The following is a 57671-nucleotide window of genomic DNA, read 5'->3' as shown; positions in this document are numbered from 1 at the left end:
CGTTTGGCTTGCGGCATCTCGGCAAAGAGTTCGCGAATATGGGTAAACAGGCCGATATAGGTGGCCGGATTAGAGCGCGGTGTTTTGCCGATGGGGCTTTGATCAACGATAATTACTTTATCTATATTTTCCAGCCCTTTTATGGTTTTGTGTTTGCCGGCCACTTCTTTGGCATGATAAAACTTTTGAGCGAGGGATTTGTATAAAATTTGATGTACGAGTGTACTCTTGCCCGAGCCGGATACCCCCGTCACGCAGATCATTTTGCCTAACGGAATTTTGACATCAATGTTTTTAAGGTTAAATTGCTGAGCTCCCAAAATTTCAATATATTTTCCGGTGCCGCAGCGCAAGGTTTCTGGGGGTAAAATACAACGAGTACCGTTAAGGTAGGAGGCGGTGAGGGATTTAGAATCCTTTAAAAACTCAGCTGTAGGCCCTTGACTGACTACTTCTCCGCCATGCTCTCCGGCAGCGGGGCCCAATTCCACCACCCAATCGGAGGCCAAAATGGTATCTTTGTCATGTTCTACGATAATAAGTGTGTTGTCCAGATCCCGCAAATCTTTTAAGGTGGCAATCAGACGGTCATTATCGCGCGAGTGCAGGCCGATGGTAGGTTCGTCTAGTACATACAAAACTCCCGTTAGTCCGGATCCGATTTGGGTGGCCAAGTGAATGCGCTGGGCTTCCCCGCCGGAAAGTGTTTGGCTTTTGCGTTCTAACGTCAAATAACTTAGCCCTACGCTGTTTAAAAAATCCAAACGGGCCTTGATTTCTTTCAGCACATCTTTGGCAATCGTTTTTTCTTTATCATTTAATTGCAGACAGTCAAAAAATTCCTTCGCCGCCGAAACTTGCATCGCCACGATTTGAGCAATGTTTTTTCCGCCGATATATACGGATAAAGCCTCCTGTTTTAAGCGTTTTCCTTCACAAACGGGGCAAGTAATTTCGCGCATAAATCGGTTGTAAACTTCTTCTTTTACAAAGTCGCTTTCGCTTTCATCATGGCGACGCTTTAAATTGGTGATGACACCTTCAAAATCTTGGCTGTTGCCTGAAATGACGGAAGTATATTGAGCCCCGCCCGTTCCGTATAAAAGCAGATCCCGTTGTGCTTGAGGCAATTGGTTCCATGCAATATTCATATTGATTTTGGCTTGGCGGCAAACTTGTTTTAAGATGTCGTAATAATATTCACTCCAAGAATTTTTCCATCGGTGTGTACGCGTAGTGACGGGGTTGTCCCATGCAACGATGGCTCCTTGATTTATGGAAAGGGATGTATCCGGCACGACTAAATCTTCGGCAATTTCTATTTTAATACCTAATCCATTGCATTCAGGGCAGGCTCCGTAAGGAGAATTGAATGAAAATAAGCGCGGTTCCAATTCACTAAACCCAATACCACAATGGGCGCAGGCATTATTTTCGCTATAAGTAAAAGCAAAAGGTTTGTTCCCTTCACTTTCTTCCACCGAAACTAATCCTTTGGAATATCTTAATGCCAACTCCAAAGACTCCACGATTCTTTCCCGTTCAAATTCTTCTACATAAATTTCATCGGCCAATAGTTCAATAGTATGTTTTTTGTAGCGTTCTAAAGTGGGGATCGTATCCAGTGTGCAAATAATGCCGTTAACGCGCACTTTGACAAAACCTTCTTTTTTTAGTTTGGCAAACAGTTCTTCGTAGGTGCCTGCTCTGCCTCGCACAATGGGAGAAAAAATATAAACGGTTTTGTCTTCGAATTTTTTTAAAATATCAGCAGTAATGGCTTGTACGGACCAACTTTGCACAGGTCTGCCGCATTGGGGGCAATGGCGTTGACCGATGCGGGCAAATAATAAACGCAAATAGTCGTATATTTCCGTCACAGTGGCTACGGTGGAGCGCGGGTTTTTAGAAGGGTTCCTCTGCTCTATGGAGATGGCCGGAGAAAGGCCGGCAATATGCTCCACATCGGGCTTTTCCATCAGTTCTAAAAATTGCCGAGCATAGGCAGACATACTTTCTACGTAGCGGCGTTGTCCTTCTGCATAAATAGTGTCAAATGCCAACGAACTTTTTCCGCTGCCGGAAAGACCTGTCACTACAACCATTTTTTCTTTGGGTATTTCTACCGTAATATTTTTTAAATTATGCCCTTTGGCTCCGATTACTTTAATGCTTTTCATAGAAAACTCTTTTTGCTTGCGATAATGCCGTTTTTTTGTTAAATTGTTAGGAAATAAATTATATAATTTATGAAAGCCTTATTGCGCGCGTGCGCGCGAATATTTTTGATTATGAAAAAAAGCATTAAATTTTGGGTTTATACGTTGGGGATTATCCTCTCCTTGGGGATTATTACGTTATTGGTTTATCAGGCCAAAGACAGTTTTGTTAAAATTTGGCAACAAGTCCAAACCAAATATCTTTTCCTATCCTTAGCCTCTGCCATGATGATTTATGTGGCTATGGGCCTTAGTCTGTATGAAGTATTACGCATTATGGGGCGCCGTATCAATAAAGGGGCCGCCATTGGTATTGCCCTAGTGTCTACGACGGTTAATTACGTGGTGTCTAGTTTTGGGGTCAGCGGTTTTGCGTTGCGCGCACATTTGCTTAATCGTCGTCGAGTGCCGTTTGGCATGTGTGTGACTGCAAGTATTGTTATCAGTGTATTGTTGTATTTCGTGTTGGCGGTAATTATTTTGCAAGGGTCGGTGTTGATGTTTTTTAATTCTTCCGCTACAACTATGCAAATTTTGAAAAATGTACTGATAATTGTTGTTATGTGCGCTATATGTGTGTGTATTACGGCTTTCTTGTTTAACAACGAGTGGCGTTCTAAATGGGTGCGTCGTATTTTCCGCTTAATCAACAAAGTTTTGTTTCATCTTTTTCGTGCTTTAATCCCCAAAGGTCGTTATGATACCTTTGTTGATCAGTTAGATGAGGGAATTAATTTGATTCACAAGAAAAAGAAGAAATTGACGGGTGCCATTTTGTATGTGTGTGCCGATTGGTTATTTACCATTTTGGTTTTATACTTTGCTTTTTGTGCGGTGGGAGTGCATGTGTCTGCGGCCGGTTTGGTGACGGGCTTTGCCGTAGGTATGGTGACCACCCTGATTCCCGTACTTCCCGGCGGACTCGGAGCGATGGAACTAGCCATGACGGCCGTTTTTTCGCAGATGGGGATTGATTGGGATGCAGCCTTGATGGCTACGCTTATTTATAGAGTCGTGTATTACGTTATTCCGGGCATTGTGAGTATTTTTATTTATTGGGGACTGCAACTGTCAGAAACACCACGTCAGTCCAAAAAATTAAAGGGGGCCCTGTATGAAGGAAAGAATGGATGAATTGGTACCTAAGACCGCACCTACTGCCTATATTCACCCGACGGCGGTGGTGTCTTGTGCCGTCACGTTGGGAGAAAATGTATCCATTTGGCCCTGTGCAGTATTAAGGGGCGATATTGCCGAAATCGTGGTGGGGGAAAATAGTAATATTCAAGACAATGCCTGCGTGCATGTCAATTATAATTGTCCTGCCATTATTGGGCGTGGAGTGACGGTGGGGCATGGGGCTATCGTACATGGCAGTAAAATTGGCGATAATTGTTTGATTGGTATGAACGCAGTGGTGCTGGAAAGTGAAATCGGCCCGAATTGTTTGATTGGTGCCGGTTCAGTGGTGACGGCAGGGAAAAATATTCCGGCAGGTTCTTTGGTAATGGGAGTACCGGCCAAAGTAGTGCGGGAATTGACGGAAGATGAGATTAATTCCATGCTTCAAAATGCGCGCGAGTATGTGCGCTTAGGTAAAAAATTTAGAGACAGTATAGAGCAAATCTAATGAAAAGAGTGGTGCTGATAGAAGACTCCAAAACATTGGCCGGCGCGCTGAAAGGTGCCCTGGAAATAGAGGGCATACAGGTTGTTTGGGCTGCCGATGGCGTGCAGGGGGTAGCCGTTGCCAAGCGTGAAAAACCGGATTTGATATTGTTGGATTTGATGCTTCCCAAACTTAGCGGTTTTGAAGTCTGCAAACTCTTAAAGACGGATAACGCCACTTGGCGTATACCCGTAGTGATCATGTCTACTTTGGTAGATGAAGATAGCCGTTTGCGCGCTACTGAAGCGGGGGCGGATTATTTTATCCCCAAGCCTTACGATTTGCCTGCCAGTATGGCAGAAATTAAGAAGTATTTAAAAATGTAAGCAGACCGCTTTAGGGTGGTTTTTACGTAAAAAGAGGATATCATGGCTGCAAAAATAAATATAGAAGAATTGCAAGTTTGGCTGGAAGAAAAGCCTTCTAAAGTATTAGACGCATTGAAGAATAAGAAAAATTTGGACTCTGCCGCTCTGTTTTTATTGGGGGAGGCTCATCGTTTGCTCGGCTCTTTTCAGCCGGCTATTGCAACCTATGCCAAAGCCTTAAAAGCGACTTTGCAAGCCGAAGAACGCATGGATATTTTACTAGCGATGGCGGCCTGTTATAGAACATTGGGCGTATCTTCTGCTGCATATGAGTTGGCCGAAGACGCATTGAAGATGGCACAAGAGCTTGAATATGATGAGTATGTTGTCCGTGCTATGCAAGAAATGGGCATGGCCTTGCGTGCGTGGGGGAGACTGGATGAGGCATTGGAAATATTAGATGCCGTATTGGCCGCTTATACACAAGAAAAAGACTATGCCGGTATGAGTTTTATTTGTTGGGCCAAAGGCGGGATTTATCGTTTAAAAGGAATGCTGCAGGAAGGAATTGCCCAATTTAAACTGGCCATCAAACATGCCAAAAAATGCGGTGATGAAATTAATCTGGCCTACGGATATTGCGGTTTAGCCGGTATTAGCCGCATTGCAGGCAAAATTGACGATTGTGTAAAAAATTATAAGTTGGCTGAAAAGATTTTTAATAAAACCGAAGATTTATTCGGCAAAGCCTATACCAACTGCGGTATGGCCAACGGTCTGCGCCAACAAGGTAAGTATGATGAGGCCCTGCGCCATTACAACAAAGCTGATGTCCTTTATAGCGGTATTGGCGATAAGGTGGATTTGGGGTTTGTGAAATGGGGTAGAGCCGATATTTTAAAACGCAGAAATAAACTGCCGCAGGCTTTGGCTGATTTGCAAGCAGCGCGTGAATTGTTTGACAATTCCGATGAGACGCGCGGCCAAATTTTGACCAAATTAGCATTGGCACAAGTGCTTTATGCGATGGGTCAAGTGGAAGAAGCCGAAGAACTCTATGAAGCCGGCGTTCGCCAAGCAAAGGCAGAGGGATTGCATACGTATTTGGAAAGCTACACGTAAGCGTGTAAATATGAACGGAAAAAGACAGAAAAAGGATTTTTCCCCGTCGGTAAAAAGAGGTGCCTCTTGGCTTGATTTTTTTTAAAAATAAAAAGGAGTTTTGGATATGAAAAAAATGTCTAAACATAATGTCGGCGGTTTTACGCTGATTGAGTTGTTGGTAGTGGTACTGATTATCGGTATCCTTTCTGCGGTGGCTTTGCCGCAGTATCAAAAGACGGTGCTCAAAAGCAGAACGGCAGAAGCATGGTCAAATTTGAGTGCTTTGAAAAAAGCACGTGAAGTGTATTGTTTGGAAAATCCAAGTGCTACAGTAAATTATATTAACCTATCAGATTTGCCGATAGAAGTTAGTAATAGTGATTATTTTAGTTATTATGCTCCTCCTTGCAATGATGATAATACCAAAAGTGTATATGCCGATTTTAAAAAACAATACTCATATTGTTCTTTAGGATTTGGTCCTAAAGGAGAAAGAAATTGCGTGGGAGATTGTTGTATAGATATCGGAATTACAAATATAGGCTCATGGAGTCAGTGTTTTAGTGGTGGTGGTAGTTGCTACTACGTAAATTAGTTTTATCAGTATTAAAAAACCGCTCCTAAAGAGCGGTTTTTTTATAACATCTTTTAGCCTGCCGGCCACAAAAAACGTCTGCCTGCCATCAGGTGAAAATGCAAATGGTCCACCGTTTGACCGGCACCTTTTCCGTTATTGGTGACTAGGCGAAAATCTTTAATATCAAATTTTTTGGCCAAATCTCTGGCGGCTAACAACACCTTACCCAAGATTTCGCCGTCACCGTCTTGACTTTCAGACAAGCGGCTGATGTGTTTCTTGGGGATAATCAGTAAATGCGTAGGGGCCTGAGGATTAAGGTCCTTAAACGCCACCACATCATCGTTTTCATAGATGATTTGGCTTTTTACTTCCCCACTGACGATTCCGCAAAATATACAGTTCATATATCTATTATAACAAAGATTTTTTAAATAAAATTGATGCTCTAAAATGCTACAATAAGAAAAAGGGTCCGCGCGCACGTACGGAGCCCAGTCTATTTTTCGCTAAAAAAGGGGATTTTATGGCTAGTAATTTATTGGAAGAAAAACTACCGCCTCAAGCATTAGATGCCGAAATGGCCGTCTTAGGCTCTATGTTGATGGAAGCAGAGGCAGTGGAACGGGCTTTAAATATTTTAAAACCAGAACACTTTTATAAAGACAACCATAAAAAGATTTTTTCCGCCATTAAAAACTTGGCCGACAAAGGCCAAGCGGTGGACCTTGTCACCCTGACCGAAGAACTCAAAACCCAAAATTTATTGTTGCAAGTGGGTGGAGAGTTGTACTTGACCGATTTGATTAACAAAGTTTCCACCGCCGCACACGTGGAACACTATGCCAATATCGTACACAAGAAGTTTTTGGTGCGGGACCTGATTAAAACCGCCACCTCTTTGGTGCAAGAATGCTACAAAGAGGAAGAAGAACCGGAAAAACTGATTGATATTGCACAAGAAAAAATCTTTAAACTTAGCCAAAGACAAGATTTAAAGGGATTTGTCGCTTCTAAAGATTTAGCGGTAGAAGTGATGGAAATGATTGAAAAAGCCCACTTAGACAAAAACCCCGTCAAAGGGGTACCTACGGGTTTTAGTGAGTTTGATTTTAAGACGGGTGGTTTTCGTAAATCGGATTTGATTATTTTGGGCGCGCGCCCCAGTCAGGGGAAAACGGCTTTGGCCTTAAATATTGCTCACCATGCCTGCGTCAATGCCGGTGTGCCGACGGCTATTTTTTCTTTGGAAATGAGTCGCCATTCTATTTATGAGCGTATGCTCTGTTCGGCTGCGATGGCGGAAGTACATCAAGTACGCAACGGCTTCTTTCCGCGTAGCAAATGGAAAGATTTAACCCGTGAGTTGGCGCGATTGGCTGAGGCTCCGTTATTTATTGACGATACACCGGGTATTACTATTACTGAGCTTCGCATGCGCTCTAGACGTCTTGCCAACGAACTATCCAAACAAGGCAAAACATTGGGGCTTATTATCATTGATTATTTGCAGCTTATTCGTTCCTCCGGCCGTGCCGAAAGCCGTCAGCAGGAAGTGTCTGAAATTTCACGTATGCTTAAAGAATTAGCACGTAATTTAGATGTGCCCGTTTTGGCCCTTTCTCAGCTCAGCCGTAAAAATGAAGACAAAGGGCGTCAAGACAACAAACCTCAACTTTCCGACTTGCGCGAATCAGGCTCCATTGAGCAAGATGCTGACGTGGTGGCCCTGATTCACCGCGACGGTTATTATAAACGTGATGACGAATCCCTAAAGCGCAAAGCTACGTTGATTATTGCCAAACAACGTAATGGTCCGGTGGGGGATATTCCTTTAAATTTCCTTATGGAATATACCTTATTTACGAACCCTGCTCCGGATGAGGAAAATATGGGACCGGCGGAAGAATCAATGATGGTTTTACCTGATTAAAATGACATTGCCTATGCTTCGCCCCACGTGGGCAGAAATTGATTTAAGCGCCTATGGGCGCAATTTGCAGAAAATCCGTACCAAAATAGGAGCGGAGGTGAAGATCCTTGCGCTTTTAAAAGCCAATGCCTATGGGCATGGTGCTTTGGATTTAGGCCTTTATGCACAAGAAAAAGGGCTGTGTGAATTTTTTGGGGTGGCTTCTGCAGAAGAAGGGGTTTTCCTTCGACAGAACGGAATTACTTTGCCCATTTTAATACTTGGCAGTTTGTATCCTTTTGAGGCATTTGAATATGCCATAGATTATGATTTGTCTATCACGATAGCCAGTTTATCTGCCGCCAAAGCCATTAAAGAAATTGCCCGTAAAAAAAATAAAAAAGCCCGTTGTCACGTAAAGCAAGATAGCGGTATGGGGCGCATCGGCACGCGCAGAAGCCGCGTGATGGCGGTGTTGGAAGAATTGGAAAATGACCCCTTTGTGCAGTTAGAGGGATTATTTACTCATTTATCCAGCGTGGATACGGACCCCGCCTATACAGAGGAACAGGTGGGCTATTTCCGCGATACAATGACCAATGTCCGCCAACAAAAAATACCGGTAAACTTATGCCACATGGCCGCATCTTCTGCTATTGAGTCCAGAGCGGATTGTTATTGTGATATGGTGCGCGCGGGGCATGCTTCTTTCGGTTTGACGGAAGGGTACGAGCCTATTTTATCGTTTAAAAGTCGTATCGTTTTTGAAAAGGAAGTTTCTGCCGGCAGCAGTGTAAGTTATAACCGCAGTTTTGTGGCTCCTTGTTCTATGAAGATAGCCACCATTCCTGTAGGCTATGGGGACGGATACTTGCGCAGTTTAAGCGGTAAAGCGGAAGTTTTAATTAATGGTAAACGTTGCGCGGTGTTGGGCAATATTACTATGGATATGTGTATGGTGGATATTTCTCAAGTAGAGGCGCATGTGGGCGATGAAGTGGTGCTTATCGGAAAACAAGGTGCGGACGAAATTTCTGCTGCGGAGTTGGCGCGCAAAGCCGGTACGATTGACTATGAAATAACCACTTTGCTGACGGCGCGTGTGCCAAGAGTGTATAAAAGATTATGATTTCAGCCATTGGAAAATTAATGATAAATTGGATGACCCAACTAGGGGAAGCGACCAATATGGTACGCTCGGTATTGTATTGGTTTGCTCACTCCCGTTTTGAATTTAAACAATTTATCAATCAATGTGTTGTGATAGGGGTGGATTCTTTTTCCGTGACGGCTATGACCAGCCTGTTTACGGGTATGGTGCTTGCCTTACAAGGCGGAAATACCATTGGTAATATTTTTGGAGACCCCATTTATGTGGGTACTTTGGTGACGTTTTCTCTTATTCGTGAATTAGGGCCAGTGTTGACGGCTGTAGTGATTTCCGGACGGGCCGGTGCTGCGGTGACGGCACACATCGGCACGATGGCAGTGACGGAACAATTAGACGCCTTGCATACCTTAGGCACCAATCCTACACAATATTTGGTCATTCCGCGCATGTTTGCTTTTTTGCTGACAGTGCCTATTCTGACACTTTTTTCCAACTTGTTCGGTGTTTTTGGCGGATTTTTGGTGGCCAAATATGCCTTAGCCATACCCGGAGAGGTGTACATGAGTGATGTGACGGCTTTTATGGGAGTCAAAGATTTTATGCATGGATTTTTGAAATCTTTTGTATTTGGTTTTTTAGTGGCCACCGTTTGTTGCTATAAAGGCATTAGTACGCGCGGAGGTGCAGAAGGGGTGGGTAAATCCACCACCGGAGCGGTAGTGACGTGTATTGTCATGATTTTAGTATTGGATTACTTTTTAACCGCTATTTTAACTGCGTTTGGAATTTAGATGATAGAGATTAAACATTTAAAAAAGAGCTACGGTGCTCATCATGTGCTAAAAGATGTAAACCTGAACATTGAAGAAGGGAAGGTGACCACCATTTTGGGCGGATCCGGTTCGGGCAAGAGCACCTTGATTAAATGTATGATGCGATTGCAAAATGCCACCAGCGGTCAAATTTTGCTCAACGGACGCGATATTACCAAAGAGCAAAACCCCATGAGGCTGGCGGCTTTGAGGCGGCATTTCGGCTATCTCTTTCAAGAAGGGGCGTTGTTTGACTCTATGACAGTGGGGGAAAACGTAGCCTTTGGGTTAAAATACTTAACCGATACTCCGCTGGAAAAATATCCTGCCATTGTTAAAGAAAAATTGGCTATGGTAGGGCTAAAAGAGCATGTGGCGCATTTGAACCCGTCGGAACTTTCAGGCGGTATGCGCAAGCGTGTAAGTTTGGCACGTGTGTTGGCAGTAAATCCAAAATGTATTTTGTATGATGAACCCACAACAGGGTTGGACCCGATTATGTCTGATATCATCAGCGATTTGATTTTGGAAATGAAAAAGAAATTGGGGGTCACCTCCGTAGTGATTACCCATGATATGCATTCGGCTTTTAAAATTTCCGATTATATTGCTTTTTTATATGAAGGGGAAATTATGCTTTATGGCACGCCGGAAGAATTTCGTAAAACGGATAATCCGTATGTGCGACAATTTGTAGACGGAAGCAGTCGTGGACCGATACAAATGAAATTAATGAAAGATTAAACTAGATTTGTGTAGTTATTTTATTTAAGGTGAAAGATATGAAACCGGAAACAAAAGTGGGTATTTTTACAATATTAGGATTGATTGTTCTAGGATTTTCGTTATACATTCTGGGAGGGTTTTCCATTACGCGCAGTTATGAGGTAAACGTGGAATTTGCAGACGTATCCGGTCTGCCCGTAAAAGCGGCTGTTAAACTTTCCGGTGTGGAAGTGGGCAAAGTAAAAGCCATCAAGATTGAAGGGCAAAAAGTGGTGGCGGTGTTGGCTATTAACGAAGATATCCCTTTATATAAAGATGCTCAATTTTCTGTGGTGATGACAGGTATTATTGGTACGAAATATATTAAAATTGTGCAGGGTCGGCAATCTTTGGGTCTGATTCAGACCGGAGATTATGTAAAGGGTCTTGATGAAATGCCGATGGACGAACAAGTGGCCCAAACCATGAAAAGCGTACGGGAATTGGTGGATAGTATTAATAATCAGGGACGTTTTGGCCATGAACTCAATGATGCCATGCGCGATATTCGTCAGCTTTCTGCCAATGTCAATCAGTTAGTCATGACCATGCGTCCGTATGTGACACAATCTATGGAAAATTTGGAGCAAATTACTGATAAATTAAATGCGCTGATGAACGCTATTTCTAATGAAGAAGGCGTGTTGGGGGCTTTGATTAAAGATGAAGAAATGAAGGACCAAGTTAAGCAGAGCGTCAGCGAACTCAAGACCACCATGACGGAAGTAAAGTCTTTTGTGGGCAAGATGAGTCGCTTTCGCGTATATTGGGATTTTGACTTTTTCTACGCGCCCAAAACTCAAGTAGCCAGCGGAGATTTGGCATTAGAAATCTTCCCGTCCAGCGGATATACCTATTATCGGGCCGGTATGTCTAATATCGGTAATGAAGACGATACTTTAAACGAACATGATTATTTAGAACGCAACAAGTTAGATTTGCGCTTTGGCTTGTATAATAAATGGGCGGATTTGTCTGCGGGTATGATCCGCGGTGCTGGCGGTGTGGCTTTACACGTTAAGCCGTTTTATAACCATGAGTTTTTGCAGCGTTTTACGGCCGGTGTAGAATTTTCTGACTGGGGGCGTGACCGCACCATTAACGGTCGTTTATTTAATAAACCTAATCTGTCTTACGGGGTGGATTACCGCGTCAGCAAATATTTCTCCGTAGGTGCATGGATGAGAGATACGTTGCAGACCAATTACTTAAACGTGAAAGCCAATATTTCGTTTAATGACCAAGATATTTCCTCATTCTTTGGCTTGGCTACGATGGCCCGTTAGGAGTAAATATGAAATTTAAGACGGTTTTTGTCTGTCAAAAGTGTGGTTATCAGTCTGCTAAATGGGCCGGCAGATGCCCTGATTGCGCAGAATGGAACACACTGACGGAAGAAGTGTTGCAACAAGAATCCAAAAAAGAAAAAAAGAACCGTTCTTTTACGGAATTTTCTTCCGAAATTGTTAAACTTTCAGACAGTAAAGCCGTACAAGAAAAGCGCATTCCCACCTATATTGGAGAGTTTGACCGTTTATTGGGCGGCGGGTTGGTGCAAGGACAGTTAACTCTGCTGGCGGGCGCTCCCGGTATCGGCAAATCTACCTTGATGTTGCAAGTGGCGGATGCTTTGGCCCAAGACAGAAAAGTTTTGTATATCTCCGGAGAGGAAAGCATTAGCCAAATTTCGGGCCGCGCTCAGCGTTTGGGAGTGAAAAATCCACAAATTTATCTGCATTGTGAAACTAATATTCAAAATATCATTACCGCTGTAGAAAAAGAAAAGCCCGACGTGTTGATTTTAGATTCTATTCAAACGGTCTATCACCCTGAATTTACTTCTTCAGCCGGAACCGTTGCTCAAGTGCGCGAGTGCGCTGCAGAATTGGTGCGCTTATGCAAGCCGAAAGGAATTATTACTTTTGTGCTTGGGCACGTCACGAAAGACGGGGAGTTGGCAGGCCCTAAAATCCTAGAGCATATGGTAGATAGCGTGCTTTATTTTGATACGGAGAAAGACAATGTCCTTCGTCTGTTGCGCCCTCACAAAAATCGTTTTGGTTCCACTTCAGAAATCGGACTTTTTAAAATGACGGGGCATGGTTTGGAAAGTGTGGATAATGCCAGCGAATATTTTGCTCAAACGTCTTCCACCGCTGCATTAAAAGGCCGCGCTTATACATTGGCACTAGAAGGTTCCCGCCCACTTTTGACCGAAGTGCAAGCCCTTGCCAGCCCGACGCATTATCCATTTCCGCGCAGAGTGGCTACCGGAGTGGATTTGAACCGGTGTTTGATGCTGTTTGCCGCGCTTGAAAAGCATGTGGGGCTAACGTTGGATAACAAAGATATTTACGTAAGTATTGCCGGTGGTGTGAAGATGAAAGACCCTGCGTTGGATTTGGCCATTTGCGCGGCGGTGATCAGCTCTGTAAAAGATGTCCCCATACCGCATGATTGGTTGTTTTTGGCAGAGGTGGGGATATTGGGACAAATTGCTAAAGTTCCTTTGATGGATAAGCGATTGGAGGAGGCGCAACGGCTAGGGTTTAAAAAGGCCTTTTCCGCTCCGATCACTGTTAATGAAAGGCAAAAGTTGACCGGAATTTCTCTTTACGAAATTACGGAAATCAATGAACTTTCCTTAAAATTAAAATAAGTTTTATAAATAAAAACATCCCGTAAAAACGGGGTGTTTTTTTAGAATTTTTTTCTGCTGAAGAAAAAGTTTTGTTTGTACTTGGCAAAATGTATTTTTAACATAAAGTAGGCCAATGTACAAGCCAAAATATCCGCCACTGCCGGAGCAAAAAATACACCATCAAGTCCCCAAAAAAGAGGCAGAATTAAGATAAGCGGAATTAAGAATAATACTTGGCGAGACAAACACAAAACCGCCGCCAGAAAAGGCTTGTTGATGGCTTGGAAGAAACTGGTGCCCAAAATTTGTAAAGCCGCAAAAGTGGTAAATACATTTAAAGCTCGCACCGCATAAGCCCCCATCGAAATAAGGGCTTGGTCCTTATTGTTAAATAACCATACAATATACGGTGCAAAACATAACGCAATAGTAGCTCCTATAAAACCTACCCACATTCCCCAGCGTAAAGCCATTTTAAGAGTTTGAAAGGCAAGGGCAAATTTGCGTGCACCGTAATTGTATCCGATAAGAGGCTGCGCTCCTTGACTTAAGCCCAAAAGCGGCATCAGGAAGATGGCATTTGCACTAACGGCAATACCCATAGCGGAGACGGCTAAATTGCCGCCATATTTGAGCAAAGCATGATTTAAAAGTAAGTTTAAAACACTGGAGGCTAATTGAAAAATAGCCTGAGAAAGACCAATCAGCGCACTTTCATAAACGATGCGCCATTGTAAACGCATATATTTAAACTGCAAGGGATACTCGCTCTTTTTATTACAGAAGAAAAGCAAAATCCAAGCAAAGGAAACCACCTGTCCGCTAACAGTGGCAGCTGCCGCCCCACGCATACCCCATCCCAATACAAAAATGGTAAAAGGGGCTACCGTTAAGTTTAAAAACGCACCTATAAATTGCGTAGCCATAGCCGTTTTAGGGTGGCCGGAGGAGCGGATAAAATTATTCATACCGGCACCAATATTAAATAGAGCATATCCCGGCAGTACTACTTGCATGTATTGCGTGGCATAAGTAAGAGTATGTTCATTTGCACCTAAAAAAGACAAAATGGGGTCTAAAAATAGATATCCGCTTGTCATTAATCCTAAACTTAAAAGAGTTAGTATCACAAAAGCATTGCCCAAAATGGTACGTGCCTGCTCTTGATTTTTTTCGCCCAGACGAATGGAAAATAAAGCATTAGACCCTACACCAATTAATACGCTGAATGCCAAAAAGAAAAATCCTATCGGAAACAACAATGTAATACTGGCAATACCATCTGCTCCAAACTCATGGCCCACATATACGCGAGAGATAATGTTGTACAAAGCACTGACAAACATCCCCGCTACAGCCGGTGCGGAAAATTTAATCAATAGGCTGGAGATGGAACGGCCTTTAAATGGATTGGCATTTTTTTTGCGTAATTTTTTCTTTCTGGTCATATTTTTCACGATAAAACCGCCCCGTACAAGCGGCGGTTGTTTATCTATATTTTACAAAAAAGGAAAAAGGGAACTCAAATGTTGGTATCATTTAAAAACCCCGCCGGAAGCGGGGTTTTGGATTAAGCAAGAAAGGTTTTGACAATATTAAACTCTTTGTCAAATACAATCAAGTCTGCATCCATGCCTTCTTGGATTTTCCCTTTAGTAGAAAGCCCCAATAAACGAGCAGGATTGGTGCTGGCACAGGCAATAGCTTGCGGTAAAGTATATCCAAAAGAGAGCAAGTTTTTGACACCCTGCATCATGGTTAGTGCAGAGCCGGCAATCACTTTGTCTTCTTTTCGTTTCCATACACCACCGTCAAACATTACTTCTTCTTTATTGGCTAAGAAGGGGCCTTGCTTTTGTGCCGTTGGCAATAAAGCATCCGTCACCAAAATAATATTTTCTATAGGTTTGATGTCGCGCAAGAAAGAAACGATTTTCGGATGCACATGGACTCCGTCTGCAATAATTTCAGCCGATATTTCCGGATGCATCAGCACCGCTCCTGCCACACCGGGAGCACGATGATTAAACGGACTCATGGCATTAAAAAGATGCGTGACATGAGTAATGCCCAACTTCACACCATCAAGAAATTGCTCATACGTAGCATTGGTATGGCCTGCCTGCAACAAAATATGACGTTGCCGGCAGAAAGCAGCCAGCTCATCTATATTGGGCAGTTCCGGTGCGATCGTCATATTGGCCACGTGTCCTTTTGCTGCTTGGTATAAGCGGTCTAAGGCTTGTAAATCAATAGGTGCAATATCTTGCGGTTTCATGACACCGGGCTTTTGGGGGGAGATAAAAGGACCTTCTAAGTGGTAGCCCACGATGTGTGCACCTTTTTCTTTGCCAAAGGCTCCTACGGTGTTGGATACGATATGAAACATACTGTCCGGCTTGCCACAATAAAGAGTGGGGCAGAAAGCGCTTACCCCTTGCTGTGCCAATTGCAAAGACATATCCAGCAAAGAATCTTCTGTGGCAAGTTCCGGTCCAAATCCGGATACGCCGTGTATATGCGTATCTATCATTCCCGGAGCCACATATGCACCACACGCATCAAAAACTTCTACGTCTTTTTCCAGTTCTTGCAGTTGTGTGCTGGGGAAAATAGAAGAAATTTTACCGTTTATTATTTCTAAACAATAATCCGGCAATACTTTGTCGGTTGTGATAATGCAAGCATTGAGAATGAGTTTTTTTTCGTTCATAGATTAAAGGTGTAAAATCCAATCTCCTTGCGGATTGGTATTTTTCTGTTTTTCTAATTCTTCTTTAGCCTTTCCAGATAGTTGGCTGGCGGCGGCTTCATCTACTAAGAGAGTGGCATTTGTATGCGTTTTTAAAGCCGTGACGGGCCATTGAGTGCAGATAACATCTTTGGTTAATTGAGCCACTGCTTCGGCCTTCTTTTCTCCGCTTGCTAAGAATAAAAGTTCTTTAGCTGCCAATACTGTACCGATACCAACTGTTAAGGCTTGGGTGGGTACGGCCTTCATATCTCCGCCAAAGAAGCGAGAGTTAGCCTCAATGGTGTTTTCCGTCAAATCCACCACGCGAGTGCGAGAATCAAAACTAGAACCCGGCTCATTGAAGGCTAAGTGTCCGTTTTGTCCCACTCCGCCCAAGAATAAATCTATACCGCCGGCTTGTTCGATAGCCTTTTCATAGGCGGCACATTCGGCTTGCAGATCAGCCGCTTGTCCGTTTAAAATATGTACGTTTTTCGGGTCCATATCTACATGAGAGAATAAATGATGATTCATGTAGTAATGATAACTTTGGTCATGCTCAGGCGAGAGGCCTACATATTCGTCCATGTTAAAAGAGACGGCATCTTTAAAAGAGAGTTTTTGATTTTTGACCAAAGCGGATAAGGCGGCATACATTTCTTCTACGGTGCCACCGGTGGGTAAGCCCAACACAAAAGGTTTTTTGTTGGAGTGGTTGATGGTATGGGCCACCCGTTCGGCAGCCCATAAACCCAAATTATGTTTTGTAATAATCAGTTTCATAAATTAATGTAAATATTTTTTTACTTCATCAGAGATAAGTTCTGCTTCAGGTCCGATAATAACTTGCACCGCACCGCCGGCAGATTTAACGACTCCGCGTGCACCGATGGCTTTTAAAGCGGGGGTGTCAACGGCGTCGGCATTAACTACTTCTACACGCAAACGAGTGGCACAGGCATCAATGGTTTTGATGTTATCTTTGCCGCCCAAACCGCGCAAATATTGCGCACCGCGGCTGTTGTCGGCGGGTTCTTGCGTTTCGGCTACAGCGGCCGTTTGCGGCTCGGTAGCAGCAGAAGCAGTGGCTTCTTGTTTTTCTTGAGAGGGTTCTTCTTCACGTCCGGGTGTTTGCAAGTTGAATTTAAGAATGGTCCATTTAAACAAGATGTAGTAGACCAATGCATATACCACGCCAACGGGGATTAAATACAATCCGTTTTTGCCCAAACCATAACTGAGCAGATAGTCAAATAATCCGGCGGAGAACGTAAAACCTAACTTTACGTCCAATACGTTCATGACTACCATAGAAAGACCCGTTAAAATGGAGTGTAATATATATAACGGGAAAGCCAAGAACATGAAAGAAAATTCAATCGGTTCTGTGATACCGGTCAAGAAAGAAGTGAAAGCCATAGATAATAACAAACCGCCGATGGCTTTTTTACGGGTGGATTTAGCCGTAGAAATCATTGCCAATGTAGCAGCCGGCAAACCGAACATCATAATCGGGAAAAAGCCCGCCATAAAAGGACCGGCCATAGGGTCACCGGCAAAGAAGCGGGTTAGATCTCCATGTACAATGGTGGTGACACCTTCTTTAATGACTTCGAAATCGCCAAATTGGAACCAAACCAAATTGTTTAAGATGTGGTGTAAGCCCACCGGAATTAATAAGCGGTTGGCTAAGCCGTAGAAGAAAAGGCCGATATTGCCGGAGGTAATGGTCCAATCACCAAAAGCACCGATGACGCGGGCAATCGGAGGCCAAATGAAGTAAGAAATGCCGGCAATCAAAAGACAGGTAGCACCGGTGGCAATCGGCAGAAAGCGGCGTCCGCCAAAAAAAGCCAAATAAGAAGGGAGTTTGATGTTTTTATATTTGTTGTATAAAAGACCGGCAGTCACACCGACAATAATACCGCCAAAAACACCCATATCAATGGAAGGGTCTAATGTCTTAAGAGAAGCGGTTAAGATGATATATCCCACATAAGCAGCTAAAGGGGCAGCCCCATGATTATCATCGGCAAAACCAATAGCCACACCTAAGGCAAAAACAAGCGCGATATTGGTAAATACCGCTTGCCCTGCCGCAGCGATAAAGGCGATGTCTAATAAATCCGGCTGGCCCAATCGCAGTAAAAGACCCGCGATGGGAAGAACGGCAATAGGTAGCATAAGGGATTTGCCCAATTTGACAAGTCCCCGACCGAAAGACTCCATCATTTTTTTCATATGAGTAGTTTCTCCTTTAATTAACAGCAAATGTTTGTTTGACTAAAGCACGCACCTGTGCTGATGACTGCAAATTGAGCGCTTGTTTAGCAGCAAGGACGCAATCTTTATGTTGTAAGCTGCGCACACGTGCCTTAATGGAGGCAATGCAGGCAGCCCCAACGGCCAATTCTTTTACGCCCAGTCCAATCAGCAGCGGTACGGCTTGCATATCTCCGGCAATAGCTCCGCATACGGCAACGGGCTTGCCATGCTTTTGCGCACCTTGACAGGTAAGTTCGATGAGGCGAAGCACTGCCGGATGCAAAGGATCGGCTTGGGCACAAAGAGTTTTGTGACCGCGGTCAATAGCTAAGGTGTATTGAGTCAAATCGTTGGTGCCGATGGAAAAGAAGTCTGCGTGTTGGGCCAATTGCTCAGCTAACAAAGCAGCAGAGGGCACCTCAATCATCACGCCTATTTGAACGGGCGCTTGAATGCCTAATGCTTCTTTTTCTTGTTCTATTAATTTCTTATATTCCAAAAATTCTTCCACAAAAGCGACCATCGGCAACATAATGCGTAAATGTTGAGGACAAGAAACTTTCAACATGGCACGAATTTGTTGAGAAAACAGTTCTCGATATTGCTGATAATTGCGCACTCCGCGCAACCCTACAATCGGGTTTTCTTCTTCCGGCAAGGGCATATAAGAAACAGGTTTGTCTCCGCCTACGTCCAACGTGCGCAAAGTGGCAGGTTTGCCATTCATGCTTTGCAAAATGCCTTGATAAGTGGCTTGTTGTTCCTCTAATGTAGGGGGGGTGTTTCTTTGGAAGAATAAAAATTCAGTACGCACCAAACCCAGCCCGTCGGCTCCGTTGGCGGCACAATCTTGCGCTTCCTCTTGTTTTCCGGCATTTCCTTCTACAAAGATTTCCACGCCGTCTTGTGTTTTGGCAGATTGGTGGGCTAATTTTTGATTTTGTTCCTGTTGTTGTTGTTGAATCTGCAACAATTTAGACATTTCTTCTCTTACTTCTTGAGAAGGATCTGTATAGAAAATGGCTTTTGAAGCATGCAAAATAATTTCCGTACCGTCCGTAATATCTAACACATTTTCTCCGGCACTGACGATAGAAGCAATGCCCATATTACGCAGTAAAATAGATACGTGCGCCGTAGGAGAACCTTCGGAAAGGATGACGCCTTTTACTTTGCCTTGAAATAAAGATAAGTCTGAGGGAAGTAAATCGGTAGCAATCAATATACAATCTTGGGTAATGGTGCAGGCTTTTCCGGGTCCGCACAACTGAGCCAACAAGCGTTTGCGCACATCTTTAAAATCAGAAATACGCTCCATTAAAAAGCGATTTTTTGTTTTTTTCAGCACGTCAATGCTGGCGCGAATGGCTTCATTTAGCGCGGCAGGGGCACTTTTGCCGGATTGAATGCCTTCTTGGGTCTGTGAGAGTAAGAAAGGATCTTGCAGAAGTTCTTGGTGAGCGCGCAAAATTTCTTTCGTGCAGGAGGTGGCTTTATTTATTTCAGCCTCAATTTCTTGTTTAACCGCTTGCAATACTTGAGCAAAGCGTGTTTGCTCTTGTTGAGCATTATCGGCGGTTTCTTCAAAGGAAAATTGACTGTCTGAAAATTGACAGGCTTTGCCGAAAGCAATACCATCGCAAGCCGTTAAGGCTCCGGTTTCGTTTTCATCTTCTGCTTTGGTTTCTGCGGTTTGACCATGAATATCTTCACCTAAACCGTTTTCAATTTCGGTAATTAATTTTTCCAACACTTCTGCCGCTTGCGGGGCCGAAGCAGGGGCACGCAAAAACACTTGGCTACCTCTGTCTATGGAAAGGCCCATAATGGAGACTAAACTTTTTACGTCGGCGGTGTTGTTTTCTTTTACAATTTCAATGGGAAAAGAATGGGCTTTGGCTAAAGAGGCCAACTTTCCGGCAGGACGAGCATGCAAACCGTTGGGGTTAAAAATGGTGACACTGCGAGAGGAAATCCACTCAGTAGTCTGTGGCTGAACAGGGGCATTTTCTCCGTCAATGCCGGGTACGGAAAATACAAAAGATTTGCCCGCTTGCACCGGCCCTGCCGCAGCAGGAACAACGCTGGCTCCGTCCGGAGAGGTGACAATCATGATGATTAAATTGCTGGGTGCGTTTTGGGTAATAAAGTTTAAGTCAAATTCGGTTAATTTATCTCCGGCTTTTACCGTTTGGCCTGCTTCTACCAATGCGCGGAAGCCTTGTCCTTTCAAGTTTACGGTTTCTACTCCTACATGGATAAGAACCTGTAAGCCTTCTCTTTCCACTACTACGGCATGTAAGGCTTTGTGTACGCTGACGACTTTTCCATCAAAAGGAGCTACGGTAAATCCGGCGGTAGGTTCAATGGCAATACCATCACCCAACATACGTTCACTAAAAGCTGGATCCGGCACTTGCTCCAAAGGCACTAAATTTCCATCGGTGGTAGACAAAACTTGAAAGTTTGGCATAATCTCTCCTAAAGTAAATCTCTCTCTATTATAGTATATTCCTATCAATTTTAAGCAAAAAGAAAATTTGAATTTCTGCTCAAAAACCTATATACTTAAAAAAGAATAAAAAAGGAGTTAGTTATGCGAATTTTAAAAAGAAAACAAAAAATGGGTTTTACACTTACCGAATTGATGGCAGTGGTGGTTATTATAGGTATCATTGCCGGTTTGGCATTGGGCTCTTATCGCAGTATTACGGAAAAGGCTGTTTTTAATGAGGGTTTAGGCATTGCCCATGCCGTAGCAGCTGCGGCAGATGAGTTTTATTATGAATATCATAAAAAACCGGAGAATTTAGAAGACTTGGTTATAGATGTCAAAGACATTACTTTCGAAGGAAATGATATATCGGCTACGCGTTTTACGGGGCAATTTACACCGGATTCTTCAGTAGTGGTAAGCTCTCGGGATTATCCTTATTCCATTACAGTTTTTATGCAGTATCACAGTCAGCAGTCAGATGTTTGTACCGGACGAGATGCCAAAGGAGATGGTGAGAAATTTTGCCAATCTTTAGGTTATACGGATTGTACAGATCAAGGCTGCAGCAAAGAATAATTTTTTCTTTCTAGAAAACCCCACTCCTTTGAGTGGGGTTTTTCATATAATATAGGTATGAAAATATTGCAAACGGATTGTTTGGTGATCGGTGCCGGAATTGCCGGTGCGGTGTATGCCTATGAAGCGGCGAACAAAGGTTTAAAAGTGACCTTGCTTGCTTGTAAAGATTTGAGTGTGGCAAACAGTGATTTGGCTCAAGGGGGAATTGTGTATGAGCCGGATTTAGATATGGAATCTTTGTTAAAAGATGTACGGTTGGCTACTGCCGGTCTTTGCAACGAAAGTGCGGTAAGAGAGCTCTCTTTGGCCGGTTGCGCTGCGGTAAAAAAGATTTTTTTAAATGAACTTAAAACGAATTTTTCCCGTAATGAAAAAGGGGATTTGCTTTTTACTAAAGAGGGAGCCCACACTACCAACCGTATTATTTATTGGAAAGATACTACCGGACATTCTTTGCTTTCTTCCATTCAAAAATCATTGCAGAAAAATGCAAATGTCACTATTTTGACACATACATCTTCCGTTGATTTATTAACACTTTCCCACAGTTCTAAAGATATTATGGACAGATATGCTCCGCTTACCTGTTTTGGGGCGTATGTGTTAGATAATAAAACCGGAGAGATTTTTGCCATTGTCGCCAAGAAAACAATTTTGGCTACAGGCGGTGTGGGGCAAGTCTATCGCCACACTACCAATGCCGCCCACAGTTATGGGCATGGAATTGCGATGGCTTATCGGGTCGGGGCACGTGTAATGAATATGGAGTTTGTGCAGTTTCATCCTACCGTATTTGCCAAAGGTAAAAATTTTTTAATATCAGAAGCATTGAGAGGAGAGGGGGCTGTTTTACGCAATGTAAATGGTGAGGCTTTTATGCCTCAATATCACCCCTTAAAAGACTTGGCCCCGCGTGATGTGGTTTCTCGTGCTATAGAAGAAGAACGTTTGAAAACATCGCATGATTGTGCCTATTTGGATATCACCCACGAACCGGCCGAACATATTAAACAGCGTTTCCCGTCCATTTATGAAACTTGTTTGAAAGAAGGGGTGGATATTACAAAAGATAGAATCCCCGTAGTGCCGGCCGCGCATTATTTTTGCGGTGGGGTATATGCTGACGTAAAAGGGCGCACAAATATTTTGAATTTGAATGCTATCGGGGAAACGGCTTGCACCGGATATCATGGGGCCAATCGTTTGGCCAGCACTTCTTTGTTAGAAGCAGTGGCGCACGGATATTTGTGTGCGGCGGCCGATGCTGAAGACATCTCTCAACAAACTTTTCACTTACCGGAACCAAAGGACTGGGTTATGCCGACGGCCTCCCCTGACTTAAACTTAATTAAGCAGGATTTGGCTACGTTAAAAAGCACCATGTGGAATTATGTGGGGCTGGTGCGCAGTGATATTCATTTGCGCAGAGCGGAAAAGATTTTGCGCCACTTGCATAATGAAATAGATATTTTCTACAAAGGGTGTGCATTGAATCAGGAATTGCTGGATTTGCGCAACGGTACTCAAACGGCACTATTGATTACATATGCAGCTTTAAAAAATAAGCAAAGCATCGGTTGTCATTTTATTCGATCAATATAATCTGATTTTCTGCTTGGAAAAAGGATAAAAAACAAATATCCTTTGTTAGAGGAGAAAATATGAAAAAATCATTATTGTTTTTGCTAAGTTTTTTAAGTGGCTGTTCTTTTTTCTCAAATATTTCACAAGGGGTTTCTTATAAAATGCAAACTCAACGTGAAGAGCCCTATTACTTGAGTGTAGATGCTAAAAAGGTGCAAGATACCTGCCCGGAAAACGATATTTTAAAACAATATTTTTGCGGAAAAGAACAGACAGATGGCTTTACCTGTTTTGATGTGTATATGGTGCAAGGCCGCCCGGCCGATAATCAGGAATATACCCTGTTGCAAGAAACCGTTAGTTTGCAGGCCGTCAGTCCAGAACCGCAATGTCCTGCGGGCATGAGCCCTTCCTGCGACTCTTTTTTAAAATCTTTGGGTAATAACTTGGAATTTTCTTGGTATTTGGTTGACTTTCCTTCCTCTTCTTTTCCGCAGTGTCAAGAAACCTACGACTGCAAACGGGTGGACTGCTATTTGCCGTCACAAAACGAGTCTGAATCTACCCTTGTTTCCTGTGTTTACAAAAGAAATCAAATCTTTTTTGTCGGCTCAGATGTTGTGTGCCGTCAAAAAACATATTGATTTTATCTTGCAAGAATAGCGGTAATTTATTAGCATATAAGGAACACCGTCCTAATCAAGACGGTGACTACGCGCGCGCGAGGGTATCGCTATGGTAAAAAAATTATTTTCTTTCTTTTCTCAATCCCAAGATTTTTCTGAAAATGTAGAACAATTACAGTCTTTTTTGCAACTGTTGCCGGTGGCAACGTGTCTGTTAGACAGACAGGGAAATGTTTTGTTTGCCAACGACAAAATTGCCTCCGTATCCGGTTTTGAGGCACTGAATTTGGTGGGAAAAAATATTTCTACCTATGGTTTAACCATGACGGATATTGAAGCACTGCTGCAAAAAAACTCATCGGAAAAATTGCTGAAAGAGATGGTCACCAAAGATATTGAATCGGTTCACATGAACGTGGCTGCTTCTGCCATTTCCGATAAATATATTTTGCTCAGTTTTGACGAAGTACCTCAGTATAAAGAAAATTCATATCAAAAACATACCAATTTATCTTTGGTTAACAATTATCCTTTTGCCGTTAGCGTACAAGATAAAAAAGGTGTTTGTGTGTCTTGGAACAAACATGCAGAAGATTTATTTTTCATCAATGCGGCAGTGGCCATCGGTAAAAATATGAAAGATATTTTGCCGCGTGAATTGACGGCAGCTTTGGAGGTGTTGGACCAAAAAGTAAGAAAAAGCCAACAAAGTACGCAAGGCCATCAAATGAGTTTTAAAAACAATCATGGAGAAGAAGTGACTTTGTCTGTATTGAAAGTACCTTCTTTTAATCAAGACGGAGAGCTGATTTCGCTGTTAACAGTATTTGAAGATATTTCTGCCAGAAAAAAGGAAGAAGAAGAATCTTTGGAAAAGCGTAATTTGTTGCAGGCTATTGTGGATAATATGCCTTTGGGTATGTATGTGCGTACACCGGAAGGGCAATTGACTTTTTTTAATAAACAAGCGCGGGATATTTTTTCTGAGGTGAATCTTAAATATAGCAGTGTTCCTAATCCCAAGCAGGATCCTGAGGTTGTACGTCAGTATGCCTTGCGCGAAAAACAAGCATTGGAAGATGGCAAAATTATTGATTCTCCCGATGAAGTTTATATAGATTCCAACGGTGCTGAAAAAGTCTTGCATATTATCAAAGTGCCTATTAAGTATCCGGGGTTGGATCCGGTGGTTTTGACCTTAGTAGAAGATGTGACACAAAAAAGGGAACAGGAGCGGGAAATTACCAAAGCAAACGGCTTTTTGTCTGCTATTATTGATAATGCTCCTATCGGTTTATATGCTCGTACCAGATATGGCAAAATGCTCTTGCATAACAAAAAAAGTGAAGAAATTTGTGGAGTATGCAGAGAAGAAATAGATGAAAATGGCTCTTTGGAACATGAAACGCAAGAGCAGAGAGATAGTTATCTTTCGCGCGAAGCCAAAATTTTGGAATCCGGAAAAATATTATATATACCGGAAGAAGAATATATTGATGGAAAAGGAAAAAAACGCTTTTTGGAAATGGTAAAAGTGCCGGTGAGCGATTCGGAGGGAAACCCTGAATTTGTTATTACGATGGTAAGCGATATTACGGAAAGTAAATTGCAAAAGGAAAAGATATTAGAAGTACAAAACTTACAAAGAGCCATTTTAGATAATGCCCCGTTGGCCATTTATGCACGTGGTTTAGACAAGGAAGTTTCTTTTAGAAATAAAAAAGCAGTAGAAATGTTTGAAGAAGAAGAATTGGGCGTAAGTCAAAATGCTAAATATTTGGAAAGAGAGAGAATTATGTTCTCCAACGGCCAAGTATTGGATATTCCGGAAGAAGAATTTGTGACGGCCTCCGGCAAAAAAATATTGCTGCATTTAATTAAAGCACCTATTTTTGATAAAGAAAACAAACCTTACATTGCTTTGACAATTGCCGAAGACATTACTCAAAAGAAACAACAGGAAGTGGAAATTCATAAAGCCAAAAACTTCTTGCAAAACGTGGTGGATAATTTGCCGGTGGCTTTATCGGTTAAAAATAGTGCCGGACAGTATATCGTTTGGAATAAAAAGAGCGAAGACTTGTTTGGTGTAATGGCAAAAGATGTAATTGGAAAAGAGAATTATCGCACCGATATCAGTGCCGAACAGGCCGAATTTATGCGCGATGCCGATAAGCGAGTTTTTGATAGCAGACAAGAACTTAATATCGCGCAAGAATTAATATCTACTCCTACCGAAGGAGTAAAAATTATGCATACGGTAAAAACACCGTTGTATACCGTTCAAGGTGAGCCGGATTATTTGTTAAAAGTTTCGGAAGATATTACCGCAAAGACCAAGATGGAAAAGCAAATACGGGAGTCCGGAGAGAAAAATTCCCTCTTGGTGGAAAATGCCCGCGAAGGAATTTTGATTTTGGAAGATTCCGAAGTAATTTATGCTAATAAATCTTCCTGTAAAATACTTGGATATGAATTGCAAGAAGATATTTTGCATAAGAAATTTGTGGATTTTGTGGCCTCAGAACATCAAATTTTCGCCCAAGAAAAATTTGATGCGGTGTTAAACCGTTTGGAACATTCGGACGAACCTTCTCAACTTCATTTTGTTAAAAAAACGGGACAGCCTATAGAATTGGAAATGACGGCTATGCTGTCAAAATATTTAGGCAGAAGAATCGTAATCGTATTCTTGCGTGACGTCACTGATACGAATAGAACTTTGCGTGATTTGCGCAGCGATCGGGAAAAATATAAACATATTTTTGAACTGGCGCTAATGCCTGCGTTTGTGCTCAACACAAAAGGATATATTTCTACGATGAATAAAGCGGCGCGAGATTTATTCTGTTTGACGGAAAATGATCGTAATTTTTACCGCAATGTTTATGTGCGCCCTGCTTTGACTTTAGATGTCAGACGCAAGTTAAGCCGCGGAGAAATGGCGGAAATGGATTATGTGTTGGATTTTGATAGAGCAGCCAAAAAATTCCCCTCACGTATTCATGCAACCGGCAAAATACATCTACATTTGACATTGACCCCTTTTAATTGTCGTGATACAAAAGAAGGGCTGATAGAAGCCGATTACTTGGTAAGCGTAGAAAAGAAGGACGCTTCTTCCGGCAAGCCACAACCGCCTACTTCTGCTGTTTTGGCTTCTGCGGCGGCTACTAAAAAAATAGTGTTAAAGCCGCTCCCTCCGCAAGAAGTGACGTTGCCCAACACCGAGCCTTATGTCATTTGCTCGGAACAATTTAAAATTACCGATTGTAATGACTTATTTTGTCACTTATGTCAGTTGGGAAAAGACGAATTAAAAGGGCAAGAAATTATCAAACTCTTTAACCAAGAAAGCATTCCTGAAATAATGGAAAGTTTGAAATCTTTGCCCAAAGTCGGGAATTTTGAAAACAGAGATCTCAATATTCATGTGGCCAGCGGATTGGAAACGGTGCCCGTCAGGGTCAATGCCATTTCTTTGAAAAACGGAAAATATGCTTTTATTTTCCGCAATATGGCCTATCAAAAACAATTAATGGATATTTTGCAGGAACGTTCGGCTCAACTTCATGCCTTGTTGGAAGCGACGGACGGGGCCGTTTTTTCCATTAATTACGAAAACGACGTTTTCGGACGTATTGAACAAACAAATAAGTTCCTTGCCGAGCTGATGGGGTATGGCCAAGAAGAACTGTTGTCCATGTCTTTTGAACAACTTTTTATATCTAAAAACAAGAAAAACAAAGATAAAGTAAATCATCAGTTTGATAAAGCGGCGCAAAGTTTGCGAAGTATCGGTCAGGCCCGCTTTGTGGCAACTTTGTTTACCAAAGACGATACGGAACTTGAAGTGACGGTGACATTAATACCGCTGGATATTCCGGGTAAAAATTCGCTGATGGTGCTTCTGACGGATTTGTCGGATATGATCGCGCATATCTCTCAAAACTCCAAAGAGGCTTTGGAACTGCGTAGCATGCGCCAACTATTGCCTGGTTTGTATTTAAAAACAGATAGAAACGGTTGTGTGAAAGAAGTGACATCCAATCTGCCTTATTTAAACGCAGAGGAAGCAGCCTCTATCTTTTTAAATAAAACACCCACGCAATATTGGTCTGAAGATGCGGCCAATAAAGCAATGGTTGCTATCAAAGAAGCCTTTAGTGTAAATATTAATACAACCTTTGATTTTGAGTGGAATATTAAGGATAAACATCACTTTTTTGAAGGATTATGCACGCCGATTAGCGGACAAGAAGAAATGGTTATATGGATTAAAGACGTGACGGACCGCCGCCAACACGAAAAGAATATTCGTGAGCTTTATGCCATCAGTAATGAAAACAGAGGCGAAATTACGGAGCAAGTGGACCGAATTTTGAATTTTGGCAAAAAAGTATTTAAAGCTGGTGTCGGTATCGTGATGCGTTTTAATGACTCCAATGCCAAAGAAATGACAGTGGTGTATGCCACCCCTAGTCCGTTCCAAATTGAGCGATATATGGTGTTTCCGGTGGAAGAATGTTTGTTTGATGTAAAAGATGATAATGTGGTAGTTTTCGGCGATTTAAAACATAGTGCCTGCTCTCGCTGCATTCACAAAGAGAAGGGTTTCCAATCCTTGATTGCCGCTCCGCTATACGTGGGGGGAAAAGTGTCGGGTGCGTTGTGTTTTGCTTCGGCCGAGCCGAGAGCCCATTTTGCAGAAGGAGCTGAAGAATTGGTAGGCATTATGTCTCGTATTTTAAGTCTGCGTATTGAACTGCGTGAGGCCAGTAAAACATTGGGAGAATCTTCTCAAAGTTTTATGCGCACCTTAGAGTATGTAGACTTGCCGGCGGTGGTATTGGATTTGAATTTCCGTGTCACTTTTGCTAATAATGTGTTCCTTTCCGGTACGGGGCGCAACAGACGCACTACAGAAAACAGAGAATTCTTTAAAGAGTTTATCCGCAGTGCCGATGAAAGCAGACAGATGTTCAAATCTTCGGAAAGTTTGGCTTCAGGCAATGCATTCCAAGTGAAAATGGACTTAGTAGATGCGCGTGGAAAATATACTTCTACCCATTGGGATGTCTTTTTGATAAAAGACATTAAAGGCAAAGTGGAAGGATATGGCTTGATAGGAGTGCGTTAATTAAGCACCCTGTATTAAGAAGTGCTTTGATAAAAAAAGCCCGCCTTAAAGCGGGCTTTTTGATGAAAAGATTTATTTGTTAATTTCTTTAATTTCTACTTCAAAGGTCAAATCTTTACCGGCTAAAGGGTGATTGAAATCCAACGTGATTTCTTTGTCGGTAATCTCTTTGACGATGGCGCGGAACGTGTGGCCGGCATTGCTGGCACCCACCATATCGCCTACTTTTAAGTTTTCAGCTCCGCCTACGGCTTCTTTGGGTACGCGGCGGATGGCTTCTTGCAAAACGGGACCATAGGCTTTTTCGGCTTTGATTTGTACAGTCTTTTTATCTCCTACGTTCATAGAGGCTAATTCTTCTTCTAAACCAACGATAATCTGCCCTGCTCCGTGCGTATATTCCAACGGACCGCGACCGGCAGAAGTATCTTGAATTTTGCCATCTACGGTTAAGGTATAATCAAATTTTACTTTGTCACCATTGTTAATCATTTCTGTCTCCTTTGTCGCAGATTATAATCTGCGAAGTATGATTTATTCTAACATTTCCGAAGGTCTTTGTGTTAAAAGAGCGATATTTTATACCTTAAAAAATAAAAAGAAGATTTGCTGTGTCTTTCTTAGGGAAACTTGAAAAAATCTTGACTTGGTTTTTTTTTTGTTAAATTTTTTCTATGAGGAAAAAATTAACAAAAAAGGAGTTTTGGATATGAAAAAAATGTCTCAACGCAATATCAGCGGTTTTACGCTGATTGAGTTATTGGTAGTGGTGCTGATTATTGGCATTTTGTCTGCGGTGGCTTTGCCGCAATACCAAGCGGCAGTAGAAAAATCTCGTACGGCCGAAGCATGGGCGACTATCAAGGCCATTAATGATGCTTTAGCTATTAAAAATATGGAGATGGGGACGGTAAGTCAATATTATCCCTTTGAGGAATTATCTATCTCTTTTACGGATGAGAGCGGAAATCCCGCCAGTGGAGAGTATTATAAAACAAAGCATTTTAATTATCGTATAGATCATACCACTATCTCCGGCGGTGGTAGTTTGGCTTATCGCAGAAATGGAAGTAATGACTTTGATTATCCCAATTTAAGTATTTTTAACGGGAAGCGTCATTGTATGTCTCCGGATGCTTCTTTATGTAAAAAACTTGGCTTTTCCAAAGCCGGTACTAGTTGTACTTCCGGCTCTGGACCGTATGTGTCAACTGGATGTTATGTAGAATAAACATATTTAACCACATGCAAAAACCCCTGCGCTGTGCAGGGGTTTTTACATGCATTTTATGTTTATTCTTCACCGAATATATTGTTTAACTGTCTGTTAACGCGGTAGAATGTGGCACATTTGGGCATATCTTTTAAGCGTTTTGCACCGATATAAGTCATACAACTGCGCAATCCGCCCAAAATAGACAGCAAGGTGTGTTCAATCGGTCCTCTGAAAGGAATTTCTACCACTTTGCCTTCGCTGGCGCGATATTTTTTCATACCGCCGTAATGGGCTTCTTGGGCATATTCGGAACTCATGCCATAGAATTTTTTGTATTGTTTTTCCACCAATTTCATGGCACAGGAGTTTTCGTCAATCAAGTCCACTTCTCCGGTTTGAAAATGTTTGGTGCATAATTCTCCGGCGCTTTCCTCATGGCCGGCCAACATACCGCCCAACATCACAAAATCTGCGCCCGCACAGAAACTTTTGCACACATCTCCCGGTACGGTGCAGCCTCCATCGGCACAAACCATACCGCTGACGCCGTGCGCTGCATCGGCGCATTCAATAACGGTGGAAAATTGCGGTCTGCCTACGCCGGTTAATTTGCGGGTGGTGCAGACAGAGCCGGGCCCGATGCCCACTTTTACAATATCCGCTCCGCTTAAAATTAAGTCTTCGCACATATCGCCCGTCACTACGTTTCCGGCCATAATCAACGCTTGCGGCCATGCGGCACGAACTTTTTTGACATAATTGACCAGATACGGAGAATAACCGTTGGCCACATCAATACAAATATTGTTGGCTAAACCGCTATCCATCACTGTTTTTAACTTTTCAAAATCATTATCGGATACGCCGGAGCTGATAAAAATTAAATCATTGTTTTGGTTTTGCTCTGCGTTTTGTTTCAAGAAAGTTAACAGTTCTTCTGCAGAATAATGTTTATGCAAAGCGGTAAATAGTTTTTGTTTTTGCATTTCTTGGGCAATCTCTATGGTACCGGTAGTAAACATATTGGCAGAAACAATGCCGGTGGCTTCTATTTCTTTCGGACACCACTTAAAGGTGTATTTGCGGATAATGTCTACTTGAGAGCGAGAAGCCAAAGCAGAGCGTTTGGGACGTAAAAGCACGTCGCAATAATCTAATTGAATGTCATCTTGAATGCGCATATATACTCCATGCTAAAAAATTTACTTCATCATTCCATTGGATATAATAGCAAATTTGGCTTTATAAAGCAGATGACGGAAGCATTTAAATTTAGTTATAATGGTTAGGAAGTATAGTACACGTAGAGAGGAACCGTTATGAAAAAGGGTTTTACGCTGGTAGAATTGTTGGCGGTAGTATTTATTATCGGTATTTTGTCGGCAGTAGCTTTGCCTAAATATCGTCGTTCCGTAGAGCGCACGCGTATTGCTGAAGTGCAGACATTATTGCGTTCTATTTATGAATCTCAGGAAAGAATTTTATGGCAGAGAGGATTTTCTGACTATCCAAAAGCTTTAGAGAAAAATCAAGGGTTCGGGTTTGAAAAGTTGGATATTACCATAAAAGGCACGTATGCTCCGTCAAAATCTGGCATTGCAACGGGTATATTGCAAACAGAAAATTTTGAATATGAAATGTCTCCTGATTTGTCTGATGGAAACAGTCTTATTATTGCCAGACCTATCAAAGGGGACTATAAGGACAAAGCGATCATTTCATTTAACGGAAAAGAGTTTGTCTGTGGGCCGGAAGGGGCAAAAGCCTGCTCCGTGTGGGCGGCCAATACATGGAATCAGCTATAAGGAGAAAAAGATGAACAAAAAAGGTTTTTCTTTAATGGAAATGCTGACGGTGGTGATTATTGTGGGGCTTTTAGCCTCTGTGGCTTTACCGCAGTATCGCAAAATTGTAGAAAAGGGGCGTTTTTCCAAAGCGCAGGCAATGGCTAAAAATTTACATGATTCCTGTGAGCGTTTGGTGGCGGAATTTGGAGTGGAAGAATGGGCCGACTTAAGAGATGATCGAAAAAAAATGACGGCTTTGGATATTGTAGGTCCCGATACGATGCCGGCGGGATTTGTTGTGGCTGATGATAAGGTGCAAGGGAGAGGATTTTCTTACTCTTTAACGGGAAATTGTGGAATTTCCATTACAAAATATGAGGGTAATTATCTGGCGGAATTTGAGTTTTCGGGTACGGAATTTACCTGTACTGAGATAGACGAAGAATCTTGCAATGTATATGGGTTAGATTAGGAGATAGTATGAAAAAAGGATTTACAATGCCGGAAATTTTGGTAGCGGTGATGATTGTGACAATATTGGTGACAATGGCCGTACCCATGTATGAAAGAGCGGTGGAAAAATCCCGCATTGCCGAAGTCAGTATGATGCTTAAGCGCATGGCGGAATCTAAGCTGCGCGTAATGGATGATAGAAATATAGGCGATTATACCGAAGGGTCTATTGATAAGGGGCAATTAGATTCTTCTTTTGCAGATACGGAAGAATTTTCCTATAGAATGTTTCCGGTGCAATATCCCAATGCAGTTTGTGCTACTCGTCTAAGAGGAGACCATGCAGGTACTTCATTTTTATTTTTAGGAGAAGTGGCTCCACAATATTGTGACGGAAGCGGAACAGACGTCGATAAATCAGCGGTTTGTGAGGCTTATCGCGACTCCGGAGAAAAACTTTTCTGCCAAGATGCAACCGGCAAACAAGGCTGTGATGCTTACGGCATGAACAGTGTTTCGTTTGGAGAGTGCAATATTTAATTTCATAAACAAACAAAAAAGCGCAACTAAACGTTGCGCTTTTTTTTATTAAAATTAATTGACCTTGCTGTGAGGGGGGATATCATGGGTAATCCATTTGTTGGCCCCGATGACCGCACCTTCACCGATGGTAATATTTCCCAAAACGGTTGTTTCTGCATAAATAATTACGTTGTTAGCCAAATTGGGGTGACGTTTAATGCCTTTGACGGGGTTGCCATTGGCATCTAGCGGAAAACTTTTGGCACCGAGAGTGACCCCTTGATAGAGTTTTACATTAGCACCAATAACACACGTTTCCCCAATAACTACACCGGTACCGTGATCGATAAAGAAAGACGGACCAATGCTGGCACCGGGGTGAATATCTATACCGGTGAGGCTGTGGGCATGCTCTGTAATAATACGCGGAATGATGCGAACCCCTTGTTTATATAAAAAGTGGGCCATGCGTTGATAAGTGATAGCCATTACACCAGGGTAGCAAAGCAGCGTTTCTATTTCATCTACAGCGGCAGGGTCTCCCTCGTAAGCGGCACGAATATCGGTAATGAGTAAATTTTGAATATCGGGCAAAGCCTCAATGAAGGATTTGGTAATGCAGGCGGCTTGCAACCTGCAGGCGGCACAATCTGCTTTTTGTTGGCAAAACAAACACAGCGAGTTTAAAATCTCTTGTTCCAATTCGGCTGCATATTTTTTAAGTAATACTTGTTGGTTTAAGCCGGTGTTGCAGAGTTGATATTGGCAGAGAAGCGAACGAAAACCCTCAAATAAAGCGGCAATATTTTCTGCTACGGGTATGTACTGCGCTTTATCATAAAAGGCTTTGCCAAAGGTGCTTTGCAGGCTTTTAACAACATTTTTATAATCGGCCGTCATGGATAACCTTACATTTTAAAATCTTCACCTAAATATAATTTACGGGCATTGGGGTCATTAACAAGGGTATTTTGGTCCCCTTCTACCAAGATTTTGCCGTCATAAATTAAGTAAGCACGCTCAGTAAGAGGCAAGGTTTCTCTGACGTTATGATCTGTAATCAATACGCCGATACCTTTGTCTTTGAGTTTAAAGATCATTTGGCGCAGATCAGATACGGTGATAGGATCAATTCCGACGAAAGGTTCGTCCAATAAAATAATTTTAGGATTGCTGATCATACAGCGGGCAATTTCCATGCGGCGTTTTTCTCCGCCGGAGAGGGTCCATGCCTTTTGTTTGGCTAGTTTGCTTAAACCGAATTCGGTCAACAATTCATCTACGCGGCGTTTTTGCTCTTTTTTATCGTCTAAAATACGTTCCAACACCGCCAATAGATTTTCTTCTACCGTTAGTCCCTTAAAAATGGTCGGCTCTTGTGCCAAGTATCCCAGCCCGTGTCTGGCGCGTTCATACATGGGCAGCTCAGTGACGTCTTGATTGTCAATAAATACTTGTCCTTGTGTGGGGCGGATAAAACCCACCATCATATAAAAGGTAGTTGTTTTACCGGCACCGTTGGGACCCAATAATCCCACAATTTCGCCGGATTTAACATGAATGTCTACTCCTTTTACGACCATGCGGTCTTTATATACTTTTACAATGCTATTGCTGCGCAGTTCCATAATTTATCCTAGAATGAAACGTTAAAAGTTTCATTGGCTTTTGAGTTATTAATTTGTTCAGACACGACCCAGCCTTCTACCAGACCGGAAAGTTTAATTTTGCGGTTGTCTGTCTCGGCAGACATCTTGTCTGCTATTATAGCAAATGTGCCGTCTTGCGTTTTGCCATTGGCTAGGGGGCGGTCTCCATAGGCATACGCCATTTTTTGATTGCCGTCATATTCAATGGTTTGAGAGCGCAAAGTATAATCTTGATTTTCAATGACCGCGTCTCCTTGCAAAAGGGCATAATTGTCCTTTTTTCTGGCGGAAATTTTATCGGCTTGCAAGGTTGTTTTTTTGCCTAGATTATCAATATAAGTGACAAAGACATTTCCGCTAAGTACATAAGTTTCTTGTTTCGTATTAAAATCAGCGCGCTCTGCCAAAGCGGTCATCAAATCGCCTTTTGAGTTTTGATAAACCAATTTGATTCTTTTTTTGCGGTTTGCAGACGCTTGCCCGGCACCGGTGGAATAGTTAAAAGAAGCCTTGTCTGCATAAATTTCATAATAGGCATTTTCTGGTTCATTTTTACGCAAATAGACAGAATGCTTGGCGGTAATAAGGCTTTTTTTACGTTGAGAAAGGGCATATTGGGCGCGAAAGACGTAGGTGCCGTTGTCATAAGAGACATTTCCTTCAAATTCTTCTTCCTCTTTTTCTTTATAAATAATCCAACGTTCGCTGGATACCACCCCTCCCAATACTTCCGGAAATTGAGGGGCATTGTCCTTTTTGTCCTTTATTTTTTGTGTTTTTTGTTGAATCAGTGTTTGTTGTGTTGCTATATTAGGACCGACGGCAGAAATCTCTTGCTTGTTTTTAAGAGAAAAACAACCGCTTAACAAGACTCCCATACCGGTTAAAAGAAAAAGACGGTAATTTTTCATGGGCGTGCCCCTTGAAATTCCTTTAAATCAGCCGGCAGTTGAGTGCTTTGTTTCTTAAACTCTATTTTAGTAAGTTTAGAATCTGTCTCAATACCGCCGCGCGCCGTAATTTTGGCACTGGCTCTGGTGACGGTTGTCTTTTGGTCGGACCAAATACGGTCGTTCTCCACATCATAAAAGAAACGCTCTGTAGCAAGGGTCACCTGTTCGGTGAAAGACTTGACCAATGCATCTCCTTCGATGGTGACTAATTTTTTCGTATAGTCAAAAGTGCCGCGTTTACCGCTGATTTGCGCACTGTCCTGCCCGTTTTCACGCAACAAAAGATGCGGATTATGCAAAATGGCGCTGTTTAAATCATCAAAATCCACTTCGTCAGCCCGCAATAACCACTTGTGTTGACTGTCTTTGGATTCAAAAATCGTGACGTTTTCTGCACGTTGCAAATCTTCACCTGCGGTGTTTTCTTCATCAGCAGAGCAGGCCGTTAAGCAAAGTGTAAGCAAAAAGAAAAAGGCTAGTTTTTTCATGCTTTTTTATCCAATAGAGCAATAAACTCAATCAAATCCTTTTCATCAATAATACCCACCACTTTACCGGTTTTGTCCAAAACAGGAATATTGTCTACATGAGTGGAATGAATCATTTTGGCTGCTTCAATAGCGGGAGCCGTATCTAAAATATAATGCGGATTACGGGTCATGACTTGGGTGATATTTTGATTAATAAAGTCTTGTCCTTTCTGTAATTCCCGACGCAAATCGCCATCGGTAAAGTAGCCCAACAGTTTTCCGTTTTCATCTACAATGCTAGTGGCACCGGCAGCATTGCTTTTAGTCATCACCAGCAAGGCATCTTTAACGGTGGCTTTTTCAGAAACGATGGGATTGTGATCTCCTTGTCTCATTAAGTCTTTGACGTGTTGTGTAAGCAGTTTTCCCAAAGAACCACCGGGGTGAAACATAGCGAAATCGGTCTTTTCAAAGTGTTTCACCTTCATTAAGCATACGGCCAAAGCATCGCCTACGGCCAACGTGGCGGTGGTAGAAGCGGTGGGGGCTAAATTATAGGGGCAGGCCTCATGGTCGATATAAATTTTGATATGAATATCCGACATTTGGGCTAATTTGGAATTTTCGTGCCCGGTCATGGAAATAATCGTTAATTTCCGACGGGCTAAAGAGGGGAGAATGCGATTAATTTCTTCGGTCTGGCCGGAAAAAGAAAGCGCTAAAATTACGTCTCCGCTCATAATCATGCCCAGATCTCCGTGTAGGGCTTCTACGGGGTGAACAAAGAAAGAGGGCGTGCCGGTGGACGCTAAGGTGGCTGCAATTTTCCGACCGATCAGGCCACTTTTTCCAATACCTAAAATAACGACGCGTCCCTTTGTTTCGGCACAGGCTTTAACGGCTTTTAAAAAATTTTCATCTAAACTTTTTTTGCTTAACTCCAATGCCTTGTGTTCTACCTCTAACACATTTACGGCAGTTTCCAAAACCTCTTGTTCATTGTATTGCATAGATACCTCTAACTTAGCCACGGGGTAATTTCAGCCGAAGGCTGGTGGGGTTGATAAGGCGTCGGCAATTTTTTAAAGGCAAAAGACAAAGCGAAAAATGCCGCCACACAAAACATCAACAGAATGGCTAATACTTTTAAATACCAACCGATGGTGGGGGGAAAAGTATTTGCCATGTTTTTACCTATTTAAATTTTTTAACTACTTCGTCAATGGCACAAAGTTGTTTGACCATTTGGGCAGATTGCTTCATATCTAATGAGTTGGGCCCGTCAGACAAAGCCTCTTTGGGGTTGGGGTGCGCTTCAAAAAACACACCGGCAATGCCTAAGGCTACGGCTGCTTTGGCCAAAATGGGAGCCAACGCACTATTTCCGCCGGTGGCAGAACCTAAGGCACCGGGTTTTTGTACGGAGTGGGTGGCATCAAAAATCACAGGATAGCCAAATTGTTTCATGATTTCCAAAGAACGCATATCCACAATTAGGTCTCCATAACCGAAGCTGGCCCCACGTTCTGTCAGCAAAATATTATGGTTTCCTTCGGATTCAATTTTTTTAATCACTTGCTCCATCGCTGCCGGTGCTAAAAACTGGCCTTTTTTGATATTAACGGCTTTGCCGGTAGCGGCACAAGCAAGCACTAAATCTGTTTGGCGGCACAAAAAAGCAGGAATTTGCAACATGTCTGCCACTTTGGCAGCTTCTTCGGCTTGCCATGGTTCATGCACATCTACTACTAAGGGCAGGCCAGTGATTTTTTTGGCTTTTTCTAAAATATCCAAACCTTTGGCTAAGCCCGGCCCGCGATAGGCACTTAAAGAAGTGCGGTTGGCTTTGTCAAAAGATGCTTTTAAAATGTAGGGGTGTCCTGTTTTGGCAATATTTTTTTGTAGGGTTTTGACGGTGTCAATATAATGTTTTTCACCTTCTATGACGCACGTGCCCGCCATAAAGACCAGCGGGAGTTGATTTGAAATTTTGATAGAACCTACTTTAACTGTTTTTTGCATATATACATCATAGCAAATTTAAGCCGTTTTTCTATAGGTATTTCCTTACGCGTGTCCGAAAGGGTTAGTTATGCAAAATGTAGGCAGGTTTGTCGCCTGATAGGGCATTGGGGCCTTCTTCGTGTCCGGATTGGATTTGACAGAAGTTTTCTCCGGCATTGTTCAAAGGGACGCACAGAATTTCTTTAAAGTTATTTTGAGTGGTGAGAAAATATTGAATAGGTTGGTTGGGCTTTTTCAATGTTAACGTAGCCTCCCAGCAAGGTTGAGAAGAATCGGTCTCTTTTTCTACACAGGTGATTTGTAATGAAAAATTTTTCAAACGTTCATTGGCAGAACGCTCCATTCTTTGAGCGCGGTCTTCATTCATGGATTTAAAAGAACCAAATCTTTTTACCTGCCCCCACCAAATCATCGCCTCGCTGTTTCGGGCACTTTGTACGGCATTTTGATAATAGGGGACTGCTATTGCCGTCAAAACGGCAATAACCAATACTACGACCAACAATTCTATCATTGTAAAGCCTTTTTTCATTTTTTGATCATGCGTTCGATAAGGGTTTGCATTTCTGTTTCACTGAGTCTTAATCCCAAAGACCATGCCGCCGCCTGCAAAGTTTTATATAAAATTTCCGGTAAACGGGCCGAAATTTCGGTAATGTTATACACTTCGTCCATGCGGATATAATCTTCTAAAACAGTAGCCGTATTGTTGGCTAAATGAGCGCGCAGACCGCGCGTATTATTCATTTTGAATCTAAAATATAAAGGACCGCCAAAGGAGAGTTTGTTTAAGAAAATTAAAGCACATTGAAAAAACTCGGCGGTTCGTTGGGCTAATTTTTCAAAGTCAACCCCTAAGCAATCATGCCCGTTAAATTGCAAAGTTTCCGCCACACTCCATTTATCCATTATGAGTCCATAGGAATTAAACTCTACCAAACGATGTACTCCGCGCGCACCTTCTATGGCGGCCAAACCGTCTTGCACCGGTTGTAAGGTTATACTTTGTTGAATGGGGGAACAATTTTTGCATGCGTAAATTAATTCCGGAAGTTGACGATAATCAGTCAACGGTTCCTCCGGATAATGCGGCATGAGTGAAAGCGTGGCTACCGAAAGCCCTTGCGAGTTTACATTTTTAGTTTTTAAATAGTTTTCAAAATGGCTTTCTGCTTTGTCATAAAGAATATGACGTAAGTTTTCTGATTTTTTGCGATGGTCTAAAAGCCAGGGTAATTTTTCGGGGTGGGCGATCACCTCCGGCCGACTACTTTGCCCGGTGCGGATATAGGTGCGTTTAAGTTTTCCCACCAGGTGGGGGGTTAAATTACTTTGCGGAATGTTGACTACTACAAACATACGATCCCCCGTTTTATTGACACAAATATTTACATCTACAAAAACAATGGGATCAATATAAGTTTGGATAATGTCTTCAATGGTATTTCGCATTTTTTCATGATAAGCAATACCGATAAAGGGCGCGCGGGGTTTGTCGTTTTTATCATCATTAACGCCGATAATCACCGTACCGCCCATCGCGTTGGCAAAAGAAGCGATAACTTTGGCAAATTTTTCTTTGTTTTTGGGGAGAAGGTATTTGTAATCAAGTTGCTTTCCTTCCGGAATTTGCTTTTGGCAAAAAGCCACCACGTCCTCGAAAGTTAAATCATTTACAGGCTTATCAAAAAACATAGGTCCCCCTTGTCGGGCGCTCGTCTGCGGCGCAACCCCTTTAATATTTATTATAATAAAAACAGGTTTTTTTTAAAGTTGTAATTTAAATATATGATAAACACAACAAACACAAATCTAACTTCTTGGATAACGGAAAAGTTTATTTCCGCGTCTGCCGAATCTGCCGCCAAAGCGCTGGCAGGGTTGGCTACGCATGAAGCGGTGCAACTTTTAAAACCTTTGAAAGCGGAGTATATGGTTTTATGTTTAAATCCGATGCAGGCCGATAAAGCGGCCGCTATTTTGCGCCGTTTGCCTGCCAGACAAGGGGCCCATGTGTTGGCCCGTTTAGAGGTAAGAAAAGCAGCTGAAATTTTTTCTGCTTTTTCTGTACCTCAACGGGAAAAAATGAAAACACTGCTTCCGACGCATTTTGTGCAGTTGTTGGAGAAATCTTCTGCGTGGAAAGAAGGCAGTGCCGCTGCGATGATGAGTACGGATTTTTTGTCTTTTCGTACAGATAATAAACTTTCCGATATTGTGGAAAAACTTAAAACATTACCGCGCAAAAAATTGCCGACGGCCTGTTTTGTCACTGATAAGAATGGCAAATTAAAAGGATTTATTCGTACGGCAGAGTTGGCTTTTTATGCGCCCGTTTCTACGGCAGGCTCTGTAATGAGTGAGGCTCAGGCTTTGTTGCCGGAGCAGCCGGCAGAAAAAGCGCAAGCCATCTTGGATCAAGGGCAACCCTTAGTGGCGGTAGTGGATCAGGCCGGGATACTGCTGGGGGTGCTGGGCAATACTCACGCGGTAGCGCCTATCCCTGCCAAGAAACGTTTTGGTTGGTTTTAGATTTTTTTGATTTAAAAAACCCCCGCATCAGCGGGGGGTTTTTTATTTTAAATAGAACGGAGTGGATAAGGCTTGTGTTAACTTGGTTTTTTCTAGTTTATAAGCATTTTCCATTTCCGCTTCCAACCGGTCAGCAGGGATATACCCAACTTCCATGACTTTGGAATGAAAGTCACCTAATGAGAATTTTTTACCTTGTTTCTTTTGGTATTTAGCGCGTAGATTCTTAAGCACCTCATAGCCGTAAATGTAGCTAATGGCTTGTGCCGGCTGAGCGGCCACTTGTTTGAGCATACTTTCTGCTTGAGTTTTTTCAAAACCGTGTTGCTCTGTTAACCAAGACAAGGCTTGTCCGTAAGTGTATTCTTCGGTATGCAGCCGATAGTCCACCAATGCTTGTGCGGCGCGTACATAATCGGCCCAAGCCAAGAATAAAAGTTCTTCATCGGTGATGATATATCCGCGTTCGCTGGCTAAATGCTGTGCGTACACTTCCCAACCGTTTTTCAAGGTATCAACAGGATACATTTTGCGGAAGGAGGACAAATTGGGGGTGCTATACGTGGCATGATAAGCCAAACCGGGCACCAACTGACCTGCCATCAAGAGTTTTAATGTAGGCAAGTTGAAATCGCGGTTGAGCATTTCTTGCTTAGTGCTTTCATTGCCGGAGGGTACACGTAAGAAGAAATCATAAACGGGATTTCCTTGAGTGCCAAAAGGAGCCATAAAACGGTATGGCTGCAAATAGGCATAATAGGAAGGCATTTGTTTTACGTAAAATTTAACGCCGGATACGGGCAAGGTATCGTCTTGAATGAAGAATTTAATCAAGTTGGCAGACTCTTTGTTAAGAGCGGCTACAAAATCTTGATTTTTCACACCTTCGGTTAACCGCTGAGCAATACTATAAAAAGAAGAGGCTTTTATCAAGGGTTCTTTTTTGTTTTTCTTTTTCTTCTTTTCCTTTTTAACAGGTTTTGCTTCAACGGATTCTTCAGCCACAATTTCTTCCGGATTTTCTGCATCAATACTGCTGACGGTGACGCCTTCTGCTTCTGCAGTTTCTTCACCGGGCACATGGATATTTTCCAGCAATGTTTCTTCTTCCGTTTCAGGCAAGGCAAAGGCTTCTAAGGCTTTGGCTAAATTTTGTTGTGCGGAAAGAAAATTCTTTTCCAAAAGTTTTTCCAACGTGCGCGGTTTTTCGTTGATAAAATAGAGATTGTTTAGGATGAAAAAATAGTTTTTTGCTCCCAAACGGAAATCCTGCTCTTGATTTTCTTGCGCCAAGCGTTTAAAAAGATCAAACATACTTTTAATGGCCTTTTTTGCCTCGCGAGTATCGGTGCGGGCTTGATTGCGGGTCACATCGTCTTTGGCACGAGAAAGCAAGTACTGAGCAACCTCCTCAAAAGACAGATAAGCATAATAGGCTTTTTCCATAGCCAACTGAGCCAAGAAAGAAGGCGGATTGGCCAAATTTCTTTGAGCTTGTTCAGCTGTAGTCACCAAAGCATTGACGCGGGCTGTCAAATCGCGGTCTTGCAAATCCTGATAGTTCAGTTGTTTCAAGCGCAAATCATAAATGGCATCAAATACTTGTGCATACAGTAAAGGATCTTGAGAGGAACGATTTCTGTTTAAGTTCCAATGATCGTAGGCTAAACGGCCTTTCAAAATATCATATTCCGTTTTTTTGGCTTCAGAAAGGCTGTTGCGGTCGACATCTGCAAAAGATTCTTCCACAACATTATAGGCACGTAAGGCCTGCGCATCTCGTTCTGGATCGCGTTGGTCTAGTTGGTTGTTTGCCGATTCAAACCCTAAGCGAGTGGCAAGCTCCGGAAAGAAAGACAACTGGATAGAACCGTACCGGTTGGCGGTGTCGGTGAGGGCATTGTCTTCCATGATGGCGTCAATGTTGTCAAAGTCGCCCAAGTCTATCGCTTGCGCTGCCGGAGCAGTAAGCAAAGATAAACTAAGTAAGCTACAAAGTAATTTTTTCATGCATGACCTCAATTTATAATATTGATAGAGTCTATTATATCTAATTTTGATATAGGTGCAAGGTAAAAATATGTTTGCAACGATAGGCTTTGCTAGATATATCAAAAATATGTTAAAATATCTGTGTTGGCAGTACCTGAGCATAATCTTATTGCTCCGCTGCCGCTCTTTTTTTGCTATAATCTAATTATCCTAATTTAGGGCCATTAGCTCAGTTGGTAGAGCAGACGCCTCTTAAGCGTAAGGTCGTGAGTTCGAGCCTCACATGGCCCACATTTTCTAAAAGACAAAGATGGACGGATGGCGGAATTGGTATACGCGCACGCCTTAGGAGCGTGTGGGGAAACCCTTGAGGGTTCAAGTCCCTCTCCGTCTACTTTGTTGTTGATATTAAGGAGCTGAACATCATGTCTATTTTTAAGACCGCCGCGGCGGGCGAAGTAAATGCCAAACAATTATCTAAAGAAGGTTGCCGTGTCACTTTAAGTGTAGAAGCCACCCCCGAATTAATCACCAAAGCTTTTCAAAACGCCGCTGTACAAGTGCAGTCTCGCGCCCAAATGCAAGGTTTTCGCGCTGGAAAAGTACCCCTTGATTTAGTAAAACAAAATTTTGCCGGACATATTAAAGAACGCGCTTTGGATTTGGCCGTTAAGAGTGCCATCTCTGCCGCGTTGGAACAAACCAAATTAAATCCTGTCACCTTGCCCTCTTTGACCAAAGCCGATTTTGCTTCCTTTAACGATGGTAAAGCCTTTAGCTTTGAATTGGCTATTGATGTGGCTCCGGAATTTGACGTAAAAGACTACAAAGGTATTGAAGTGACCAAAAAACCGGAAACCGCTACCGAAGAAGAAGTGAATGCACAGTTGCAACGTATTTTAGAAGGAAATGCCCGTTTGGAAAGTGCTGCCGAAGGTGCCGTTATTGATGATAAAGTGTATGCTGTAGTACAGTACAAAGGCAAACGCAACGGTCAAGACGATTACAAACTCAGCGCCGATAGCGAACTGATTGATATGGCCGCTCCGCAAACCATGCCTGAATTGGCCCAAAATATTTTAGGTCTTAAAAAAGGCGATACGAAAGATTATGAAGTAAAAGAAGGCGAAGATACTTTATCTTTCCACGTTATCGTAGATGATATCAAAAACAAAATTATGCCTACTTTGGACGATAGTTTTGCCAAAGATATGGGTTTTGATAATTTAGAAGCCTTAAAAGCGCGCGTGCAAGAAGGTATGAATGCCGAAGCCAAAGAAAACTCCGCCCGTGACTTGGTGGCTCAAATTGAGGCTCACTTGGTGAAAACCAATGAGTTTGCTTTGCCCGAAACGTTGGTACAAGAATATACTGACAGTTCTTTAAATAACTTTGTGCGCAATGTCACTCAAATGAAACCGGAACAACTTTCCGCCGAACAACGCAAAAGTTTTGAAGAACGCATTCGCCCTACGGTGGAAAAAGACTTGCGCGTAGGTTATATCATTCACGCTATTGCTAAAAAAGAAAATTTGCAAGCCACGCAAGCCGATTGGCAAGCCGAGTTGGACAAGAGTTTAACCACCAATGCCAAAAACAAGGAAGACGAAAAGAAAATCCGCGCTTTCTTCGAAGAACGCAAAGAGCATATCTTGGCCACTTTGAATGAACGCAAAGTTTTTGACTTCCTCAAAGAACAAGCCGTTGTAAAATAATCTGTAAAATGCTATAAATTCTATCCCGCATCTTTGGGTGCGGGATAGATTGTCTAACGAAGTTTTAAAATTTTGCCGAAAGGCGAAAAACTATTTGCTTTAACGGTTTAAGAGCAATTAGTTTAACCTCAGGGGGGCCGCGTGAGCGGGTCCCTCTTTTTGCTAAGTGTGGCCACGATAAGTTGGTTGCGCTATGGGTGGGAAAAGGGTGCATCTGTTTTTTGGATAAAATTTAAGGTAAAATAAAGTACACTAATTGTGGAGTAAATCTATGAAACTATTTTTCTTATGGACGAGTGGCCTTGTGCAACGTTTACCCATTATTATGGTGCCTTGGCGCCGCGGCGGTGTGCCTGTTATCAGAAACGCCAGCCTAGCCGGGCTTAAATTTGTGGGTGTGGTGTTAGTGATTTTGGTAATGGTAATAATCTGCTTATTTATGCGTTTTTACCAAGCTCATCCCTTGGCCGGAAAAATACTTCTTGCCGTCATCGTGCTTTGGTGCATTTTGCGATTTATTGGCATTTGCCGTTCTCTTTGCGACGATCCTTACACCCGTATTAAATAAAACTTCCTTTTTTTAACCCCCTGCTATTCTGCGGGGGAGGTAAAAAATTTTGCCTTTTTCTTCAAAAAAACTACAATATAAAAAACCTTGATTAAAAAAGGGAGATTTTTTATGTTCCAACTTACCAAAACCGTCGCCGAAGGACCTTATATCAAAATTATGCGTGCGCTACTGTCTGCTTGTTTTTTGGCGGTTCCGCTGCTTTTCTTTACCGATTTAACCTCCAATCCTTTTACCGTACAAAGTGTGCTTTTGTATATATTGTTAGCTGCTATGTATGGGGTGTCTGCCGTGCGGTTTTTGCGGGCGGGGCATATTAATTTTACGCGTACTTTTTTTGATTTGGCTTTTGTCATTTACATCTTGGCTGCAGCCGTAAGTTGGCTTTCAGCAGTATCGGCGGCCCCTCAATATTTGCGCCAAACTTTGTTTTATAATTTGTTGGATTTCGGGTCCCTCTTATTGATAGTGGCTTTAGGGGCTTATGTAATTAGTAAAAATGTAGTTTTCAGCGGCGTTATTGAAAGCAAGACCAATTACATTCTATTGTTTATCGGATGGGGGGCCTTGTGGTTGTTGTTGCCTCAACTTAAAACGCATATCTCCGGCGATGGTTTTTGGGCGCATATTTTTGATTGGTATGGCTTGGTGTTGTGGATAGTGGGAATTTGGCTGGGCACGCGCGTATTGAGTAAACTAACACAGGAAAATGTGTTGGTATTGAGTTTTGTGGCTTGTGCCTTGGCATGTATGTATGGCGTTTTTCAAGGGTTTGGGCTGGATCTTTTGTGGCCGTTTGATATGCAACAGTTTGCCAGTAAAGCATTTTCTACTTTTGGAAATCCTAATTTCTTGTCTTCTTTTGTTGTGATGTTATTACCTGCGTTGCTGGTATATTATATGCGTACCGAAAGCCGAAAAGATATTTGTGTGTACGGATTTTTGGTATTGGTTTATCTGTTTTATTTGTCCTTTGGGCTTTGCCGTTCTTGTTGGATAGCCGCCTGTGTGGGGCTAGTGATGATGTGGATGTTTGGTACATTGCGCAGTTTGATTTGGCAGCGTAAAGGACGTGTGTTTTGGTTGGTTGTATTGGGGGTAGCGGTGACGTATTTACCGGTATTTGTGCAAAGTTCTCGCGATGCCTTGGTTAACCGCGTAGCAGAAGTGAGCCAAGTGTCCCCGGCCAGTATTACATTGGATATTTCTCGTGATAAAATTTTTACTTCTTTACATCAACGTTTGTATATGTGGGACGTTTCTAAAGAAATCTTTTTAAATCGTCCTGTCATGGGTGCCGGTTTGGGGAATTTCCAAACGGCTTTTGCTCGTACACAACCGCAAACATTACTTTCACACCCTAATTTGCGTGAGTTGAAAACGGTCACCAATTCTCCGCATAATGAAATCTTTTTTCAGTTAGCGCAAGGCGGTATCGTAGGGGTGGGGTTATTCCTTTTTATGTTTATGGTTCTGTTTTTGGAAGTGCGCGATTTTGCCGCGCGCAAAAAAGAAGGAGATAAAAAGCAACTTTTGCAGGCATTGTTCTGTGGTATATTGGCAATGTTGGCTGACAATATGCTTAATATCTCTTTGCATACGGTTGTGCCTGCATTTATTTTTTGGTGGATTGTAGGGGCGGAAGTAAGCGGTGTGGGGCGTGCCGAAACCAATATTGAAGTTTCTGCTAACCCTGTGACGAAAACGGTGGCTTTGTCTATTTTGGCTTTAACGGTAGGAATTGCCGCCTGGCAGGGGATTGTGTTGGCTAGTCAATTTCATTCTTTTCGCGGTCAAAAAAGTATGGCTAATCAGCAGACAGCCCAAGCGGAAAAAGATTTGTCCTATGCCCTTAAACTCTATCCCGCCAATACGGAAGCCGGTTTTAAATTGGGCAATTTACTGCTTTCTCAGCAGAAATATGCTGATGCGCTGCAAACGTTTGAAAAATCGATCTCCGCGGCGGCTTATTATGATCAAGTCTATTATCATGCTGCTATCGCGGCTTTGGGATCGAAAGATAATGCCAAGTCTGTGCGGTATTTAAGGGAAACATTGCGTTTGGATCCTTTTAACTTAGCTGCCTATGAAACATTGGGTAAATTGGTGCGGGAAGATGTGATTTACTCCGATGAAGAAACAATGACTATTTTAGAAAGAGGATTGGATTTGTTTCCGTATGATACCAGTTTGTGGCATGATGTGGGGGATATTTATTTAAAACGCGGCGAAAAAGAATATGCCAAAACCGTTTACAAAAAGGCATTGACGATTGATACTTTAGATAAATCATTGCTAAAGAGATTGTCTAAATTATACGGGAAGGAAGAAGAAAAACCGGAAATTTTGTCGCAAGCGAAACAATTGCAACAATATTACGATCAGGTGAATAATATTCAAGGTTCTTCTCGTGCCAAACTTAAAAAATTGCGCAGTCAATTGGAACAATATGTGCAACTTTATCCGCAAGACACCAATGGCTCTATCTTGCTGGCGCGATATTTCATGTTGACGGGAAATGATATTAAATCCAAAGAACTGTTAGAAAGTATTTTGCAAAACCACCCGGAAGATTTATCAGCCAATTTGGCACTGTCTTCCCTGCTGCAACAGGCAGAAGACCTTGAAAATGCTAAAAAATATCTAAACAACGTATTGTTTTATTATCCTCAAAATCAAACGGCTACCCGTCGATTGGAGCGTTTGGAAGGGAAATAAAAAATGTTCAAAGAAAAAGTAAAAAATCCTCTTGCAAGAAGATGTGTTTTTTTGCTCTAATAATCTTTATGGGGTGCATGCACCCGTTTTTTCGCGTGTAAATTGCTTTACAAAGAAATGTAAATTGATATAATGAAGTGTGTATGTTGTTGAATTAAACAAGGGGCACTCGACTAGTCTATGAAAATATTAAATACAATGAAAGTGAAATTTCTCGTCACCCTGCTGGCCTTTATTTTGGCCGGCGGTCCTGCTTTGTTTGCTGCTTCTGCGGCCAAACAATTAGAAAAAGGTAAAGAGCTTTACGCCCAAAACAAGGACGAAGAAGCCATGGAATATTTGATTGAAGTTTTGGTCAATGGTTCCCGTACTCAAGCTGATGAAGCCAATCAATACATCAATTTGATTCACAGCCGTATGGGGGGGATTCAAGATCCCATAGAAGTAGATGTAAACTTTAAAGAAGGGGTTGAGCAACGTTTGGAACCGGGTCAAGATCCGGCAGTTTTGCAAGCGCAATTAGAAGCTGAAGCCGCCGCTATAGAAGAAGAAGTAGAAGAAGCTGCTGAAGAGGTGGAAGAAGCAGTAGAAGAACAAGCGGAAGCAGTGGTTGCTCAAAAAGCCCAAGCTCAGGCTGATGCTCTTGCTTTGCAGGCTCAGTTAGACGAAGAATTGGCCGCCCAACAGAAAGAACAACAAAAATTGCAAGCTGCTCTCATCGCTGAAGCAGAGGAAGAAGATGAAGAGGATGAAGAAGCGGAAACTGAGGCTGACGAAGTAGCGGCAGTCCAAACCGATGAAGAAGATGTAGCGGAAGAAGCTGCCACCTCTACTTCTACGTTTAATGATTTAACTTCTCCGTCTGCTTTAAGAGCACGTCAGATTTATACCAACCAAAAAATAGACAGTATGAAAACGGCTGTGCTTGCCCGTTTGGAAAAAACACCGGGTGTAAGAGTGTATTTCCGCAACGGATTGCCGGATGCTATCGATATTGACAGTGAAGTTTTGTTCAACGGATATAAATTCCGTTCTGAATCTTTGCCGGTGTTGGATGATGTTTATGCCTTGTTGGCTTTGACGCAAGGTGCTGGCTACACTATTTTGCCTCCGGGTTCTTATACCGATAATATTACTTTGGCCGGTATCCGCCAAGCAATGGCCTTGAACTCTTATTTGGTGCACAAAGGTTTATCTTCCGGTAAATTGAGCTACAATATGGGCTTGTTTGATCAAGAGCCTCCTGCTAAATTTGCCAATTTAGACGGTGTGTCCATTGTTTTTGATTTTGATGCCGAATTGCCGGCCTCTGTACCGGAAGCCGCTTCTGTCAATAAATTGCCGATGTTGAGCATGGCGGTTGTTCCGGTCAGCAACAAGATTGATCCTGCTTCCGGTGAAGCCTTTGTGTTGGACTTTTCCGTCATTGAAACGGTGGAGCCGATTGACAATTGGTTATTCCAGATTATTCAACACGCTGACAACGGTACTTATTACGTGGTACGCCAATTGGAAGGATATGCCCCGGTTTATCACCAAGTACTGTGGAACGGAAGAAAAGGCGTGATCGGACCTGAATTGGCCTGTGGCACGTATACGTTGGTTTTGACGGCTACGGATGTACAGGGTGGAAAGCGTACTCTTCGTCGCCAAGTAGAAGTGGCTTGCTCTCAAAAATCTCAATCGAAAGCAACTGTAAAAGAAAATTTGGATTATAAAACGGCTCGTTTGTGGACTCGTCCCGGACGTACGATGGTAAATCCCGTTAAAGAAGAAACACCGGTGGTAGCTGAGCCGGAAGTAGAGGCCCCGTTAGCAGATTCTTTGCCTGCTGAACCGGCTGCCGCTGCTGTGCCGAATGTACCTGCCAATGATTATGGCGTGTCTGATCCGTATGCCGCCACTCAACACCAAGTACCGGCACAAGGGGTTAACAATCCGTACGATATGCCGTTTGAACAATATTAATTTGTTTTTAGAAAAATACAAAAGGGTTTAATATGAGTATTGCAGAAACTTTGATAGGCAAAAATATGAAAGCCCATCCGGAAGCGTTGGGGCTTTACATAGGCCTAGATGAAATGTACATAGCACAAAGTAGCCGAAAAGACGGCGGTATCGTCTTGGAGTCTTTGTTGCGTGTTCCCGTTTCTTCTGTGGACCGAAGCCAATTAAAACCGCTGGAACTAAACGACGGTTTCTTTGCGGCGGAAAACTGGTTGGATGCTTTGACGAAAGTTGCCGCTAAAAAGAAGTGGGACGGCAGGAAGGTGGTAGTTTCTTTGGCCCCGTCTTTTTCCATTCTTCGTCACTTTGTAATTCCGACGATGATAGAGCGAAAGCACTGGAAAGAGGCTATCCCTCTGCAAGCTCGCAAATACATTCATTTCCCTTTTGAAAAAACTCATTACGCTTACCACGTGTATGAGTTTGAAACGGCCGCTACCAAGCAAAAACGTTTGGGTGTTATCTTTACGATGACTCCTAAAACGATTGTAGAAAGATTGGAAAAAGGATTAAAATCTGTCGGTTTAGATCCGGTTGCCATTGAAACTTCTCCGCTTTCTTTGAGTCGGGCATTTTGCGAGAGCGATAAAGAAGCGGTAGGAGATAGCGGCAGAATCTATTCTTTCTTCGGGCAAAACTGGGCTAATTTTATCTTTACCAATCATAATATGCCGGTATTGATGCGTGAGGTAGAAATCGCAGGCTTTTTACCGGTGGAACGCCGTCGTTTGGAAATTTCTAATTGTACGGAGTTTGTGGCCAAACAATTAGAAAAAGACCCCTTTGAAGAAGCCGTTATTATGGGTGGCGATATGGATAACTGGACTCCGTTGTTGGAAGCAGAATCCAAAAAGCCGGTTCGCAAATGGAATTTAAAAGAAGTCTATGGTATTGAAACCAAATCTGCAGGAGAGATAGCGGCCATTGGAGCCAGCATGAAGTTTTATGACTCCAAAACGCCGGACTTGGACTTTATTAAACGTAATCGTTTAAGCGAGTATGAGTTTAATGCTGGTTTGATGGCTTGGAAAATTACCGGGCTTGTTGTGCTGGTGTTCCTGTTGTTATTGGGTAAAGTTTGGTGGAAAGTGGAAAACAGCAAAAAAGATTTAGTTGCTGCCAAACGCCAAAGTAAGAAATTGATTTCTGATTTTGAGGGCCTTACGGCATCTCAAATTCAGAGCAATTTAAGTAAACTGAAAACTCAAAATAAAAATTTGGAACAACTACTGCAAAATGTTCCGGCTACACCTTTGTTGATAGATATTGTGGCGGCCATTCCGGAAGATGTGTGGCTTACCAGTATCTCCTATCAAGAGGAGTTTCCTTCCAAAAATAAAAATGACCGTAGTTTGGTGTTGGAAGGCTCGGTGAAAACAGGCAACTCTGATAGAGATTTGGCACTCGGACGTGTGTTTAGAAATAATCTGTTGGAACAACCTGCTATTAAGGATTTGTGCGGCACGACGGGTGAAATCAAATATAAGGATTTAGCCTTAGAGGATTCTGCTACTAAAAAGAGTAAATCTAAAAAGTACGAAGAAAAAACAAAGAAGGAAACCTCTTTCGTGTTTACTTGTGGTCAAGGAGGGGCGAAAAAATGAGCAAAGGTGTAAAAAAACCCAACAAAATCCTTGAGTCTATTAAAAAAGGTCTAAATGATATTAAGGTAGTTGCTGAGGAAGGCAATTTTAAGTTGTTTCTTAAGCAAGCCGTAGTGATTGTGATTGTTTTTTTGGGATTCCGTTATTATAGCCAAAATTTACAAAAACAAGATACAAAGATACACGGTCAGATAGAGGCTGTTCGCACACAGCAAAAAAGCGAAAAAGAGTATCTGGCTAACAAGGAAAAACTTTTAAAATTAGAGCCTCGTTTCCCGGATATGGAAGCCAAGAACGATTGGTTGTTAAGCCAGATTGTGGCTGTATCTCGTGATTCTGGCATTACTCCGAGTTTGGGCTCTGAACAAAGCGAAAACACTACCAATGCCGGTTATACGGTAGTAAGCATTCCCATGAGTGCGACACTTACGTATAATCAGTTAGGACAATTGTTAGCAAATATTGAAAATAGGGAAGAATATTTGAAAGTTTCTGAATTTTCTCTGAAAAAGAATAATGAAATTTTAGGAGAAAATGAGGTCAGTATGACTATTAACACCATTTTCCCGAAGGAAAAAGTGGCCAAGAGTTTATTTAAAGATGCTAAAAAAGACACTAAAAAGGGAGGTAAAAAATGAGAAAAGTTAGTTTCTTTTTGACCTTAGCGGTTGTCTTTGCTTCACAGCATCTTTTTGCTGCAGTAGATGTTGCGCCGGAAGTGCCTGATTTGGAACTTCCAACGGAAGAAAACGTTTTAGAAGATTCACAGATTCCGACCGTTTTAACAGATGCTCCTGCAGAAGTAAAACCGGAGGTTGCCCCTGTAGCAGCTCCTAAAAAAACTTCTTCTAAAAAGAAGAAAAAATCCGCTGCCAAAACAAAAACGGTTCCTCCCGTCACGGAGGCTGCAGCCAAAGTGAATGCGGAAAATATAGCCGTTGAAAATCTGTTGCCTGCTACTACGGGGGAAACATTGGCTTCCTCTACCGTAGTGGCGGAGCCGGTGGTAGTGGCATCCGCTACCGAAAAGGTAGAAGAAAAATTTGAACCTGCCAGAGAAACCAATCCGGAATTGGCGCAAGAGCCGGAGAAAAAAGAAATTAAGGTCTTATTTAATCCGCCTACGGATAGAGACCCGACCCTTTCTGTTGATGATACCTTGTTGTTGAAACATCGTGAAGAAGAACGTTTGCGTGCCATAGAGGCAGAACGTCAACGTAAAATTGAAGAAGAACGTCAACGTTTGGCCGAAATTGAACGTCAGCGTCAGCTGGAGTTGGAGCGTTTGCGTGATCCTTCTCGTGAGATTCGCGGTAAAATCCGCATCAATGGTATTATCGGACAGGAAGTATTTATCGGTGATAGAGTGTATGGTGTTGGAAGTACGGTGTTGGGTGCTCGTATCGTACAAGTATTGCCGGAGTCCGTTGTATTTACATACAAAGGTCAAAAATTTACAAAGAAAGTACAACTGAAGTAAGATTAGCTGTTTATATTATAGGAGGATAGATGAAAAATCGGTTAGGAGTTTTTCTGGCTTTGCTTTTAGCGGCCGGAACAAGTGCCCTTCCTGTTGCAGCCCAAAATGCTGTGGCAGAGGCTACCACTATCTCGGCTGAAGAAACCGTAAAGTTGGCCGGGGAGCCGGACTTGTACAAAGAAACGGAAGTTGCTTCTCCGTTGGACCGCAAAGTGTCCATTCGCGTTTCTAACGTACCCATATCGGCCTTCCTCAACAGTATTACGACTCAAGCCCAGATTAACTTTATCATGAGCGAAGAGTTTGCCAATAAAAAGGTGACCGCTTCTCTGACTAAAGTGACAGTCCGTGAAGCTTTGGATACCTTGCTTCGCGTGCATGGTTTAACGTATCAGCGCATTGGTAAAAGTGACAGTTATGTGGTCACCAAACGTTCTAATGATGCTCCGGATACGATTACTAAGATTTATACGTTGAGTTATATTTCCTTACAGTCCATTGGCTCTCCGTCTAGCGAAATGAGCAACATTATGTCTCAGGACGTTTCCAGCGCGGCCGGATCTTCTTTCGGTGGCGGTTCTAGCGACAGCGGTACTGCTGCTGGCGGAAATACCGGTGGAGATGCTTATTCCGGTACGGCTGAAATTATCGGCATCGTAAAGAGCATGTTGTCTCCTGTGGGCCGTATTGCCGTTGATCCCAGAACCAACAAACTCATTATTACGGACGTGGCGGAAGTATTTTCTCAGGTTGAAAATATTTTGGCAGAGTTGGATATTAAACCGCCCCAAATCTTGATTGAAGCACAAATTGTCGAAGTCAGCAAGACCAGCGGTTTGAGCTTGGGCTTTGAATATGGTGCCGGTGACGGTACGATTGTATCTTTCACAGGTCCGAAACGTCAAGTGACTTCTGAATTTATGCGCGGTTTCTCTGTGGATGGCGAAGGTAATAAACAAGATATTCATGGATGGGATTGGATTTTCCCCAGCACTAATGATTTAAATAATGGCGGCAGCGGTTCCGGCAGCGGTGGCGGTTCCAGCAGCAGTTCCTCCAGCAATGGCGAAGGCGAAAGTGAAGGCGGTATTTTGGACTTCTCTGCTTTCAAAATTGTATTGAGAAGTTTGTTGACTCGCGGTGAAGCCAAATACTTAGGTAAACCCAAAGTGGTCACCTTGAATAACAAAACCGCTACTATCACCACTTCTACCGATGCCACAGTAGGTATTACGCAATCTGTGTCCGGCAGCGGTGATACGGGTATGTCCACCCAATCTGCGGAAAGAAAACGTGTAGGTTTGACCTTACAAGTGACCCCGCAGGTAAACCGTGAAGGTTATGTCACTTTATATGTACAACCTTCTTACTCTGACGTAGTCAGCTCCGGTTTCGATAATACCAAAGATACCACCACTCGTGCCGCTTCTACGCTTGTTCGCGTGAAAAACGGTCAAACAGTGGTTATCGGTGGTTTGTTGACATCTCGTGAAACAGATCAAACCCGCAAAGTGCCCTTGCTTGGTGATATCCCCATATTGGGTTGGTTGTTCACCAGCCGTTCTAAATCCAAGAGCACAACGGACTTAGTGATCTTTATTACCCCGACCATCTTGGCGGAGTAAGCATTAAAAAAGCAGTTTTAGAAAATGCCTTGCCCCCTTTGCTCATCATGAAAAAAGGGGGCAAGCTGGAAATAAGCAATTTAGATTGAAAGCGTAAAGGAAAGAATAATGGCAAAAGAACTGGGTGATATTTTAGTGGAACAGGGGACCCTGTCCGATGAACAACTGAAAAGAGCTGAACTGTACGCACGCCAAAATAACGTGAGTGTTGGCGAAGCGTTGGTTTCGTTTGGATTTGCAACGGAAGAACAGGTGACGTCTGCCCGTGCAAAACATCATTCTCTCCCTTACGCTTGCAAAGAAAACGGTATTTTAAATCCGGAACGGGATCAAGATTTGCAAAAGTTGATTCCTGAAAAGTTTGCTCGTGAAAATTTAGTAGTTCCTTTGTTTATTGAGGATAATGAGTTGGCTGCGGCTTTTTTTGATCCTACGAACTTATTCTTGATGGACAATATCCGCATGATGGTGGGACGTGAGGTACAACCGTTTATTGCCAGTAAGAGCCAAATTTTATCGGTAATTGACGTTTTCTACGGTAATAAAAACCTCTTGGAAGAAGTAGTAAATGAAGCAGAAAAAGACAAGGGGGCCGGGCAAACAGCCTCTGAAGAAGACGTGCAGGTTTCCGGTGCGCTCGATTTGGATAAAACCTCTGCCAATTCTTCTCAGAACGTTAAATTGGTAAACGCCATTTTGAAGCAAGCCATCGCGGAGCGTACCTCTGATATTCACTTGGAAATGTTTGACGAGCGCGTGAGTTTGCGTTTCCGCATTGACGGGTCTTTGTACGAACGTACTCCGCCTAATAAAGACTCTTTATCAGCCATTATTTCACGTATTAAAATTTTATCTAAACTTGATATCGCCGAAAAACGTTTGCCTCAGGACGGTAGTTTTGGTATTAAGTATCAAAACCGCGCTATTGAAGTGCGTGTGTCTGTATGTCCGGCCGTATATGGTGAAAAATTGGTACTTCGTATTTTGGACCGCGGTACCGGTGAAATGAATGTAGACAAACTCGGGTTTGAACCAGAGCAGAAAAAGGCCTTCTTGGAAGCGGCCAACTTACCTCATGGTTTGATTTTCTTGACCGGTCCTACCGGTTCTGGTAAATCCACCACGTTAAACGCGGTGCTTACCACCATTCGTACACCGGAACTCAACTTTATGACGCTGGAAGATCCTGTGGAATATAAACTAGCCGGTATCAGCCAAGTACAGGTGAAACCGCAAATTGGTTTAACATTTGCGGCGGGTCTGCGTTCGTTCTTGCGTCAAGATCCGGACGTAATTCTGGTAGGTGAGGTGCGTGATAACGAAACGGCAGAAGCCTGTTTGAAAGCTGCTTTGACAGGTCACTTGGTGCTTTCCACTTTGCACACCAACGAAGCCTTGGGTGCCATTCCCCGTTTGATTGATATGGGGATGGAGCCGTTCTTGTTGTCCAGCTCTTTGGCTTTGGTGGCGGCACAACGTTTGGTGCGTATTTTGTGTCCGTATTGTAAAGTTCCTTATCGCCCTGATCCGGGTATTATTGCGAAAATTATTACGGAAGGTCATTTCAATCCGAAAGAGGCCAACACTTGGACTTTTTACCGTTCAGTGGGTTGCCCCAAATGTGTGGGTACAGGGTTTATGGGCCGACGTGCTATTTATGAAGTGTATCGTATCAATGAAGAAGTGCGCAATATTATTTATAAAACGCAAGACTTGGTGGAGATGCGCCGAGCCATTGATAGAAGTGGCGCATTGAACTTGCGTGGAAATGGTTGGAGAAAAGTGGTGAAAGGTTTGACAACCATTGAGGAAATCTTGAGTATTACGACTGATGAATAAAAAAGGGGTTTTATGCAAAAATACAGTTATGTAGTCAAAGATGGAAATGGGAAAACTCTCAAGGGTAGTATTAACGCCGAAAGCCGCGATAGAGTAATTTTTGCGTTGCAGAATAAAGGCTATATTATTCTGGAAGTACGCGATGGCTCTAGCAGTGGACTTTTTGGTAAAACAGCCGGTACCAAAAAGGTAGGCGGCAAAGTGCCTGGCCACGTGTTGGCCTTCTTTGCTGAGCAGCTTTCTACCCTGATTGCCGGCGGTGTGCCGTTGGTGCGTGCCGTTTCGCTTTTAAGTGAATATGCTTCTAACCCTAAATTGGGTGTGGTGTTAAACCAAGTAGCCAAAGACGTGGCTGCCGGTAATTCTTTTCACTCTGCGTTGTCGCGCCATCCAAAGACTTTTGATAACATTTGGTTGTCTTTGGTGCAGGCCGGCGAAGTAGGTGGAAACTTGGCTGACACATTGGGTCAAATTTCTCAATACATTAAAACCCAAGAAGGCATGAAAAGCAAAATTATTACGGCTGTCACTTATCCGGCTATTTTGACTTTTGCCTCTGTGGGTGTACTTGTGTACTTTATTTTGGGTATTGTGCCTACGTTTGCTCAAATCTTTAAAGATTTTAATATCGAGTTGCCGATGATTACCGTAGTGGTGTTGGCCATTTCTGGTTTCTTAATCAATAACGGTATTTTGCTTATTGTCGGGATGATAGTCGCCTTTTTAGGCTTTCGCTTCTATATCAAAACACCGGAAGGTAAGAAACGTTGGCATTCCTTCTTGCTAGCGATACCCTTGTTTGGTAATTTTTTGCGCAACATTTATTATTCTCGAATGTTGACAACATTGGCTACGTTGTTGCGTAGCGGTGTGACTATTTTGAACGCAATATCGGTATTGGAAGATTCTTTTAACACCAACGTTATTATTCAAAATGCATTGCGTCAGGCTAAAACCCAAGTGGCGGGCGGTAAGTCTATTTCTGATTCTTTCCGCGAAGCAGGCGTATTTCCCGGATTGATGACGGAAATGATGCTCATGGGTGAAGAATCCGGTAAATTGCCCAGCATTATTGCTACGCTTTCTAAGTTCTATGCCGACAACGTGGATCAATTTATTGCCCGTTTCTCTGCGGTTATTGACCCAATTTTGATTTGTGGTGTGGGTGCTTTGATCGGTATTATTGTGGCGTCTATTTTCTTGCCGATTTTCAAGTTATCTCAAATCGGTGGGCAATAAGGAGGCGTCTATGCCATTAAAAAAGAAGGATTGTCGAGGCGGTTTTACATTGGTGGAAGTGCTGGTGGTGGTGGTAATTGTTGTCACGATTACGATGTTTGCGGTGCCTTCTTATAAAAAATCGCAGGCGCGTGCTCAATATATGTCCGCTTCCGGAGTATTGGTGGAGTTGGCTACGGCTACGCAGATGCTGATGGAGGAATATCCGGATTTGGAGATTAGTTCTGCAGCGTTTTCTTCCAACACGCCAGATTATTCTTCCGCCCCTACGGCAAGTACAGCTGCTGCTTGGATGTTGGGTAAACAGTATTTGGGAAAAGTAGATTTTCAGTCTGATGGTAAATACAAAGGCTATAATTATGCTTTTAGCACCACTGGAAAGCCGGTTTGTTCCAGCACTTGTAAACGGGACGCAGCAGCAGATGCATTGGCCTGTATGGAAAATAAAGACCACACAATAGATGCTTATAAATGTGCTTGGGTCAGCCGAGAAGACGGCATGTTGCATAATAGCAACGGGTGAGAGATTGTATGAAAAATCAAAAAGGTTTTACTTTGTTGGAGTTGTTGGTTGCGTCTACCATTTTGGGGATTTTGGTGGTTTTTGCCACGACCTCTTACCGCAATAGTGTAGCGGAAAATCGTTGGGCGCAGGCGCGTGCGATGACTAATCAATTGGCAGGCAGTTTGCAACGTGTCAAAATGGATTATCCGTCTGTATCTTTTAAAGAAGA

At 42.7% G+C, this 57671-nt stretch carries 49 protein-coding genes, 2 tRNA genes and 2 pseudogenes (2 of these 53 running past the window's edge); 34 read left to right on the top strand and 19 right to left on the bottom strand.

Features of this window, described 5'->3' with window-relative positions; translation table 11 throughout:
- Window positions 1-2180 carry the 5' portion of an excinuclease ABC subunit UvrA gene (gene uvrA / locus IKL48_01695; protein ID MBR3603395.1) on the bottom strand. 775 nt of this gene lie to the left of the window's left edge, so 2180 of the gene's 2955 nt are visible here — the first part of the coding sequence; its start codon is at window positions 2178-2180; the stop codon falls past the left edge of the window.
- 111 nt (window positions 2181-2291) lie between these two features.
- Here uvrA and IKL48_01690 point away from each other — a divergent pair, with 111 nt between their 5' ends.
- The 5 genes and pseudogenes from IKL48_01690 to IKL48_01670 all read left to right on the top strand — a co-directional run bounded on the left by IKL48_01690 (window position 2292) and on the right by IKL48_01670 (window position 5532).
- Window positions 2292-3353 (top strand): flippase-like domain-containing protein, encoded by a 1062-nt coding sequence (locus tag IKL48_01690; GenBank protein MBR3603394.1) that lies wholly within the window; start codon window positions 2292-2294, stop codon window positions 3351-3353.
- Window positions 3334-3849 (top strand): gamma carbonic anhydrase family protein, encoded by a 516-nt coding sequence (locus IKL48_01685; protein MBR3603393.1) that lies wholly within the window; start codon window positions 3334-3336, stop codon window positions 3847-3849. The genes IKL48_01690 and IKL48_01685 overlap by 20 nt, the downstream gene beginning before the upstream one ends.
- Window positions 3849-4214: a response regulator gene (locus tag IKL48_01680; protein MBR3603392.1), complete on the top strand. Its 366-nt coding sequence runs from the start codon at window positions 3849-3851 to the stop codon at window positions 4212-4214. The genes IKL48_01685 and IKL48_01680 overlap by 1 nt, the downstream gene beginning before the upstream one ends.
- Before the next feature lie 42 nt (window positions 4215-4256).
- A complete protein-coding gene (locus IKL48_01675) occupies window positions 4257-5318 on the top strand; it encodes a tetratricopeptide repeat protein (GenBank protein MBR3603391.1) in 1062 nt (353 codons plus the stop codon).
- Between the two features lie 106 nt (window positions 5319-5424).
- Window positions 5425-5532 (top strand): annotated as a pseudogene (locus IKL48_01670) (prepilin-type N-terminal cleavage/methylation domain-containing protein).
- A 416-nt stretch (window positions 5533-5948) separates the two neighbouring features.
- Here IKL48_01670 and IKL48_01665 read toward each other — a convergent pair.
- Complete coding sequence (locus tag IKL48_01665) at window positions 5949-6284, bottom strand: histidine triad nucleotide-binding protein (protein ID MBR3603390.1); 336 nt, start codon at window positions 6282-6284, stop codon at window positions 5949-5951.
- A 119-nt stretch (window positions 6285-6403) separates the two neighbouring features.
- Here IKL48_01665 and dnaB point away from each other — a divergent pair, with 119 nt between their 5' ends.
- The 6 genes from dnaB to radA are packed head-to-tail and all read left to right on the top strand — an operon-like array spanning window position 6404 to window position 13136.
- Complete coding sequence (dnaB, locus tag IKL48_01660; protein MBR3603389.1) at window positions 6404-7810, top strand: replicative DNA helicase; 1407 nt, start codon at window positions 6404-6406, stop codon at window positions 7808-7810.
- A gap of 1 nt (window position 7811) precedes the next feature.
- Entirely contained in the window at window positions 7812-8918 is a 1107-nt protein-coding gene (alr, locus tag IKL48_01655) for an alanine racemase (protein ID MBR3603388.1), read from the top strand.
- The gene (locus IKL48_01650) at window positions 8915-9691 is read left to right on the top strand and encodes an ABC transporter permease (GenBank protein MBR3603387.1); all 777 of its coding nucleotides are present in this window, start codon (window positions 8915-8917) and stop codon (window positions 9689-9691) included. The genes alr and IKL48_01650 overlap by 4 nt, the downstream gene beginning before the upstream one ends.
- Window positions 9692-10456 (top strand): ABC transporter ATP-binding protein, encoded by a 765-nt coding sequence (locus IKL48_01645; GenBank protein MBR3603386.1) that lies wholly within the window; start codon window positions 9692-9694, stop codon window positions 10454-10456.
- A 38-nt stretch (window positions 10457-10494) separates the two neighbouring features.
- Complete coding sequence (locus IKL48_01640; protein MBR3603385.1) at window positions 10495-11763, top strand: MCE family protein; 1269 nt, start codon at window positions 10495-10497, stop codon at window positions 11761-11763.
- 8 nt (window positions 11764-11771) lie between these two features.
- A complete protein-coding gene (gene radA / locus IKL48_01635) occupies window positions 11772-13136 on the top strand; it encodes a DNA repair protein RadA (GenBank protein MBR3603384.1) in 1365 nt (454 codons plus the stop codon).
- Between the two features lie 41 nt (window positions 13137-13177).
- Here radA and IKL48_01630 read toward each other — a convergent pair whose 3' ends face one another.
- The 5 genes from IKL48_01630 to ptsP all read right to left on the bottom strand — a co-directional run bounded on the left by IKL48_01630 (window position 13178) and on the right by ptsP (window position 20590).
- A complete protein-coding gene (locus tag IKL48_01630; GenBank protein MBR3603383.1) occupies window positions 13178-14566 on the bottom strand; it encodes an MATE family efflux transporter in 1389 nt (462 codons plus the stop codon).
- Window positions 14567-14688: 122 nt separating this feature from the next.
- Window positions 14689-15831, bottom strand: a complete 1143-nt coding sequence (gene nagA, locus IKL48_01625) for an N-acetylglucosamine-6-phosphate deacetylase (protein ID MBR3603382.1) — start codon at window positions 15829-15831, stop codon at window positions 14689-14691.
- A 3-nt stretch (window positions 15832-15834) separates the two neighbouring features.
- Entirely contained in the window at window positions 15835-16635 is an 801-nt protein-coding gene (nagB, locus tag IKL48_01620; GenBank protein MBR3603381.1) for a glucosamine-6-phosphate deaminase, read from the bottom strand.
- A gap of 3 nt (window positions 16636-16638) precedes the next feature.
- Window positions 16639-18081: a PTS transporter subunit EIIC gene (locus tag IKL48_01615; GenBank protein MBR3603380.1), complete on the bottom strand. Its 1443-nt coding sequence runs from the start codon at window positions 18079-18081 to the stop codon at window positions 16639-16641.
- A 28-nt stretch (window positions 18082-18109) separates the two neighbouring features.
- Window positions 18110-20590, bottom strand: coding sequence for a phosphoenolpyruvate--protein phosphotransferase (ptsP, locus tag IKL48_01610; protein MBR3603379.1), 2481 nt, complete (start codon window positions 20588-20590; stop codon window positions 18110-18112).
- Window positions 20591-20713: 123 nt separating this feature from the next.
- Between ptsP and IKL48_01605 the strand changes: the two genes are divergently transcribed.
- The 4 genes from IKL48_01605 (at window position 20714) to IKL48_01590 (ending at window position 28543) form a co-directional block, all read left to right on the top strand.
- Window positions 20714-21190 (top strand): type II secretion system protein, encoded by a 477-nt coding sequence (locus IKL48_01605; GenBank protein MBR3603378.1) that lies wholly within the window; start codon window positions 20714-20716, stop codon window positions 21188-21190.
- A gap of 57 nt (window positions 21191-21247) precedes the next feature.
- Window positions 21248-22795 carry an FAD-binding protein gene (locus tag IKL48_01600; protein ID MBR3603377.1) on the top strand — a complete coding sequence of 516 codons (1548 nt, stop codon included), beginning with the start codon at window positions 21248-21250 and terminating at the stop codon, window positions 22793-22795.
- A 59-nt stretch (window positions 22796-22854) separates the two neighbouring features.
- Window positions 22855-23421: a hypothetical protein gene (locus IKL48_01595; GenBank protein ID MBR3603376.1), complete on the top strand. Its 567-nt coding sequence runs from the start codon at window positions 22855-22857 to the stop codon at window positions 23419-23421.
- Window positions 23422-23512: 91 nt separating this feature from the next.
- Entirely contained in the window at window positions 23513-28543 is a 5031-nt protein-coding gene (locus IKL48_01590; protein ID MBR3603375.1) for a PAS domain S-box protein, read from the top strand.
- A gap of 72 nt (window positions 28544-28615) precedes the next feature.
- Here IKL48_01590 and IKL48_01585 read toward each other — a convergent pair whose 3' ends face one another.
- Window positions 28616-29035 (bottom strand): peptidylprolyl isomerase, encoded by a 420-nt coding sequence (locus IKL48_01585; protein ID MBR3603374.1) that lies wholly within the window; start codon window positions 29033-29035, stop codon window positions 28616-28618.
- 226 nt (window positions 29036-29261) lie between these two features.
- Between IKL48_01585 and IKL48_01580 the strand changes: the two are divergent.
- Window positions 29262-29393: pseudogene (locus IKL48_01580) on the top strand (prepilin-type N-terminal cleavage/methylation domain-containing protein).
- A gap of 443 nt (window positions 29394-29836) precedes the next feature.
- Here IKL48_01580 and IKL48_01575 read toward each other — a convergent pair.
- Window positions 29837-30940 (bottom strand): GMP reductase, encoded by a 1104-nt coding sequence (locus IKL48_01575; protein ID MBR3603373.1) that lies wholly within the window; start codon window positions 30938-30940, stop codon window positions 29837-29839.
- Between the two features lie 138 nt (window positions 30941-31078).
- Here IKL48_01575 and IKL48_01570 point away from each other — a divergent pair, with 138 nt between their 5' ends.
- Genes IKL48_01570 through IKL48_01560 form a run of 3 tightly spaced genes read left to right on the top strand, consistent with a single transcriptional unit; the run spans window position 31079 to window position 32539 of the window.
- On the top strand, window positions 31079-31564 hold the full coding sequence (locus tag IKL48_01570) for a prepilin-type N-terminal cleavage/methylation domain-containing protein (protein ID MBR3603372.1): 486 nt from the start codon (window positions 31079-31081) through the stop codon (window positions 31562-31564).
- Window positions 31565-31574: 10 nt separating this feature from the next.
- Window positions 31575-32018, top strand: a complete 444-nt coding sequence (locus IKL48_01565; GenBank protein ID MBR3603371.1) for a prepilin-type N-terminal cleavage/methylation domain-containing protein — start codon at window positions 31575-31577, stop codon at window positions 32016-32018.
- An 8-nt stretch (window positions 32019-32026) separates the two neighbouring features.
- A complete protein-coding gene (locus IKL48_01560) occupies window positions 32027-32539 on the top strand; it encodes a prepilin-type N-terminal cleavage/methylation domain-containing protein (protein MBR3603370.1) in 513 nt (170 codons plus the stop codon).
- Window positions 32540-32593: 54 nt separating this feature from the next.
- Here the strand turns inward: IKL48_01560 and IKL48_01555 are convergent, their stop codons facing one another.
- From IKL48_01555 to IKL48_01515, 9 genes are all read right to left on the bottom strand, one after another.
- Window positions 32594-33421 carry a hypothetical protein gene (locus tag IKL48_01555; protein MBR3603369.1) on the bottom strand — a complete coding sequence of 276 codons (828 nt, stop codon included), beginning with the start codon at window positions 33419-33421 and terminating at the stop codon, window positions 32594-32596.
- 8 nt (window positions 33422-33429) lie between these two features.
- Entirely contained in the window at window positions 33430-34149 is a 720-nt protein-coding gene (gene lptB, locus IKL48_01550; GenBank protein ID MBR3603368.1) for an LPS export ABC transporter ATP-binding protein, read from the bottom strand.
- A gap of 8 nt (window positions 34150-34157) precedes the next feature.
- Entirely contained in the window at window positions 34158-35081 is a 924-nt protein-coding gene (lptC, locus tag IKL48_01545; protein MBR3603367.1) for an LPS export ABC transporter periplasmic protein LptC, read from the bottom strand.
- Window positions 35078-35611 carry an LPS export ABC transporter periplasmic protein LptC gene (gene lptC / locus IKL48_01540; protein MBR3603366.1) on the bottom strand — a complete coding sequence of 178 codons (534 nt, stop codon included), beginning with the start codon at window positions 35609-35611 and terminating at the stop codon, window positions 35078-35080. The genes lptC (IKL48_01545) and lptC (IKL48_01540) overlap by 4 nt, the downstream gene beginning before the upstream one ends.
- Window positions 35608-36603, bottom strand: a complete 996-nt coding sequence (locus IKL48_01535) for a KpsF/GutQ family sugar-phosphate isomerase (protein MBR3603365.1) — start codon at window positions 36601-36603, stop codon at window positions 35608-35610. The genes lptC (IKL48_01540) and IKL48_01535 overlap by 4 nt, the downstream gene beginning before the upstream one ends.
- 8 nt (window positions 36604-36611) lie before the next feature.
- A complete protein-coding gene (locus tag IKL48_01530; GenBank protein MBR3603364.1) occupies window positions 36612-36779 on the bottom strand; it encodes a hypothetical protein in 168 nt (55 codons plus the stop codon).
- A gap of 8 nt (window positions 36780-36787) precedes the next feature.
- On the bottom strand, window positions 36788-37615 hold the full coding sequence (gene kdsA, locus IKL48_01525) for a 3-deoxy-8-phosphooctulonate synthase (GenBank protein ID MBR3603363.1): 828 nt from the start codon (window positions 37613-37615) through the stop codon (window positions 36788-36790).
- Window positions 37616-37679: 64 nt separating this feature from the next.
- Window positions 37680-38150, bottom strand: coding sequence for a prepilin-type N-terminal cleavage/methylation domain-containing protein (locus IKL48_01520; protein ID MBR3603362.1), 471 nt, complete (start codon window positions 38148-38150; stop codon window positions 37680-37682).
- Window positions 38147-39313: an ATP-binding protein gene (locus tag IKL48_01515; protein ID MBR3603361.1), complete on the bottom strand. Its 1167-nt coding sequence runs from the start codon at window positions 39311-39313 to the stop codon at window positions 38147-38149. Before IKL48_01515 ends, IKL48_01520 begins: the two co-directional genes overlap by 4 nt.
- 93 nt (window positions 39314-39406) lie before the next feature.
- Here IKL48_01515 and IKL48_01510 point away from each other — a divergent pair, with 93 nt between their 5' ends.
- A complete protein-coding gene (locus tag IKL48_01510) occupies window positions 39407-40150 on the top strand; it encodes a magnesium transporter (GenBank protein MBR3603360.1) in 744 nt (247 codons plus the stop codon).
- A gap of 42 nt (window positions 40151-40192) precedes the next feature.
- Here the strand turns inward: IKL48_01510 and IKL48_01505 are convergent, their stop codons facing one another.
- Window positions 40193-42160, bottom strand: coding sequence for a DUF885 family protein (locus tag IKL48_01505; GenBank protein ID MBR3603359.1), 1968 nt, complete (start codon window positions 42158-42160; stop codon window positions 40193-40195).
- Window positions 42161-42360: 200 nt separating this feature from the next.
- On the opposite strand from IKL48_01505, the gene IKL48_01500 reads away from it, so the two are divergent.
- From IKL48_01500 to IKL48_01435, 14 genes are all read left to right on the top strand, one after another.
- Window positions 42361-42433: transfer RNA gene (locus tag IKL48_01500), tRNA-Lys, on the top strand.
- 21 nt (window positions 42434-42454) lie between these two features.
- A tRNA-Leu gene (locus IKL48_01495) sits at window positions 42455-42536 on the top strand.
- A 31-nt stretch (window positions 42537-42567) separates the two neighbouring features.
- Window positions 42568-43857: a trigger factor gene (tig, locus tag IKL48_01490; GenBank protein ID MBR3603358.1), complete on the top strand. Its 1290-nt coding sequence runs from the start codon at window positions 42568-42570 to the stop codon at window positions 43855-43857.
- A gap of 271 nt (window positions 43858-44128) precedes the next feature.
- Window positions 44129-44425, top strand: a complete 297-nt coding sequence (locus IKL48_01485) for a hypothetical protein (protein ID MBR3603357.1) — start codon at window positions 44129-44131, stop codon at window positions 44423-44425.
- 111 nt (window positions 44426-44536) lie between these two features.
- The gene (locus tag IKL48_01480) at window positions 44537-47143 is read left to right on the top strand and encodes an O-antigen ligase family protein (protein ID MBR3603356.1); all 2607 of its coding nucleotides are present in this window, start codon (window positions 44537-44539) and stop codon (window positions 47141-47143) included.
- Window positions 47144-47323: 180 nt separating this feature from the next.
- On the top strand, window positions 47324-49111 hold the full coding sequence (locus IKL48_01475; protein ID MBR3603355.1) for a hypothetical protein: 1788 nt from the start codon (window positions 47324-47326) through the stop codon (window positions 49109-49111).
- A gap of 32 nt (window positions 49112-49143) precedes the next feature.
- Window positions 49144-50754 (top strand): hypothetical protein, encoded by a 1611-nt coding sequence (locus IKL48_01470; protein ID MBR3603354.1) that lies wholly within the window; start codon window positions 49144-49146, stop codon window positions 50752-50754.
- Window positions 50751-51392 (top strand): hypothetical protein, encoded by a 642-nt coding sequence (locus IKL48_01465; protein ID MBR3603353.1) that lies wholly within the window; start codon window positions 50751-50753, stop codon window positions 51390-51392. The genes IKL48_01470 and IKL48_01465 overlap by 4 nt, the downstream gene beginning before the upstream one ends.
- Window positions 51389-52234 carry a hypothetical protein gene (locus tag IKL48_01460; GenBank protein MBR3603352.1) on the top strand — a complete coding sequence of 282 codons (846 nt, stop codon included), beginning with the start codon at window positions 51389-51391 and terminating at the stop codon, window positions 52232-52234. The genes IKL48_01465 and IKL48_01460 overlap by 4 nt, the downstream gene beginning before the upstream one ends.
- A 29-nt stretch (window positions 52235-52263) precedes the next feature.
- Entirely contained in the window at window positions 52264-53859 is a 1596-nt protein-coding gene (locus IKL48_01455; GenBank protein MBR3603351.1) for a hypothetical protein, read from the top strand.
- A gap of 108 nt (window positions 53860-53967) precedes the next feature.
- Window positions 53968-55698, top strand: a complete 1731-nt coding sequence (tadA, locus tag IKL48_01450) for a Flp pilus assembly complex ATPase component TadA (GenBank protein ID MBR3603350.1) — start codon at window positions 53968-53970, stop codon at window positions 55696-55698.
- Between the two features lie 12 nt (window positions 55699-55710).
- Complete coding sequence (locus tag IKL48_01445; GenBank protein MBR3603349.1) at window positions 55711-56937, top strand: type II secretion system F family protein; 1227 nt, start codon at window positions 55711-55713, stop codon at window positions 56935-56937.
- A gap of 10 nt (window positions 56938-56947) precedes the next feature.
- Window positions 56948-57460, top strand: a complete 513-nt coding sequence (locus IKL48_01440; protein MBR3603348.1) for a prepilin-type N-terminal cleavage/methylation domain-containing protein — start codon at window positions 56948-56950, stop codon at window positions 57458-57460.
- An 8-nt stretch (window positions 57461-57468) separates the two neighbouring features.
- Window positions 57469-57671, top strand: the 5' end (the start) of a protein-coding gene (locus IKL48_01435; GenBank protein MBR3603347.1) for a prepilin-type N-terminal cleavage/methylation domain-containing protein. It continues 340 nt past the right edge of the window; 203 of the gene's 543 nt are visible here — the first part of the coding sequence; its start codon is at window positions 57469-57471; the stop codon falls past the right edge of the window.

The organism is Elusimicrobiaceae bacterium (assembly GCA_017520185.1).
Classification (GTDB): domain Bacteria; phylum Elusimicrobiota; class Elusimicrobia; order Elusimicrobiales; family Elusimicrobiaceae; genus Avelusimicrobium.
The sequence above is the reverse complement of the archived record's forward strand: the minus strand, read 5'-3'. Positions and strand labels throughout refer to the sequence as shown.

Excerpts from the sequence above, each read along its gene's own strand:
- IKL48_01690 (MBR3603394.1), top strand. The coding sequence starts at position 2,292 with ATGAAAAAAAGCATTAAATTTTGGGTTTATACGTTGGGGATTATCCTC.
- IKL48_01685 (MBR3603393.1), top strand. The coding sequence starts at position 3,334 with ATGAAGGAAAGAATGGATGAATTGGTACCTAAGACCGCACCTACTGCC.
- IKL48_01680 (MBR3603392.1), top strand. The coding sequence starts at position 3,849 with ATGAAAAGAGTGGTGCTGATAGAAGACTCCAAAACATTGGCCGGCGCG.
- IKL48_01675 (MBR3603391.1), top strand. The coding sequence starts at position 4,257 with ATGGCTGCAAAAATAAATATAGAAGAATTGCAAGTTTGGCTGGAAGAA.
- IKL48_01665 (MBR3603390.1), bottom strand. The coding sequence starts at position 6,284 with ATGAACTGTATATTTTGCGGAATCGTCAGTGGGGAAGTAAAAAGCCAA.
- dnaB (MBR3603389.1), top strand. The coding sequence starts at position 6,404 with ATGGCTAGTAATTTATTGGAAGAAAAACTACCGCCTCAAGCATTAGAT.
- alr (MBR3603388.1), top strand. The coding sequence starts at position 7,812 with ATGACATTGCCTATGCTTCGCCCCACGTGGGCAGAAATTGATTTAAGC.
- IKL48_01650 (MBR3603387.1), top strand. The coding sequence starts at position 8,915 with ATGATTTCAGCCATTGGAAAATTAATGATAAATTGGATGACCCAACTA.
- IKL48_01645 (MBR3603386.1), top strand. The coding sequence starts at position 9,692 with ATGATAGAGATTAAACATTTAAAAAAGAGCTACGGTGCTCATCATGTG.
- IKL48_01640 (MBR3603385.1), top strand. The coding sequence starts at position 10,495 with ATGAAACCGGAAACAAAAGTGGGTATTTTTACAATATTAGGATTGATT.
- radA (MBR3603384.1), top strand. The coding sequence starts at position 11,772 with ATGAAATTTAAGACGGTTTTTGTCTGTCAAAAGTGTGGTTATCAGTCT.
- IKL48_01630 (MBR3603383.1), bottom strand. The coding sequence starts at position 14,566 with ATGACCAGAAAGAAAAAATTACGCAAAAAAAATGCCAATCCATTTAAA.
- nagA (MBR3603382.1), bottom strand. The coding sequence starts at position 15,831 with ATGAACGAAAAAAAACTCATTCTCAATGCTTGCATTATCACAACCGAC.
- nagB (MBR3603381.1), bottom strand. The coding sequence starts at position 16,635 with ATGAAACTGATTATTACAAAACATAATTTGGGTTTATGGGCTGCCGAA.
- IKL48_01615 (MBR3603380.1), bottom strand. The coding sequence starts at position 18,081 with ATGGAGTCTTTCGGTCGGGGACTTGTCAAATTGGGCAAATCCCTTATG.
- ptsP (MBR3603379.1), bottom strand. The coding sequence starts at position 20,590 with ATGCCAAACTTTCAAGTTTTGTCTACCACCGATGGAAATTTAGTGCCT.
- IKL48_01605 (MBR3603378.1), top strand. The coding sequence starts at position 20,714 with ATGCGAATTTTAAAAAGAAAACAAAAAATGGGTTTTACACTTACCGAA.
- IKL48_01600 (MBR3603377.1), top strand. The coding sequence starts at position 21,248 with ATGAAAATATTGCAAACGGATTGTTTGGTGATCGGTGCCGGAATTGCC.
- IKL48_01595 (MBR3603376.1), top strand. The coding sequence starts at position 22,855 with ATGAAAAAATCATTATTGTTTTTGCTAAGTTTTTTAAGTGGCTGTTCT.
- IKL48_01590 (MBR3603375.1), top strand. The coding sequence starts at position 23,513 with ATGGTAAAAAAATTATTTTCTTTCTTTTCTCAATCCCAAGATTTTTCT.
- IKL48_01585 (MBR3603374.1), bottom strand. The coding sequence starts at position 29,035 with ATGATTAACAATGGTGACAAAGTAAAATTTGATTATACCTTAACCGTA.
- IKL48_01575 (MBR3603373.1), bottom strand. The coding sequence starts at position 30,940 with ATGCGCATTCAAGATGACATTCAATTAGATTATTGCGACGTGCTTTTA.
- IKL48_01570 (MBR3603372.1), top strand. The coding sequence starts at position 31,079 with ATGAAAAAGGGTTTTACGCTGGTAGAATTGTTGGCGGTAGTATTTATT.
- IKL48_01565 (MBR3603371.1), top strand. The coding sequence starts at position 31,575 with ATGAACAAAAAAGGTTTTTCTTTAATGGAAATGCTGACGGTGGTGATT.
- IKL48_01560 (MBR3603370.1), top strand. The coding sequence starts at position 32,027 with ATGAAAAAAGGATTTACAATGCCGGAAATTTTGGTAGCGGTGATGATT.
- IKL48_01555 (MBR3603369.1), bottom strand. The coding sequence starts at position 33,421 with ATGACGGCCGATTATAAAAATGTTGTTAAAAGCCTGCAAAGCACCTTT.
- lptB (MBR3603368.1), bottom strand. The coding sequence starts at position 34,149 with ATGGAACTGCGCAGCAATAGCATTGTAAAAGTATATAAAGACCGCATG.
- lptC (MBR3603367.1), bottom strand. The coding sequence starts at position 35,081 with ATGAAAAATTACCGTCTTTTTCTTTTAACCGGTATGGGAGTCTTGTTA.
- lptC (MBR3603366.1), bottom strand. The coding sequence starts at position 35,611 with ATGAAAAAACTAGCCTTTTTCTTTTTGCTTACACTTTGCTTAACGGCC.
- IKL48_01535 (MBR3603365.1), bottom strand. The coding sequence starts at position 36,603 with ATGCAATACAATGAACAAGAGGTTTTGGAAACTGCCGTAAATGTGTTA.
- IKL48_01530 (MBR3603364.1), bottom strand. The coding sequence starts at position 36,779 with ATGGCAAATACTTTTCCCCCCACCATCGGTTGGTATTTAAAAGTATTA.
- kdsA (MBR3603363.1), bottom strand. The coding sequence starts at position 37,615 with ATGCAAAAAACAGTTAAAGTAGGTTCTATCAAAATTTCAAATCAACTC.
- IKL48_01520 (MBR3603362.1), bottom strand. The coding sequence starts at position 38,150 with ATGAAAAAAGGCTTTACAATGATAGAATTGTTGGTCGTAGTATTGGTT.
- IKL48_01515 (MBR3603361.1), bottom strand. The coding sequence starts at position 39,313 with ATGTTTTTTGATAAGCCTGTAAATGATTTAACTTTCGAGGACGTGGTG.
- IKL48_01510 (MBR3603360.1), top strand. The coding sequence starts at position 39,407 with ATGATAAACACAACAAACACAAATCTAACTTCTTGGATAACGGAAAAG.
- IKL48_01505 (MBR3603359.1), bottom strand. The coding sequence starts at position 42,160 with ATGAAAAAATTACTTTGTAGCTTACTTAGTTTATCTTTGCTTACTGCT.
- tig (MBR3603358.1), top strand. The coding sequence starts at position 42,568 with ATGTCTATTTTTAAGACCGCCGCGGCGGGCGAAGTAAATGCCAAACAA.
- IKL48_01485 (MBR3603357.1), top strand. The coding sequence starts at position 44,129 with ATGAAACTATTTTTCTTATGGACGAGTGGCCTTGTGCAACGTTTACCC.
- IKL48_01480 (MBR3603356.1), top strand. The coding sequence starts at position 44,537 with ATGTTCCAACTTACCAAAACCGTCGCCGAAGGACCTTATATCAAAATT.
- IKL48_01475 (MBR3603355.1), top strand. The coding sequence starts at position 47,324 with ATGAAAATATTAAATACAATGAAAGTGAAATTTCTCGTCACCCTGCTG.
- IKL48_01470 (MBR3603354.1), top strand. The coding sequence starts at position 49,144 with ATGAGTATTGCAGAAACTTTGATAGGCAAAAATATGAAAGCCCATCCG.
- IKL48_01465 (MBR3603353.1), top strand. The coding sequence starts at position 50,751 with ATGAGCAAAGGTGTAAAAAAACCCAACAAAATCCTTGAGTCTATTAAA.
- IKL48_01460 (MBR3603352.1), top strand. The coding sequence starts at position 51,389 with ATGAGAAAAGTTAGTTTCTTTTTGACCTTAGCGGTTGTCTTTGCTTCA.
- IKL48_01455 (MBR3603351.1), top strand. The coding sequence starts at position 52,264 with ATGAAAAATCGGTTAGGAGTTTTTCTGGCTTTGCTTTTAGCGGCCGGA.
- tadA (MBR3603350.1), top strand. The coding sequence starts at position 53,968 with ATGGCAAAAGAACTGGGTGATATTTTAGTGGAACAGGGGACCCTGTCC.
- IKL48_01445 (MBR3603349.1), top strand. The coding sequence starts at position 55,711 with ATGCAAAAATACAGTTATGTAGTCAAAGATGGAAATGGGAAAACTCTC.
- IKL48_01440 (MBR3603348.1), top strand. The coding sequence starts at position 56,948 with ATGCCATTAAAAAAGAAGGATTGTCGAGGCGGTTTTACATTGGTGGAA.